Below are 55,416 nucleotides of genomic sequence, written 5' to 3' on the forward strand. Positions count from 1 at the left end.
CGGACGGTCAAAGGCATTGTTTTCGATAAACTGCCCAATGCGGTAAACGCGTTCGTAACACGCTGTAACAATAGCGTCTTTATCGCCAACATGGTGATACAATGTACGCTTGGTGGCGCCGAGCTCGGCCGCAATTTCATCGAGCGACGTAATATCGACGCCTTTGCGGTTGAACAGTCGCGACGCGGCTACCAGAATCGCTTCACGCTTGCCTTCGGCAAGCCGTTTGCGATCAAAGGCCGCGATATTCTGGACGAGCAGCGGATCAAGGTCGATCGCCAGTGCATTTACCGGTCGGCCGCGGTCGGAAGCCCAGCCGCTTGCCAGTAGGTCATTGATGCCGGTGATGATCTCCTGCCGATCGACCGAATTCGCGCCGAACAGTGTCGGCGCCCAGGACATTGTCAGCGGTATCCAATGGATAAGGCTGACAACCGTGCGGGCCAGGATCGGGAAGTTACCGTGGCGTATCGCGCCGGCCTTTGCGCCGGCCTCGAGAATGGCGGCCAGCCTTGCCACGATCCCTTCGTACACTGCCATTACCGTTTCACGGTCGGTCGGGCGCAGCACGCCGAGTTCCGTCAACGCGGCGAGTTCGGGTTCGTCCGGATTCAGTGACCGCGCGACAAAATGCTGCACAACCTCCAGCGCCGAGCCAGGCATCACAGCAGCTTCGCCAAGGTGACGGGCGAGCCGCTCGCAGGACCGGCGATAGACCTGAAAGACGAGGTCCTCGCGGTCATCGATGTAATAGTATAGCGCCGCCCGCGACACTTCGAGCGTGTCGGCGATTTCGGCAAGCGACGTCTGCGACACACCGCTGGCGTTGAACTGCCGCGCCGCCTCGTCGAGCAGCGAGTCGCGCCGCGATGGCGACGTCTTGCTATTGGCTTTCGCCGGCTTGGCAGGGGTTTTGGCCATCAGGCTCCGTGGTGATTCTGCACGATACGGCTTGGCGCCGGAAGGACCGTGTGGAGCCCTCCCATAGCTGCTGCCCAACACAGGCGCACGATAATTCCATTCTGCGCGGCAACTTCAAGCAGCAATGGCACGGGTTGCCAAGCATGTCTGCAAATGAGTATCATAATTCCCTTATACGTCACAAAATGCACCGGCCAAAGCGGTCGGAGCAATAGCTACAGGGGAGCGAAGTCATGGCCATGGCGAAAGACGAGTGGCGCCGCGGATGGCCGACTTTGCTCGGGTCGACGCTGGGTTTTGCCGCCGGAGTCGGGCTCTACACCAATGCCAACGGCTTCTTCATCAAGCCGCTTGCCGAGGCGTTCGGCTGGTCTCGCGGCCAGATTTCACTGGGCGCAGCAGCGCTGCTGGTCGGGTTGGTCGTCTACCCGTGGCTGGGCAAGGCGGTCGACCAGCGCGGTCCGCGACCGTTCATCCTGGCCGGCGGCATCCTGTTCGCGATCGCCTATCTGCTGCTGGCGCTGATGCCGGGACCGTTCTGGGTCTATATCGCGATCGTGGCATTCATCGGTGTGAGCGCGGGGCCGTTGACGACGACATTGGTGTTCACAAGATCGCTGGTCAGCGTTTTCGACAAGTCGCGTGGCCTGGCGTTGGCGATCTCAGTCAGCGGCAACGTCATTGTCGGCATCGCGGTGCTGCCAGTGCTGCAACATGTCATTGCAGCCTACGGCTGGCGTGTCGGCTATGCAGTAATGGCCCCGATTTCGCTCGCGCTTGGTCTCGCGTCATTTTTCATCCTTGGCTACCGCCCTGCACACGCGCCGGCGACGTCTGATGCGGCAACCGTGTTGCTACCACAAGCAGCAGGACATAGCCTGCGCGAGGCGGCAACCGATGTGCGGTTCTGGCTGCTGGGGCTCTCGATGGTCAGCATCAGCGTCGCGGTGGGGGGCTTTGCCGCACAGCTACAGCCGCAGCTTTCCGATCTCGGCGTGCCCGGTGCAAAGGCTGCCGTGCTCGGCGCCTGGTATGCCGGCATCGTCGTTGTCGGGCGCATCGGCTGCGGCGTGCTGCTTGACTGGCTGTGGCCACCGGCAGTTGCGAGCGCCGCGCTGGTCTTGCCGGTGGCGGGTGCATTGATGCTGATGGTTGATGCGCCGCCGTTCTGGACCATTGCTGCCGGCGCATCGCTGATTGCCTTGTCACAAGGCGCTGACGGTGATGTGCTTGGCTTCTTCATCGTCCGCTATTTCGGCCTCAAGGCCTATAGCGTCATCTTGTCGGTGTTGGGCATGGCCTGCGGCATCGCGCTGGCGCTCGGCGCCGTGCTGGGCGGCTATAGTTTTGACCGCACCGGCGACTATCAACTGATGCTGGCCAGTGTCGCCGTGCTCAGCCTGATCAGTGCGGTCGCACTCTTCGCATCGGGTATCGTCCGCGGCAAAAGTTATGCTGTGCCGACCGACGAGGTCATGCGCGCCACCGAGGCGGGCTTTACGCCGCAAGCGTGATTTGAGGCAGGCGGTAGTCACCTTGCAACAGCGCGGTGCGCGGCAGATATGCACGCATGTTCAGCCGGAATTTACCCGCTGGCGCCGGCAGCCAGTTCGACTCGCGTGCCGTCCCAGGGTGGTTGTGCCCGATCCAGATATCGAGCGAGCCGTCGGCATTATACGCCAGACCGGGCGTGCGGTCGCCGATCGAGAAGCGATTGAGCGGGTTTTCGGTAAAGAAGAACTGCCCGTCGGGCGTCACCTCGTACATGCTAAGCGACCAGAAGGCATCGACCGGCACCATCTCGCCGGCGGCAAAGTGCAGGCACCAGTCCTGCGTGCCGTCGAACAGCACGCCGGTCGCACATACGGGGGTCATGTACATTGCCTCCTCCGGAGTCAGCGCGGCGAGCCCGACCAACGCGACAACCGCTCGAAATGCGTAGCTTTGACCGAAATTGCCTAGCTCGGTCGCCGGATAGGACCAGCCTCCGACGACACCGCCGCCATTGCGCGCGAATTCGCGCAGCTGCTGTCGCGCATCACCGACACCCAGCGCCACAGCTTCGGCTTCGGCGGCCGAAAAACGACCGGCATCGAAACTGCCGGTGCCTAATCCCAACAGTGCAATCCGGCGCAACAGCGCAAGGTCGGTCACCGGGGGGCGATTTGTCGCCATCAAGGTATCTACACTGGCGAAATAGTCCTGCCAGGGCGCTGATCGTTCGGCGAATTCGGGGCTCATGGCGTGTGCCGGACCCTGCATCGAAAGGCCCGATTGAACAGTGCGGGCCGCCGCAAGGTCGTGCGGGCCATCCACCAGAATGCGCGCCAGAACCCAGACATCGTTGGTCGGCGACCTGACGATATTGCCACCGTCAGCCGCATCCCCCGGGCCGATAATCCGGAATGCTCCGCCGTCAGGTCCCGTGGTGCGCGTCCCGAGAATTGCGAAGTTGTTGGTGTAGGCATCCATCAGCGCGACCGACAGATAGCGATCGCCCGACGCCGGCACGACCAGCGTCACCGGACCCTGGCTCAAGTCGAGCTGCGCGCTCGAATAGAGCGTATCGTTGTTGGGCATGGTGACGTCGCGGGCGCGATGGTCGAGCAAGTCGCGGACATGCGCCAGCGTGTTGAGCTGGCTGCCGCGCCGGGCCAGACGCGACCGCGTCGTGGCCATCTCGATCAGCGGCAAACCATAGAGCCAGGCCTCGCATGCCGCGTCGCGCAGCTTGCGGAGGCTGGATGACATCGGCTCTGCAGTGGCGGAATCCATTTTCGGGCCTCCTGAAATCTCGCTGATTTCGGTGCGATTGAAGAACGGGACGCTAATGCAGTGCCGAATTCTACGCAATAGGTTCATACGATACCATAATGTAGAATTGCGCTTGACGTTCGGGCTGCGGCATTGCCACAACATGCACGCAAGGGAGACACCAATGACAGGCAGCATCGTGCATGGTTTCGCACTGGATAAATTCGCCGGGGTGCGCGACGCGATGGAGGTAAACTTCGCCAGCGGTGCTGATCTCGGCGCGTCCTTCGCCGCCACGATTGACGGTGAAACCGTGGTCGATCTATGGGGCGGCTGGGCCGATGCGGCGCAGACCCGGCCATGGCAGGCCGACACCATCGTCAACGTCTATTCTACGACCAAGACGATGACTGCGCTGACCGCGCTGCTGCTCGCCGACCGCGGTGAGCTCGATTTCGACAAACCGGTTTCGCATTACTGGCCCGAATTCGCACAGGCCGGCAAGGCCGACGTCAAAGTCAGCCACCTGATGAGCCATTCGGCCGGACTGCCAGGTTGGGAAACGCCGATTACCACACAGGATCTTTATGATTGGGATAAGGCGACCGCGTTGTTGGCGGCGCAGGCGCCGTGGTGGGAACCGGGAACGGCGCCCGGCTATCACGCGCTGACGCAGGGCTACCTTGTCGGTGAAGTGATCCGGCGCATCACCGGCAAATCGGTGGGAACGGTGTTCCGCGAGGAGATTGCCGAGCCGCTGGATGCTGATTTTCATATTGGCTTCGGCCCGGTACATGACGCACGTGTCGGCGAGCTTATTCCACCCTCCGGCGCGCCGCAGGCGATAACCGCGCCGATACAGCTGCGTGTTTTCGGCAATCCCGTCAACGACCCGCGCGAAACCGCAACGCGCGCCTGGCGCGCCGCCGAAATTCCGGCGGCCGGCGGCCACGGCAATGCCCGCTCGGTTGCCGAAATCCATATGCTGTTGGCCAATGGCGGCGTCGCCAAGGGTAAACGCCTGCTGTCCGAAGCCGGTTGCCGCAAGGCGCTCGAATTGCAGATCGAAGGCCATGACCAGATTCTAGGCGTTCCGGTTCGCTACGGCATGGGGTTCGGCCTGCCCGGCGCGCTGGTGCCGCTCCCCAATCCCAACACCATCTTCTGGGGTGGCTACGGCGGCTCGCTGATCATCATCGACATGGATGCCCGCGCGACCTTTGCCTATACAATGAACCGTATGGACCGGACGATGATGGGTGACGGCCGGGCCTTCGCGCTGCTGATGGCGATGCGGCAATAGGGGGATGTCGGCATGGAATCGGTCTTCGTCACATATGACAACGGGCGCGATGCCCAGCTGGTAACGCTGGAGGTCATGACACAAGGCGCGGGGCCATTGGTGGTCTTGATCGCATCGCTTGGCCGGGGTGTGACCGATTTCGCGGATCTTGCCGCGAAGCTCGCTGCGGCAGGCTATAGGGCCGCATCCACGAACCCGCGCGGCATTGGCAATAGCACCGGTCCTGCCGCACAAACGATGGCGGACTTTGCCATGGACGTTGCGCAGGTGGTCAAGACTCTGTCACCGGCTGGGCGGCCCGCAGTTTTGATTGGCCACGCTTTTGGCAACCGGGTTGCCCGCGCCACAGCGACATACCACCCTGATTGCGTATCCAGCTTGATCTTGTTGGCCTGCGGCGGTCAGGTGCCCATTGCACCGGCCGCCGGCAAGGCCTTGCGCGACGTATTCGACGACAGCTTGTCGGAAGAAGACCATATTGCAGCGGTTCGGACCGCATTCTTTGCACCCGGCAATGACCCCGAGGTCTGGCGCGACGGCTGGTATACGGCGGTGGCCCAAGCTCAGCAACTTGCGCTGCACGCTACTCCGACTGAAAGCTGGGTAGGTGGCGGCACTACGCCGTTGTTTGTCATTCAGGCCGACTGCGACGCTATTGCGCCACTGGCGAACGCCGAAGCGCTGCAAGCTGCCCATCCCGACAGAGTCAGCATCGCCACTCTGCCACTCGCTGGCCACGCAATGCTACCCGAACAGCCCGAAGCTTTGGCCAATATTGTTCTGGAGCGGCTCCGAGCGATCGGCTGAAAAGCCGCGCCGCGGGCGCAAAGCAGCCCGACCGCTAACGGCGTTCGCTTTAGCAAAATCGAATGTCGCAAATGGAGCGCACCTCCGTCAACCGGAGGTGCGCCCTAGGGCATATCATAGTTCAGTGTGCTCGGAGAGCGTCAGGGCATCTTCAATATCGACACCCAGATATCTGACCGTCGTTTCAATCTTGGTGTGTCCGAGTAGAATCTGGACTGCGCGCAGGTTGCCGGTTCGCTTGTAGACCAGTGCGGCCTTCGTCCGACGCAACGAATGCGTGCCATATTCATGTGCAGGCAGACCTACGGCGGTTATCCACTCATCGACTAATCGGGCATATTGACGGGTACTGATGTGACCGGCGGGATCGATCCTGCTCGGAAAGGCATAATCGTCAATGCTCCCACCGCGTCGCTCCAGCCAGTTCAGCAAGCTGGTCCGTGTGGGCTCCAGCAGTTCAAACTGAACTGGTCGTCCGGTCTTCTGCTGAATGATCGTTGCCCGATTGCGGATGCTGCCATTGCTAACGAGATCGCCGATCGCGATTTTGACAACGTCGCAACCGCGCAGCTTGCTGTCGATCGCCAAGTCGAACATCGCGCGATCGCGCAGGCGGCCTTCATGCTCAAGGAAGAACCGAATGGCCCATACATCTCTGGGTTTCAGCGGCTTCTTGGCACCCACCATTCTGCCGGCGTTCCACGCCGGACGGTTGTCAAAAGTTGGTTCGTAACGCGTATGTCCCATGGTCGTTCTCCAGGCGAGCAAGACGCCCGCGGGAGATAACGTGGGAACGAATAGGTGCGTCTTCAGCAGGCGACTTTGGGGCCGGCTACTGCCTGTCCGGTTTCGGTCGATCGTGCTGGGATAGCTGCCATAGGTATTTGCCAAACCGGGCTGGCGGCTAACGAGCGCTTCATTCCTTCCGGAAAATCGCTTCGTTACGGCCCACGGCCTTCAATTTCTTCCTGCCAGGCGTCGCTAGCCGCGGAAATCGGCCGGAATCGGGCAGTCGGTGCAAACGCGGTCATCGCATAGGCGACAGAGGTTGCAGCGATCGAGGTCGGTGGTCTCCATCGATGCGAGCAGCTTGTGCAGAAGTGCGGCCAAGGCTTCATGCTCGGTACCCGTCAGCGGTTCCAAAAGCGGTCGAATGGCGGCAAGTCGTCCCAGTAGCAGTTCTTCGCGAAGGGTGTGGCCCCGTTCGGTAAGGTAAAGCGCCACTGCCCGCTTGTCGCGTCCTTGGCGGCGCTCGACCAAGCTGTCGGCCACAAGCCGGTCCACAAGGCGCACTGAACCCGGGTGGGACAGCCCAAGGATGCGCCGCAGTTGGTCATTCGATGGACCCAGGCCATAGCCAATGACGACCACTGCCGCGGGTGTTTCGCCGGCGTGGCTGAGGATTTCCCGCGCAGCCGCCTCGATACGATCAGCGACGGCAAGCCCGACAACGCCGAGCAAATTGGCAGTACGATCAATCATGATTGAGAGAGTATGTGCGGCGCGCACATTTTACAACTTGACATTATGTGCGCTGCGCACATAATTTTGGCGGTACAAGGTCAAGCCCCCTCAATTTCGGCAATGGAGTGCGCCATGAACGACAGGTCTGCAGTATCGCTTACCCCAGAGCACCAGGATTTCTATGAGCGCTTCAAATCCTTCTGGGCGGCGCCCACCGGCCCGCGCGTCGCAGAGCTGATCGCGCCAGACGCCACGATCCACTTCACGGGTGCCGGGACATTCACCGGGGCCGACTATGTCGACGTCATGCAAGGCATGCTCGATACGATGGTCGATATGAAGGTCACACCGCTCGACTGCGCGGGCAATGGCGATCGCTTGTATATCTCTTGGGAATCGTCGGCATTGATCGATGGCCAGCGCCGCAGCTGGCTTGGCGTCGATCGCTTTCGCCTCGCCAACGGGATGGCGATCGAGGAGCAGGTGATTTTCGACTCCGCAGTGCTCCAACCCGCGGGTTAAAGTGACACCGGTGATGGGCGATGAACCGTCGTGTTGGTGATCAATGACTGCGTATGAAATCAAGCCACTCGATGCGGCCACCTGGCCGGACTTCGCACGCCTGGTCGAAGCGAACAACGGCGTCTGGGGTGGGTGCTGGTGCATGTGGTATCATCGCAAAGACGCTGGAGAGACGCCCGAACAGAAGCGTGCGGCGAAGGAGCAGCTCGTTCGTGAAGGTCGTGCGCATGCCGCGTTGGTCTTCGATGGCGACACCTGCGTCGGCTGGTGCCAGTTCGGGGCGCCCGCAGAGCTTCCCTGCATCCATAACGAGCGCGCCTATTTCGCGACCAATCCTGCGCTTCCCGACTGGCGCATCACTTGCTTCTTCTCCGGTAAGGGCTACCGTGGCAAGGGCGTCGCCGAAGCTGCGTTGCAGGGTGCGATTGGGCAGATCAAAGCACTCGGCGGTGGCCGCATCGAGGGCTATCCCGAAGACACCGAAGGGCGAAAGGCCGCGCCGGCCTTTCTGTTCAACGGTTCGCTATCGACGTTCGAGCGCCTTGGATTTGAGCGGTCGCGGCTCATCGGCAAGCATAAGTGGGTTGTAACTCGAACAATCCCCTGACGGCTCGAAGAGCTCCAAAACACAGGTCGGCTACCGAAAGCATGACCCTGGGCCACAATCTCCTGCAGAAGCATGTGGTGTCCGCTGTCGCGATGCTCTCGAACGGAATCGAATGTCTCGAATGGGGCGCGTTGCCAGCTAGACGCATTTTTGACCGAAGTGGGGCCGTTAGCGGTATGGCAGCTTTCGGGATTATCGACACGCATAGCTGCCGATCGAGAGGTCGTCTCGCAACGATCTGAGTGCAACTCCTGCGGACGGGTCGCTAAGTTGCTCAGCTGGCAAAAACCATCAGCCTGGATTCAGGCTGCTCCGCGCATTCAGGATCGCCGGGTCAAACCCAGCAGTCGCTTTGTAGCCGGCGGCGATTTCAGCGCGCTCTGTCATTGGTAGCACCGTCGCGAGGTCTGTGCCGGGAGAGCGCAGGCGTTCGGCCGCCAGGTCGAGGACGCGGTCGGGACCTTGCGCGCGGTTCATCAGCACGATCCGCGCCGTTGCTTCGCGGCGGTCGGCTTCGTATTGAACCAGCGCGTCTTCAACCGTCTCGCAGGCGGCGAGGTGGAACGCCATCACCCGCGCATCGATGATGCCCTGCGTCGCGCCGTTCGAGCCGATCGGATACATCGGGTGCGCGGCATCGCCCATCAGCGTCACGCGGCCGAACGTCCAGCGCGGCAGCGGATCGCGGTCGACCATCGGGAATTCATAGATCGGCCCCGATGCCGCGACGATGGCGGGCACGTCGATGCCGGGCCAGCGCCAGTCCGCGAACGGCGGCAGGAAGTCGGCGCGGTCGCCCGGCCGGTTCCAGTCGCGCGGTGGCGGCGCGCCATCTGCGTCGCGCTTGAGGTCGCAGATCCAGTTGAGCCGGCCTTTGCCGATCGGATAGGCGACGAATTTCTGCGCCGACCAGCCGGCCCAGATCATCGCCCTGCCGCCCAGCGGCGCGACGACCGGCGACGTTGAACGCCAAAGCGTGATGCCGTTCCAGCGCGGCGCGCCTTCATTGGGGTAATAGTGACGCCGTACCGCCGAGTGGATGCCGTCGGCGCCGATGAGCAGGTCGGCTTCGACGCTGGTGACGGCGCCGTTGGCGCGGTCGGCGAAACGCACCTGCACGCGGCCCACGTCGCGTTCGATGGCGACGAGTTCCTGGCCGAGCCGCACCGCATCGACGCCCAAACGTTCACGTACCTTGGCGAGCAGGAACATCTGCAATTCGCCGCGATGGATGGCGATTTGCGGCCAGTGATAGCCCGCCGCCAGCCCGCGCGGTTCGTGCCACACCGGCTGGCCGTCGGCTGTCAGGTAATGCAGGTCGGTGATCGCGACGCCGATATTCAGCAGCTCGTCGATCAGGCCGAGGTCAGCAAGTTCACGCACCGCATGCGGCAGCAGGTTGATGCCGACGCCGAGCGGTGCAGGCTGCGCCACCGCCTCGTACACCGTCGGCCGAAACCCCGCGGCGTGCAGGCTGAGCGCCGCGGTCAGTCCGACGATGCCGGCGCCGGTGATGGCAATATCGAGGTCACGGTCCATGTCAGGCGATCATGAAAATATCGAGGTGGACGCGGTCGGCGCGGCGTTCGCCGGTCGTCACCGCGAGCAGCCGGTTGAGATAGGCCAGCGCGGGCGCGGCGGTGCGGAAGCGCATCGCGGTGCGGAAATAATAGTCGGCCGGGTCAACCGCCTCGCCGCGCGCCAGCCGTGCCAGCACTTCGGCCGGCCCGGCGCGCAGCCCGCGCGAATCGACCTCGACATGGCCGCCGCCGAGGTCGAGGACATAGCGTGCGCTGATCTCGAGGCTGCCGTCGGGTGCGATGTCCTGCCAGTCGGCACCGCCGGGCAGCACAACGCCGTCATGATTGCCGCGCACGCTGCCGCCGAGGATCGGGATATAGCGCCGCTGCATTCCGTGCAGGGTGCCGGCGTCGACGGGTGCGCCGACCGCCAGCTCGAACTGCAGCATCGGCGTGCCGGTCAGCGCCACCCCCGTCATGCGCGCGCCACCGGAATCACCGCGATGGTCAGCCGCGACAGGCAGACCAGTCGGTCTTCGTCATCGGTGATGCGGATGCTCCAGATCTGGGTGGTGCGGCCCAATGCGTCGGCAGTCGCGGTGGCATGTACATGGCCGGATTTGACCGGGCGAACGTGGTTGGCGTTGATCTCCAGCCCGACGCCGATATGCGTTGCGGGGTCGAGTGTTAGGTTCGCGGCGAGCGACCCGACGGTTTCGGCAAGCGCCACCGACGCGCCGCCATGCAGGCGGCGGTGCGGCTGCACGGTGCGGTCGTCGACGGGCATGCGGGCGCGGACGAAATCATCGCCGACCTCGACGATTTCGATGCCGAGATGTGCCGCCAGCGAATGCGCCTCGCCCGCCGTCAGGACCGCGGGATCGAGGTTGTCGCGTTTCCAGATGCGCGCGCCGGCCACCTCAGACGAACCGCAGCCCGATGCCGCCGAGCGCGCCGTAATCCGCGTGGAACACATCGCCGGCGTTGGCGAACACCGGCCGCGTGAACGACCCGCACAGCAGTATATCGCCGGAGTTGAGGCTGATGTCGAACGGCGCGAGCTTGTTGGCGAGCCAGGCGATGCCGGTAGCGGGGTGGTTGAGCACGCCCGCGGCCAGCCCGGTCTCCTCGATGACGCCGTTGCGGTATAGCATGGCGCCGACCCAGCGCAGGTCGACCGCATCGGGCTTGACCGGGCGGCCGCCGAGCACGACGCCGCCGCACGCGGCATTGTCCGAAATCGTGTCGAGTGCCTTCATCGGCTTGCCGGTCTTTGGGTCGACCGGATCGACGCGCAGGTCGATGATTTCGAGCGCCGGGGTGACATAGTCGGTCGCCGCGAGCACGTCGAACAACGTCACCCCCGGCCCCTTGAGCGGCCGCGCCAGCATGAACGCCAGCTCGACTTCGATCAGCGGCTTGATGAAGCGTGCGACGGGCACATCCGAGCTTTCGGCGAACAGCATGTCGTCGAGCAGACTGCCGTAGTCAGGTTCGTCGATCGACGAATTGGCCTGCATGGCGCGCGACGTCAGCCCGATCTTGTAGCCGATGGTGCGCCGTCCCTCGCCGCGCTTGATGTCGAGCCACGCGGTCTGGATGGCATAGCCATTGGCCATCGTCATGCCGGGGAAGCGCGGTGCGATCTGCGGGATGCGGACCTTGCTGCGTTCGGCTTCGTGGAGGTCGCGCGCCAGCGTCGCGATGTCTTGCGGGGAAATGGTCATGACTGTCCTTTCGCGGCACCGAGCAGCGTTCGCGCCTGTTGCACCACGTTGCGCCCGGCCATGATGAAGTTGAAATCGCCAACCAGCGTGATGAAGCGGAAGCCGAGCTCTGCCATTCGCGCCGCGAACGCCGGGCTGGCAGTGTGGATGCCTGCGGTCAGGCCGTTCGCCGCGCACGCCGCGACAATCGCGCGGTAGGCGTCGAGCATGTGCGGTTCGTCCTTGTCAAAGCCCTGGCTGCCACCGAGCGCCAGCGACAGGTCGGATGGCCCGACATATAGCCCGTCGAGCCCAGGCGTCGCGGCGATTGCCGCGAGATTGTCCAGCGCGTCGCGCGTTTCAATCATCGCGAACTTGAGCAACTGCGCTTCGGCCACCATGCCGTAGTCGAACCCGGCGTAAATCATCGCACGCGTCGCCCCCGAGCTGCGGATGCCGAGCGGCGGATAGCGGCACGCCGCGACAAAGCGCGCGGCATCGTCGGCGGTGTTGACCAGCGGGCAGATCACCCCCATCGCGCCGGCGTCGAGCGCCTGGCCGACCAGCGTCGCATCATTGGCGGCGAGTCGCACCAGCGGCGTCAGCGGCGTTGTCGAAATTGCCTGCAGCATCGCCAGCATGTCGGGATAGCCGATCATACCGTGCTGCATGTCGATGGTGAGCCCATCCCAGCCCAGTGAGGCCATGACCTCCGCCAGAAAGCCGCCGGGAATCACCGACCAGCCGTTGAGCACGGTCTGTCCGCGCGCCAGTTGTTCCCTGACCTGGATTGCCTTCATGCGCATCTCCCCGTTTGAGCCTGGTCATTTTTTGGCCATTGGCCCGGCGTCGTCTTGCCGTGGGAGGAGATGGCACAATTCGCCGGAAGGCTTCAAGCAAAAATAATGAGCTTACTCATTTTTCTATTGACTCCGGTAACGCCTGAGTTAGCTTTGGGCACAGAAAACAACGAACAGGAGAGGTCGGCCGGTGGCCGTCGCAGCACTAAGCCGCAGAGAGCAGAACAAGCACGATAAGCGTGCGCGGATTACCGCGGCAGCGCGTGCCCTGTTCGCGCACAAAGGCTTTGCTGCGACCACCACGCAGGAAATCGCCGATGCCGCCGGCGTCGCGGCGGGCACGATCTTCACCTATGCGCGGACCAAGGACGACCTGCTGATTCTGGTGTTCCACGACGAGATGCTCGACGTGGTCGAACGCGCCCGCAAACGCGCCTTGCAGCAGCCGCGGCTGCGCGATCAGGCGATCGCCTTCTTCAACGAAATTGCCGATTATCACGAACGCGACCTGCCGCTCGCACGCGCGCTGATGCGGCAGCTGAGCTATGTCGAAAGCACTGACCAGCGCGCCCTGGTGTCGCAACTGATGCGGCGGCTGACGGGCCATCTGGCGAAGCTCATCGATGCAGCGAAAGCCACCGGCGAAGTGGCTGCCAGCCGCCCGCTGACGGTGGCGGCGCGCACGCTGTTCGCGGTGTATTTCCTGCACCTCAACGGCCTGCTCAACGGTTACCTCGACCGCGCGCAGTTCGAACGCGCGCTGACCGCGGATTTCACGCTGGTACTCGCGGGGTTGGCGCCGGCGCGCGCCGCCAAATCAAAAATCCAGTAACCACCCGGGGAGGTGACAAATGAGCGGCGTAACGGAATTGGGCTATGTGCGCCTCGGGGTCTCCGACCTTGCCAAGTGGCGCGATTTTGCCGGGCGGCTGGTCGGGCTGGAGGTCGGTGCCGACTCGACCGACGATGTCGTCTATCTGCGTGCCGATGCGTGGCACCACCGGCTGATCCTCGAACGCGATGCCAGCGATGATATCCTCGCCGCCGGCCTGCGCGTGGCCGGTCCGGGCGAGTTCCGCGCGCTGCAGGACACGCTGCGCGCCGCGGGCGTCGCCTTTGAAGTTGCCGATGCCGAAACCGCCGGCAGGCGCTGCGTGCTGGAGATGTTGTCGCTCAGCGATCCGGCCGGCAATCCGCTCGAAATCTTCCATGGCCCGCGCGTCGATACGCACCGGCCCTTTTATCCCGGCCGCGGCATGTTCGGAAAGTTCGTCACCGGCAACGGCGGGCTGGGCCACATGATGCTGCGCCACGGCGACCTCGGCGAAATGCATGCCTTTTACACGTTGCTCGGGATGCGCGGCAGCATCGAATACAAGGTGCCGGTCACGCCCGAATTCACCGTCGAAATCCTGTTCATGCACTGCAACCAGCGCGATCACAGCCTCGCGTTCGGCTTGCCGTCGCAGCGCCGCGTCAACCACATCATGTTCGAAGTCAGCGAACTCGATGACGTGTTCCTGGCCTTCGCCCTGCTCCGCGACGCCGGCTACGAAATCGCCATCCTCCCCGGCAAGCACGCCAATGACCAGATGTTCTCGTTCTACTGCATCTCGCCGTCGGGGTTTCAGGTCGAAATCGGCTGGGGCGGCCGTCCCGCCAGTCACCAGTCCGAATATTATGTCGGCGACACCTATGGCCATGAATTCACCGCCGGGAGGCCCGCATGAGCGGCGCGACCAAGCTGCCGCCGCAGGCACATTTCATCGACGGCAAGTTCACCCCCGCCGCTTCGGGCGCGACGTTCGACGCGGTCAATCCGTACACCGAAACCGTGACCACGCAGGTCGCGCGCGGTGACGCCGCCGATGTCGCCAACGCCGTCGCGGCCGCCAAGGCGGCGTTCGACGATGGTGCCTGGTCGCGCGCCCCGGCGTCGTTCCGCCGCAAGGTGTTGTTCAAGGCTGCCGACCTGATCGAGGCACGCTCGGCCGAAATCATCCGGCTGCAGACGCTCGAAATGGGCGGCCCTGTCGGCCCGGCACACCCCGGCCCGCACCCGATCATGTCGCGCTCGGCCTGGAACCTGCGCTTCTTTGCCGAGGAGCAGGAACAGGCCGGCGACCATGCCTTCAACCGCGACGACAGCCTGCTGACCTACACGATGAGCGATGCCGCCGGGGTGTTCGGTCTGATCACGCCGTGGAACGCGCCGATCATGCTGTCGACATGGAAGATGGCGCCGTGCCTCGCCTATGGTAACTCGGCGGTCCACAAGCCGTCCGAACTGTCGCCGCTGTCGATCAAGATCCTCTGCGAAATCTTCGCCGAGGCCGGCATGCCCGACGGCGTCTACAATGTCGTCCAGGGCCTCGGCAAAGAAGCCGGCGTCGCGCTGGTCGAGCACAAGGACGTCATCGGCGTGTCGTTCACCGGCTCGCCCGGTACGGCGCGCGACATTGCCGCGCGTGCCGCGCCGCAGCTCAAGCGCACCTCGTTCGAACTCGGCGGCAAGTCGGCGAATATCATCTTCGCCGACGCCGATCTGGCGAAGGCGATTCCCGGCGCCGCGATGGGCATTTTCATGAACAGCGGCCAGGCCTGCGTCGCCGGCTCGCGCATCCTCGTGCAGCGCTCGATTTACGACGCCTTCCTCGAAGGATTCGCCAAGGCGGCGTCGATGTGGAAGGCCGGCGACCCGTCCGACCATGGCACACGGCTCGGGCCGCTGGTGTCGAAGGGCCAGTATGACCGCGTCACCGGCTACCTCGATCTGGCGCGGCAGGAAGGCCGCATCCTGTTTGGCGGCGGCCGTCCGGCGGGGCTCGACACCGGCTATTTCGTCGAACCCACCGCCATCGTCGATGTCAGCCCCGACGCCCGTGTCTGTCAGGAGGAGATTTTCGGCCCCGTCGCGACCATCCTGCCGTTCGACGATGCCGATGACGCGCTCCGAATCGCCAATAACTCGTCCTTCGGGCTGGCGGGCTATGTCTGGACGCGGTCGCAGGACACAGCACACTACATGAGCCACCGAATGCAGACCGGGATGATCTGGATAAACTCGGGCTTCGACCGCGATTTGCGCCAGCCGTTCGGCGGCATGAAGAACAGCGGCGTCGGCCGCGAAGGCGGCAACCTCAGCCGCGAATTCTTCACGACGACGCGCTTCGCCTCGTTCCCGCTGACACCGCGCAAGTAAGGAAAACGACCATGCATGTTTTGGAAGGTGAACGCTTCGAGCAGCGCCGCATCCTGTTCGAAGGCCGCCCCGAGTGGGTGACGGTCGACGGCGACGAATTGCGCCTGATGGACGGGCGGCGCGTCGCCGAGGCGGCGGCGGTCTATCTGCCGCCGTGCGACCCGACGAAGATCATCTGCATTCACCTCAACTACGATTCGCGGCGCGTCGAATTCCGCGCCCCCGAACTGGTGACGCCGACCTATTTCCAGAAGCCGACGACAGCGCTCAACGCGCACCGCGGCATGCTCAACCGGCCGGCGAACACGCAGTATCTCAACTATGAAGGCGAGATCGCCGCGATCATCGGCCGGCCGATGAAGAATGTCGCACCCGAAGACACATGGCACTATATCGCCGGCTTCGCGCCCGCCAATGACGTCGGTAGCCAGGACTTCCGCGATACCGACGCCGGCGGCATGCTGCGCGTCAAAGGTATGGACGGGTTCTGCCCCGTCGGCCCCGGCATCGTCCGCGGCGTCGATGTCCGCAAGTCGACGCTGCGTACCATCCTCAACGGCAAGGTCGTGCAGGAAGACGCGGTCGCCAACATGACCTTCGGCATCGACTATCAGCTCGCCGACCTGTGCCGCCACATCACGCTGCTGCCCGGCGATATCGTGTTGACGGGCACGCCCGCCAACTCGCGACCGATGCAGCCCGGCGATGTCGTCGAAGTCGAAGTCACTGGTCTCGGCCGGCTGACCAACCGCGTCGCCGACATTCCGGCGCCTGCGCATGATGTCGGCCACCAGCCCACCGACAGCGAAGCGGTGCGCCGCGTCGCGCTGGCGGGTGACTGGTGGAAAGAACAGGACGCGCTGCAGCGTTCTTAATTTTGGGGAGTGCCGCGCCATGACCGCCTATGCCATCGAAACCAACCTGCTCGACCCGGATATCTTTCCGCAGGCCAAGGGCCCACCGCACCACCTGTTCGATGCCTGGCGCGCCAGCGATCCGGTACACTGGAATCCGCCCAACCCCGCATACACCGGCGGCATGCCCAATTCATCGGGCGTGAAGGGATTCTGGGTGCTGACCCGCTATCACGATGTCTTCGACGTCTCCATGAACCAGGCGCTGTTCACCTCGCATGACGGTATCGTCCTGTGGGATGTTGAAGGTGCCGAGCTCGAACGTCAGCGCGCCAATTTCATGGTGATGCAGCCGGAAGCGCACAGCGCGGTGAAGAAGGTGATCATGCCGCCATTCATGCCGCGCGCGCTGGCCGAACTGTCACCGGAGATCGACAAGCTGGCGGCCGAGATCGTCGACCGGGTCGCCCCTCGTGGCAGTTGCGAATTCGTCTTCGACGTCGCCGCGGTCCTGCCGGTCCACACCTTTTGCGAGCTGATGGGCATCCCACCGCAGTATCGTGACCAAGTGGCAGCCTATGGCAATGAAATGGCCGATGTCGAAAGCCGCGCCAACATTTCGATGGATCCGATGATCGGCCTGTTCGGCCTCGCCCAGCAGATGGCCGAGGAAAAGCGCCGCAACCCCGATGGCCGGCTGCTCAGCGTCATGGTCAACGACAAGACGCTCAATCTGGACCCGATGATGATCAACCAGTTCGTGCTGGTGTTCGCCATGGCCGGGCATGAAACGACGCGTTCGACCGCGGCACATTTTCTCTATTTGATGAGCCGCCACCCCGAGCAATATGCCCTGCTGCGCAGCGACTTTGATGCGCACATCGACAATGCTATCGATGAAGTGCTGCGCTTTACATCGACGACGACAAATTTTGTCCGCCATGCCGTTGCCGACACGATGATCGGCGATCAGCAGGTGCGAAAAGGCGACAAGATCTACCTCTCATACGCCGCCGCCAACCGCGATCCGGCGGTGTTCGCGGATCCGCACCGCTTTGAGATCACCCGCGCCAATGCCAAGCGCCACCTCGCCTTTGGCGCCGGCCCGCATATCTGTGTCGGGGCCCGTCTCGCCCGCATGCAATTGAAGGCGCTGTTGCAGCAGGTCGTCACTCGCCTACCTGATTATGCGCTGGCGGGCGAGCCCGAATGGCTGCGCTCGATATGGTTCAACGCCATCATCCGCATGCCCGTGGCGTTCACCCCGGAATAGCGGCTCGCGCGCGACATACGCGACCAAATCGCAGTGTGCCACCACGGCAAGCTTGTACTCACATGTCCGGTTTCAGGGATATGGTGGACGACCTTGAACTGCACAAATGGGGCGCGTTGCGGCATAGGCATCATTCTGACCGGAACGGGGCCGGAAGCGGAATGGCAGCTTCCCGGCGCAGATATGCGATTAGCTGCCATTCGATCAGTTTCTCGACCAACGCGCTGCACCACGGCGGAGCCGATGCCCATTGCTGTGGCGAGTGAAACTATTTTAGCACAGCTGGTTCAAACCCCGCGAGCTTGCGCTGCTTGTTGATCTCGGCACTGCAGCGCCCCTTGATCGCCTCGAACCGCGGATCGCCGTTGAGCGGTGCGAGCAGCTTGTCGTTGCCAATCCAGGGAAAATCACAGACCCGCCACCAGGCGGTATTAACGCCGCGTTCGAGCTTGGCCAACGCCCCCGCGCGGTCGCCTTCGGACAGCAGCAAAGTTGCCCAATTATTCGCGTTCACTGACGCTGCCGTACCGTTTGCTTCTGCGCGGGTCATGCGCGCACGCGAGAAATTCCGAAGTGCGCGAGCGTCGGCCGGGCGCCCTACACTGTCGAACGCGCTGGCGAGAGTTGCGGCGCCAAAATGCTCAGCAACAGGCGCCGCGAGATAGGCATCTACGTTGGCAAACGCCTCATCGAAGACACGTACCAACTCGGTCGGCTTATCGATTTGCATCAACGCAAACGCCAGATAGCCAAGCTTGATGGGGTCATTCCAAGTCGCCGCGCCGTCCTTGAGGGCCATGTCGGCGACCTGCCGCCACTGCTTCGCAATTGCCAACGCTAGATAGGGAGACCGAGCCGTCAATTCGGCCGCTGTCAGGCGATCGTGAGCGAACATGCTCAACAATGCATTCTCTCTAGCCTCCTTTGCATTGGTCATTTGGGGGTTGCGTGCCAAGGCCGCATTGGCGGACAAAAGTCCCCGCGCAAATTCGCCCGAGGTGAGCGACAGTGAACTATCAACGAAATCGCCATCCGCCGGATTGGGAGCAATGGCACGATAGTGTCGGACGACCTGCCGCGCGTCCTGAAAACGGTCGCCCTGTGTATAAGCGATCACAAGATTTTGAACAGGCTTCGCCCAAAGCGGGTCGCTGGCAACGGCCTTTTCGAGTTGCGCAATTGCCTGATTGGTCTGGCCATTCATGGCATAGGTTCGCCCCAGCCAATAGCGCGCTTCCGAATTGTCGGGCTTCAATGTCACGGCACGATTCAGCGCCAGGATTGCAGCTTCGAGGTCGTTCATCTGGGTCAGGACAAAGCCCATCGCCATGTAAGCCTCGGACAGATTTGGATCGAGCCGAATGGCGGTTTCGGCGTCACGCTTTGCTGCGGGCATAGCGCTGAAAGGCAGGTCCAAATACATTGTAGCTAGCGCCGCGCTGTGCGCGCGCACAGCATAAGCAGGTGCGTAGCCCGGTGCGAGCGCCACCGCTTCATTCGCCAGAAAGCGCGCTTGTGCGATTGAATCAGCCTGCCGAGTCCGCATTAACTGGCGCGCGACTAGTACCTTTTCATACGCCGCCGCAGGCACCTTGGCGTTGCTGGCGGCCACCGGCGCGGCAATCCCGCCCAGTGGCCCCGCCAATTGCATTGCAACCGCCTGCGCCACCTCCTCCTGCACGGCGACCACATCGGCGCCGCTGCGGTCGAACGCCTGGCTCCAGATCTCGCTGCCATCGGCGGTGTCGATCAGCCGCACCGAGACCTTGACGCTGTCGGCGCCGCTACCACCGCGTACGCTGCCCTCCAGCAGCCGCGTCACGCCAAGCTTGTCGCGGGCGAAATCGGGGTTAGCGCTGTTGTCGCGGATCGCGCGCGCGGTAGTGCCTCCTAGCACCTTGAGCCGCGCATCATGCGCCAGTGTATCGAGAATTTCCTCCGCCAGTCCTTCCGCGAAATACGCCTTGCCCTTGGCTTCGGACATGTCGGTGAACGGCAACACCGCGACGATCGGCTTAGCTGCCGCGCCAAATTTAGGGCCGAGGAGAAACCAGGCGGCGCCGAGCACAGCGACTAGCACCAATGCCGCAATCAGCCAGGGCATGAAATGCAGTGGGGACTTGGGTTTTACTGCTGGCGCCGCGACTGGCGCGCTGCCCGCAACGCGTGCAATGGCCGCGACCAGCGCCGCCAACTTCGGATCGCTCGCTCGCCCACGCCAGATCGACAGATCGATCGCCTGCAACTGGCGAAATCCCAGCGGCGGCGGGGTAGTATCGAGTTGAACCGGCACCAGCCGCTTGCGGTCACGCCCGGCACCGGCCTCATCGCGCACCCATGCCGACCCGACCGACGACGCCGACCATGCGACGACAACGACGTCGGCGGCGTCAAGCTCGCGCGCGATGTCGTCGGAAAAGTCCGATCCGCCTTCGATCGCGGTATCCCACCAGACCTGGTGCCCGGTCGCCGTCAGCGCCTCGGCGAGCTTCGCAACGCGCGCCCGGTCGGCGCGCGCGTACGACAGGAAAACACGCGGCGGTTGCGGTGAGTTCAAGACATTCCCCCGATTTGTGTCACCACCGTAAAGGACAGCAGCCACTGCGCATAGCCCTCCAGCCTAAGATGCCTGACCGAGCAAATCGACGCATTGCGTCAACGGCAGGTTGCGGGAATTCCACAATACCCGTAGTGACGTGAATGGAGCGCGTTGCGGCCTAGGCACTTTTCTGACCGGTTTGGGGCCGATAGCGGAATGGCGGCTTGCGGATAAAAATTCGCGAATAGCTGCCGCGGAGGTCGGTTGGACGCGGGCCTACACTAGACAAACTGGCTGAACCGATTCACCCCCGCCCAGTGCCCGCTTCTCGCAGTTCGCTTGGCTCAGTGCGCAATCACCGCCACAACGCCAGAGTCGCACAGCCGCTGCAGCGCGCGCGCCTGTTCGGCGATGATCGCCTGCAGTCCGGTGACGATGCGCGGATTTTCGAGCAACCCGCCGCGGTTGGCGAGCCCGCCGCGCGGGCCGACGAGCAGCAGATCTTCGGCAAGCAGCTCGTTGACGATGCGGCGGACATTCTCGCGCGGCAGGCCGGTTGCTGCGGCGATCGCGCGGCGCGAGATATAGCCGATGTCGCTGCGTGGCAGGCGGACGTCGCCGCGCACCGGACCGGACAATTCGGGCGCGCGCATCAGCCGCTGCACCGTCGCGGTGACGATCACCAGATAGACGAGCAGCTTCGCCGGCCGCATCCCGAACGTCTCCGACATGATCGCGTGCTGCGCCAGGAACGTGTTGAGCGTGGCATAGGCGGTGGTGCGCCGTTCGGCTACAAGCTGTTCTGGCTCGACAGTGACATGCGGTCCTGTGGTCACGGCGGGCTCCCGGTTGACAACGCGGCAATATTGGCCCGATCCGGGTCACTCGGCAAGAGGCGCCGGGGCCGAGCTGTGCGATACTGTCGGCTCAGGCAAGATGGGGCTCGCGACGATGGCAAACCGGATAGCGCGTGCGGTGGTGGCAGCGTTGCTTTCGACGCCTGCATTGGCGCAGACGTCGCCCGAGACCTTGTTCACCAACGTCCGTGTGTTCGACGGCAGCGGCGCGCCGCTGACCGCGCCGACCGCGGTTCTGGTGCGCGGCAATACGATCGCCGCGATCGGCGCAAGCGCGACGAGCAAGACCGCGACGGTGATCGACGGACATGGCCGCACCCTGATGCCCGGGCTGATCGACAATCACGTCCACATCACGATGGGTGCGAGCAGCCAGGCCGATCTGGTCGATCCCAGGGTCACGCCCGAAATGCTGCAGGCGCGCGGGCAGGCGGAGGCAGAGGCGATGCTACTACGCGGCTTTACCGCAGTGCGCGACATGGGTGGACCAATCTTCGCGATCAAGGCGACGATCGACAGCGGCAAGTCGGTTGGTCCGCGTATCTGGCCGAGCGGGGCGATGGTGTCGCAGACGTCGGGGCATGGCGACGGGCGGCTGCCGAACGAGCGCTCGCGGCGCTGGGGCGGTGAAGTGTCGCGCGGTGAGCTGCTCGGCGCCTATTACATCGCCGACGGTCGCGCCGAGGTGCTGACCGCGGTGCGCGAGGACCTCCGCGCGGGGGCGTCACAGATCAAGGTGATGGCGGGCGGGGGTGCGGCCAGCGCGTACGACCCGCTCGACGTCGCACAATACACGTTCGACGAACTGCGCGCGGCGGTCGAGGCGGCGGACGACTGGAACACCTACGTTACTGTCCATGCTTATACCCCCAAGGCGGTGCGGCGTGCCGTCGATGCCGGGGTCAAGTGTATCGAGCATGGCCAGCTGCTCGACGAGGCTACGGTCGAGCTACTCGCCGAAAAGGGTATCTGGCTGAGCCTGCAGGTGCTCGACCCCGCGCCGCCGACCGCACCGGAGTCGACGCGTGCGAAGAAGCTGCAGGTCGTCGACGGCACCGATGCTGCGTACCGGTGGGCGAAGCAATATCATGTCAAACTGGCGTGGGGGACCGACTTCCTCTTCAACGTCAAACAAAACGTCAACCAGGGCAAGGACATCACCAAGCTGGCGAAATGGTTCACCCCGCCCGAGATCCTCAAGATGGTGACGCACGACAACGCCGAATTGCTCGCGATGTCGGGGCCGCGGACGCCGTATGCCGGCAAGCTGGGAGTGGTCGAGACCGGCGCGCTAGCGGACCTCATCCTCGTGGACGGCGACCCTACGCATGACATCAACCTCGTCGCCGATCCGGCGAAGACGTTCGTGGTCATCATGAAGGACGGCAAAATCTACAAGAACATCACTACGGGCGGGGTCAACAGCGCGCGATAGCACCCTGCGAAACGAGATTGCCGCCGGATTAGTGGCAAACGACGTAGCATCCGTTCGCGGATGTTGCCCGGTCGGCGGCGGCTCATGAACCCAGTCGTCGCCGACCGACGATCGACTGTGTTGTGAATCGTCGACCGTTGATTAGGCGCAGCGGACGTTCAAGCGGGCAGGACTTGGTTGAGCCAAGGCTTGACTCCAGAGCAATACCGAAGGTGTCCGCAGTCGGGGCACGGCAACCAGTCGACAAATGTCGCGGTTGGGGCGCGTTACGTAATAGGCGCTTTGATGTCCGGCATGGGGCCGTTTGCGGAATGGCCGGTTTCGGGAGCAGGTTTAGCGTAAGCAGACCTTGGCCTACGCCATATCGCATCAAAGTTCGACGCGAGCAGCGGCCAAGGATTGTTTACCGGGCTCGCGGCCCATCAAGTTTTCGGAACCAGCGCGCTGGCGTGGCACATGCGCCAGCCAGCGGCCGCGCTATAGATTGCAGAAAGTGCAAGCAACCATAACAAGTGGCCGGTGACCTCATCAAGACTGGCGCCCATCTGACCCAGCGCGATGAAGATGTGGATGCCGCTGGTGGATGGAGACAGATGCGCCAGCGCGGCGACCCAGCCGGGCATCGATGCCAGCGGCCATGCAGCGCCGGACATGAAAAACAACAGCAGCGACGTCGGCGCAAGCAAGGTCATCGGCTGGTCCTCGCGCGCGAAGCAACTGCCGATCAGCAGTCCCAGCGCGGATACCGCTGCCGCGTACAGCGGCATTGCCAGCAGCATGGCGGTGACATTCGGGTGATGCGGGACATCCTGCAGCCAGTAGACCACCCCCTGATAGTAGAGCGCCGTCAGCGTGCCGAGAAAAGTGAATGCGGCCCAGGCGCCGAGAAATGCGGCGAGCGAAAGCTGCGGCGTAAGCTGCGCGCGGCGACGAGCGGCCCAGATGGCCGCGCCGAACAACAGGGTTTGCTGGATGATGATGCCCGCAACCGCCGGAAACACATAGTCGCCGTAGCCGGCGCGTGTGTTGAACAGCGGCCGCATGACGATGGTCAATGGCGGTGCAGCGTGGACCGCGGCGGCCAGTGGTTCGATCCATTCGCCGATGGCACCGCCAACGGCGCCGCTGAGCGCGGTGCCGATCTCCTTCGCGCGTAGCGGGTTGGTGCCGTTGACAATGATCGCGACGCCGCCGGGGGTTTGCCCGGCAATGCTGCGCCCCAGCCCCGCTTCGATGAGGATAATGCCGTCGGCCTCGCGGTCGCGCGACAGCGCAGCTGCCGCGGTAAGATCGGGCGCTTCGGCGATTATGCTTACCGCGCGCGCCGCGGCAAGGTTGCGCAGCAGCGCGCGGCTGAGCGTACTACGATCGAGATCGACCACCACGATCGGCACACCGCTGGCGGCCTGGTGTGCGTACGGCGCTGGATAGAAGAAGCCATAGAACAGGACGGCCACGACCATCGTGAACAGCAGCACGCGCGTCGTCGCCACGTCGACCAGCGTATCGGCAAAGGTGCGGGCAAAGTGCTGCACGTCAGACGGCTACCGGCGCGCCCGCACGACGGCGAAAAAGCACGAGGGCCAGCGCCGCTGGCACCAGCGTATAGCCGGCCAAAAGGACAAGTGGCGACAACGCGGTGACGGGCAGCGCGCCGACGAACTGGTCCATCTGGATGCGGAGATAGGCGGTGAACGGCAAGCCGCTGCTCCACGCGCGCGCAAAGCCATTGGCGCCGTTGAGTGATAGCGTTGCACCCGAATAGGCCAGCGCCGAGCCGGCGTAGACTGCGCTGACCGATACCGCCGTGTTGATTTCGCGCGTCACCGCAATCAGCAACGTCGAAATCGATGCTGACGCCGTGAGCAACAGGATGTGAGCGAGCACGATCAGCGCCAGCGAACCGAGTGGTTGCCAGCCGCGTGCGCCGACCAGCCAAAGCAGCCACACCAGGCTCCACAGCGACAGCATTGCGATGTGCGGCGCCAAGCTGCCCGCGAGCACGGCAGCACTTTGCGATAGCGATCGCACGCACCCCAGCGAACCGTTGAATGCCAGCCTGCCGACCACTGCGGCTGCCACACAGCAGGCCAGCAAATGCAGCACGCCCGGGTTGATCAGCGATTGAAGATACCATTCATAGCTGATTTCGGGATTGAGCAGGATCGACGCCTGCACCTTGGGCACTTGCAAGCGCAAGTCGGGTGCGCCGCGCTGGCGCAGCGCGATGGCTCCGTGTTCTGCTGCAACTGCCTTGACGGCAGCTTCGAGCCCACTGCCCGCCGTACTGCCTATGCTGAGGTAGGACGCATTGTAGAATATGAACACCGCCGGCCGCGACCAGCGTGTCAGCCCATCCCCGGCACCTTTGGGGATCAGCAGGATGGCCCAGACCTTGCCGCTTCGGACCAGGTGTTGCGCTTCGTCCAGCGTGGCCGGGTTGGCCGCGACGGTGATCGCCGCGACGCCAACCGCCGCCGTCGCAATGTCGCGGCTGAACGCGCTGTGATCCTGATCGACAATTGCGACGGGCAAGTGCCGCGGCACGCCCGAAAACAGCATCGCCGCGACAATGACGATGACCGCCAGCGGCATGATCGTGATCATCGCCAGCGCGAGCCGGTCGCGACGCAAGTATGTCAGTTCATGCCCGACCGCGTCGACAAAGGTCCGGGCGATGCTGGCCATCAACGCGCCGATTGTGGCCAGTCGAATAGCACGCTCATGCCCGGCCGCAGCCCGACGATTGGCGCCATTGGCACCACCTGGACCTCGAAACTGTGAATGTCATAGCCGCTCGATTGCCGCGTTGCGCGCCAGGTCGCGAACTCGCCGCGCGGCGCGATATGTTCGACTCGGAAGCGGGCGTCGGCAAGTTTGAGCGCCGGCACCGCACCGCGCAGTTCGGTGCCATGCTTGACGGCGTTGAACTGATCTTCGCGCAAATTCAGCACAACATGGAGACGCGTCATGTCAATGATCTGGAACACCGGCACACCGGGAAAAACGACTTCGCCAACTTCACCAAGCCGGCGCGCGACCTCCCCGCCGATCGGCGCGGTCAGCTGCATTTCGCTGCCAAGCGTGCGCGCCAGATCAGCGGTGGCTTGCGCAACGGCGACTTGCGATGCCGCGACAACCTTGTCCTGTTGGCGTAGCCCAGCGACAAGCTTGAGGTATTGCTGGCGCGCCGCTTCTGCCTGCGCCGCGCTGCTCAACTGCGCAGCGGTGATTTCGTCACGGCGCTGCGCGGAAATCACGCCTTCGCGGAACAGCGTGTCGGCGCGGCGGCTGCTTGTGGCGGCGAGATTGGCGACGGCTTGTGCCGCATCCCACACCGCTTTGACCGAGGCGATGTCTTCGGGACGCGCGCCAGTGTTGACGAGCGACTCCAGCGCCTTTGCCCCTGTGACCGCCGCTGCCGTCTGCCGTTCGCTCGCGGCGATTTCGGGCACCGACAATTTGGCCAGCACTTGGCCAGCAGCAACCATGTCGCCTTCCTTGGCAGTGAGGCTGGCGATACGGCCTATCGCCTTGGCCGCAACATTGACTTCATCGGCTTCGACCATGCCCTGGATCTGGTCGGGGGCCGGGCGCGTGGCGCGCCACAAGCCGAAGCCGATGATGACGACCGCGATCAGAAACACGAGCAGCACGAGACGGCGGCGGTTCGTTGCTGGCGGTGTGTCGGCGTCGGCAGTGCCAACGGTCGTATCGTCGGTCATGGCACGATCATCCTGTCAGCGGCTTCGAAGTAGGACGCGAATTCATGGCTGCGATTGCTCGCCGCCAGCAGCGCCACCAGCGCGAGATCATATTCGAACGCTGCCGCCGCGCGCTGGCTTTGCGCCAGCGACAGCGACGTACGCGCGTCGAGCAACGCCGTGATCGTCGATTCGCCCTCGCGGAAGGCAATCTGCTGGACGCGCAGATTTTCCTGCGCGGCGGCGATGTTGGTGTCGAGCAACAGATACGCACGCCGCGCATTATCGACGATGGCATAGCTGCGACTGGTTTCGATCTCGACGGTAGTGCGGGCTTCACGGGTCGCCTCGGATGCGGCGCGTTCGCGCATCCGCGCTGCCGCGAGCGCCTTGGCGCGGTCGCTCCCCGACAGCAAGGTGTAGCGCACGCCGACGCCGACGATCCAGTCGGGGTCGATCGGGATCGCGTTGGTCGGGTTGAAGCTGTATTCCGCGAAGGCATAAGCTTGCGGCAACTGCCTTGAACGCGCCATCGCCGACCCCGCACCGGCAAGTTTCTGCGCCGCGGCGGCACCCAGAATCATCGGATTGTCGCCCAACGCGGCCGCGACATAGGTCTGCATCGGCAACAATGCGCCACGGTTGACGAACAACGGCGTCGTCACCGCCACACCGCCGGCAACATCGACAAGCTGGGCCAGCGTTTGCATCGCGATTTGCTGATCGCGCGCGCTGCGATCAACGGCACGCGCCGCCGCGTCACGCGCGACCTCGACCATCAGTACATTGGCATGCGCCAGTACGCCTTCGCGCTCCATCGCGCGCGCATCGTGAAGATACTGGTTGAGGCCGGTCAACGCCGTTTGCGCGGTGACAGAGAGCTGATCGGCGAGCTGGACGCCGAAATACGCTGCGGCCAGCCGGACATCGGACAGATTGCGCGTCGTCCCGGCCTTGGCACGCGCGGCGTCAACCCCGGCGCGCGCACCTGCCTTCGCCGCCGGAATTGCGCCGCCGGTGTAAAGCGGCACCGCCGCCGTGACCGTCGGGCGGAATACGGTTTCACGCGTCTGATAGCGCAGCGTGTCGGGAATCACGCCAAGCGTACCCGGCAATGCAGCGCTGATCTTGTCGGTCACTTGTGCGACGATGCTGCCGAATTCGGGCGGGAACTGGTCCGGCAGACTGCCGAGGAAGTTGTTGATCGCATTGCCTGCGGCTTCGCGCGTACCGGTCAAATCGAGCCCAAGCGTCTTTTGATATTCGATGACTTGCGCCGACACGCCGACAACCGGACGCCCGAGCGTGTTGACCGAAGCGGCATCGAGCTCGCTTGCGGAGACATCGGCGGCGGCGGCGCCCAGCGCCCCCGACGCACGCTCGAACCGCAGCTGGGCGTCAGCATAACTCAGTTGCACCGGGCTGGCAGTCGCGCGCACCGCCAGTCCAGCCAGCAACGCGATCGTGATAGCTTGTGGCAGTCGGCAATATCGGGACATGACGCTACCGCTACAGCAATATGACGAGCGACTAAATGGCAACACCGCCTTCTGAGTAGTTTCCGAACCTCTACCTGCGTGTGCGACTGATCTTATGATCGTGCCACCCAGGACTGCGCGCCCTTGCGCGGCTACTCGGTCCAGACCGCCGGAGACGAATGATGATCGCCGCAACGTCGCTCCGGGGTAATCCGTCTACTTTCAGCGGACTTCAACAAGGACGCGCGGGGGCATCTGTGGCGCCCGTGTCGACCTGCCGAAACGCCTGCCAACCACGCCGGACCACCTCGCTTGTGGTCGCCTCGAGTCCCGCATGATCAATCGTTGGGCTTTCGCCGCTGTCACCATCATGTTGGCCGGATTGGCGCTGGTGTTCGCGCTGTCCTGGCAGTCGCCGATCTCCGCCATCGCACCGCCGAAGGAAGACACCTTTACCGCCGGCCTAGTCGACCAAGGCCGTATTCTGGCTGCTGCCGGCAACTGCGGCGCGTGCCATAGCGGCGGACATGGCACTCTTGCAGGCGGCAACGCGTTCCCTACCGGCTATGGAACAGTCTTTGCACCCAACATAACGCCGGACGTCGGCACCGGCATCGGTGCCTGGTCGCAACCGGCATTTGCCCGCGCGCTGCGCGAAGGCGTGGCGCGCGATGGCAGTCACCTTTTTCCAGTGTTCCCCTACAACCATTACACCAAGCTGACCGACAAGGATGTCGCGGCGCTCTATGCCTATTTGATGACGCGGCCGGCGATCAGTTACGTTGCGCCATCCGATACAATTCCGTTTCCGTTGAACATCCGCGCGTTGCAAGCCGGGTGGAAATGGGCCTATTTCAGCGAAGGCCGCTACCGTCCCGACGCCAGCCGCAGCGCCGAGTGGAATCGCGGGGCCTATCTGTCCGAAGGACTGACGCACTGTGGCGGCTGCCATACACCGCGCGGCAAGCTCGGCAACGAGCAGGCGTCGGCAGCCTATGGTGGCAGCGCGATCGATGGCTGGGATGCGCCGGCGCTGACCGCAGCGAACACATCACCCCTGGCATGGTCCGCACCGGCATTGTTCAACTATTTGCGCACCAGCACCGATGCCCGGCGCGGCGGCGCCAGCGGGCCTATGTCGGGGGTCATACATGATGGGCTGGCGGTACTGCCCGACGCCGATATTCGCGCCATCTCGGTCTACTTCGCCGACCTCAACGGCAGCGACGCGCACGCCGGCAAAGACACGGCTGCACTGGCACGTGCATCAGTGGCTGCGATCGCGCCGCAATCCAATGACGCCGATGCGCGGCTCTATGCGGCAAGCTGCGGTGCATGTCATTATGTCGGCGCGACCCCGCCCACACTCGCGCGGCCTGACCTGACGCTCAACACCGCGCTTTGGCTGCCCGCGCCGACCAATCTGCTGCACGCGATCCGCGGCGGCGTCGGACTGCACGAAGCCACACCCGGCTTGCTGATGCCCGGTTACGCATCGGCATTGCCCGACGCCGACATCGTCCGCATCGCCGCCTGGCTGCGCCGCACGCGGACCACATTGCCGCCATGGCCCGACCTCGCCGGAGATGTCGCGCGTGCGCGCCAGCAGGAGTCAGAGCCGCAATGACCATCAACTTCACCCTCAACGGCAAACCGGTTGCCATCGACGCGCCGGCCAACTCACCCTTGTTGTGGGCAATCCGCGACGACGCCGGGCTCACCGGCACCAAATTCGGCTGTGGCATCGGCCTTTGCGGCGCGTGCACCATCCATGTCGAGGGACGCGCGACACGGTCGTGCATCACTACGCTGGGGCAGGTTGCCGGGGCCAGCATCACGACAATCGAGGGGCTGGACCCGAACAGCAATCACCCTCTGCAAACCGCGTGGATTGCCATACAAGTGCCGCAGTGCGGCTATTGCCAGTCAGGGCAGATCATGCAGGCCGCCACGCTGATTGCCGACTTTCCCGACCCCACCGACGCCGACATCGATGCGGTGATGGACGGCAATCTTTGCCGCTGCATGGCCTATGTCCGCATCCGTGCGGCCATCAAGGCCGCGGCAGCGACGATGCGGAGCGTACCGCATGCATAGGATTGCCGGACGCGATATCGCACTGCCGACGCGGCGCAGCTTCCTGATCGCCACGGGTGCGGCGGGCGCGGTGTTCGGCTTTGCCCGTGCGGGTGCCGGGTCTTTGGCGCCTGCCACCGCGCCGTCCACGCTGCCGCCGCAATTCGAGCCGACGATCTGGTACGGCATCGGTCGCGACGGCGTCGTCACCGTCAACATCATCCGCGCCGAAATGGGCCAGCATATCGGCACGTCGCTGGCGCGCATCATCGCCGAAGAGCTGGCTGTCGATTGGGATCAGGTGCGCATTGTCCATGTCGACAGCGACCCCAAATGGGGCCTGATGGTGACTGGCGGCAGTTGGTCGGTGTGGCAGACGTTTCCATTGTATAGTCAGGCCGGCGCCGCGGGGCGCATTGCGATGATCGACGCAGGTGCGAAGCTGATAGGGGTCGCGCCGGCGGCCTGCACCGCGGCGGGCGGCAAGGTCAGCGCCGGTGCACGACAGGTGAGCTTTGCCGATATCATCACGCACGGGCTGCCCGATCGCAGCTTTACCCCCGACGACCTCAAGGCATTGCCGATCAAGGCAGCTGCGCGTCGCCAACTGATCGGCCGGCCGGTCGCCGCGCTCGACATTCCGGCAAAGGTCAACGGCAGCGCCGTTTACGGCATCGACGCCAAAATTCCCGGCATGGTCCATGCGCGGCCCAAGCTGCCGCCGACGCGCAACGCGTCGAAGGTTGTTTCGATTGATGACGCCGCGGCGCGCAAGGTCCCGGGTTACCTGCGCAGCATCGCGCTCGACGATCCCTCGGGTACCGTACCGGGCTGGGTCATGGTGATCGCCGAAAGTGTCGTTGCTGCAGACCGTGCCTGTGCGCTGGTCAATGTTACCTGGACCTCGGGCGATGCTGCGCATGTTTCGGAAAAGCACATTCAGGACCGCGCCCGTGCACTGATAGCCGACCCCAAGGGCGGTGCGCTTGTCGTAGCCGACGACGGCGTCGATGCCGCGTTCGCGTCGGCCGCTTCAACGGTCGAGGCGACCTACACAACTGCCAGCGTACTGCATTTCCAGATGGAGCCGGTCAATGCGCTGGCCGTACCGGTCGGCAAAGGATTCGAGATCCACACCGGCAACCAGTGGCAGTCGCTGATCCTGCCGACTCTGGCAAAGGCGCTCGGCGTCACCGAGGCCCAGGTGGTCATGAAGTCCTACTTGCTCGGTGGCGGCTTCGGCCGGCGCTTAAACGGTGACTATGCCGTGCCTGCGGCGCTTGCCGCGAAAGCACTCGGCCGACCGGTCAAGTTGCTGTGCACGCGCGCCGACGACGCGCGCTTCGATTCGATCCGCTCGCCGTCGGTGCAGACACTGCGCGTCGCGCTGGGCGCCGGTGGCAAGGTGACCGCGATGACGCACGATGTCGCAGCGGGCTGGCCGACCCAGGTGATGGCGGCGTTCTTCATGCCCAAGGCGAAGAACGGCGTGCCCTATGATCCGTTTGCGATCAGCGGCGCGGACCATTGGTACAATGTCGGCGCGCACCGCGTCCGCGCGCTGTCGAACGATCTGGCGAACTCGACGTTTCGTCCCGGCTGGCTGCGCTCGGTCGGGCCGGGGTGGATCAACTGGGCACTCGAAAGCTTCATCGACGAGGTCGCCGCTGCAGCGAAGATCGATCCGGTCGCATACCGGCTGCAAATGCTGGATGCGTCCGGCGGCAACGCCGGGTCAGCGCCCAATGCCGTCGGCGGGGCACTGCGTCAGGCCGAAGTCGTGCGGCGCGTCGCCGCCAAGTCGGGTTGGGGCGCCAAACTGCCCGCGGACACCGGCATCGGTATTGCCACCAGCTTCGGGCAGGAGCGCGATATGCCGACCTGGGTCGCCTGCGCCGCGCGCGTTCATGTCGACCGCGCGACCGGCATTGTGCGTGTGCAGAAACTCGATCTCGTGGTCGATGCCGGCACGGTCGTCGATCCAGACGGTGCGCTCGCGCAGGTGGAAGGCGGTGCCTTATGGGGGCTGAGCATGGCCTTGTACGAAGGCACCGAGATCGTGAACGGCCAGGTCGCCGACACCAATCTCGATAGCTATACGCCGCTGCGGATCGGCGACGTCCCAGAAATGGCCATCGAGTTCGTCGCCAGCACCGAAGTGCCTGTAGGGCTTGGCGAGCCGGCAACAACGGTGGTCGGTCCCGCGATCGGCAACGCCATTTTCGCAGCGACCGGTACCCGGATCCGCCATCTCCCGATGCGCCCTGCCGCAGTGCTGGCGGCGCTTGCAGAAACCGGCAGCGCCAAACGTTGAGTAGTTTCCGACGCTGCCGACGCAACTGTGGGCCGTCTAGGCCGGGTGCACCGGTGGATTTTGCCGTGTCCGAAATCAGGAGCCTGCCATGAGCGACAAGATTGACCATTTTTGCGATGCCATGCGCGATAACCTCAACGCTGTCGAAGCTCAAATTGAGCGCCTAAAATCCGATATCGGCACCGCCCAAAAGGACACCGTCGAAGGCTTCGAACGCAAGCTCGCCGAAGCGCAGGCTGCAGTCACTAGCCAGCGCAACGGCGTCGACGCGGCCGGCATCAGGGTGCGCCACTGGGTCACCGCCAATCGCGAAGCCGGCGCAGCCGTCATCCAGGGCTGGAAGGACAAGGTCGACACCGGCAAACTCGAGCTTCATGCCGATCAGGCTGAAGAAAGCGCCAAGTCTTCGGTCGTGATTGCCGAAGCCGCGCTCGCCGATGCGATGTTGGCGACCTATGAAGCGATCGCTGCGCGTCATCAAGCCAATCTCGCCGCAACGAATTAACTGTACGCCGAATGTCAAAGACCATACCCGCCGCAGGTGCGGCCTCGCTGTTTGATCCGCTATTGGCGGGTGACCTGAAACTCGGCAACCGGATCGTCATGGCGCCACTGACGCGCAACCGCGCTGGACCGGGATTGGTGCCCGGACCGTTTGCTGCCGAATATTATGCGCAGCGCGCGTCCGCTGGATTGATCATAGCCGAGGCGACCCAGGTATCGGCGCAGGCACAAGGCTATTCGGACACGCCGGGCTGCTATACCGACGCACAAGTTGCAGGCTGGAAGGTCGTGACCGATGCCGTCCATGCAAAGGGCGGGGTGATCGTCCTGCAGCTGTGGCATTGCGGGCGCATCTCGCACACGGTGTTCCAGGACGGTGCGGCACCGGTTGGCCCTTCGGCGATCCGCGCGAATGGCAGGACCTTTGTCGCCGGCCAGGGATTCGTCGACGTTTCCAAACCGCGTGCGCTGCGGCTCGATGAACTGCCCGGCATCGTCGCCGATTTCCGCCATGCCGCGCGTTGCGCTATTTCTGCTGGGTTTGACGGTGTCGAAATCCATGGCGCGCACGGGTATCTTCTTGACGCGTTTCTGCGCGACGGCACCAACCATCGCACCGATGCCTATGGCGGATCGGTCGCCAACCGCGCGCGGCTGCTGGTCGAGGTGACCACTGCGGTCGCCGAGGAAATTGGCGCTGGTCGGCTGGGCGTGCGGCTGTCGCCGGTTTCGACAGCAGGCGATTCGCGCGACAATGACCCGCAGGTGCTGTTCAACTATGTCGTGGCCGCGCTCGATCCAATCGGGCTGGCATATCTGCACGTTGTCGAGGGCGAGACCGGTGGGCCGCGCGACAGCATTGCGTTCGACTATGCGGCCTTGCGCCAGCGATTCAGCGGCGTGTGGATGGCCAACAACGGCTATGACCGGGCGATAGCGATTGCGGCGATTGCGGCCGGCACTGCTGACCTGATCTCGTTCGGGCGGCCGTTTATCACCAATCCCGATCTCGTCCGGCGGCTGTGCGAGGATGCGCCGCTCACACCGCTGACCGAGCCGGCGACGATCTACGGCGGAGGGGCGCTCGGCTATACCGACTACCCGGCGCTGGGCGCAAACGCGGCAGCCGCTTAGCCGCAAGCACTTTCGTCAGCCGACCAGCCGGCCGTCGATCATGTCGATGATGCGGTCGCAGCGCTGCGCGAGTTCGAGGTTGTGCGTGACGATCAGGAAGCTGGTGCCGCTGTCGCGGTTGACCTCGCGCATCAGTTCGAAAGCGCTGTCGGCGGATTTGCTGTCGAGGTTGCCGGTGGGTTCATCCGCCAGCACCAGATCGGGCGCCATCGCCAGCGCTCGCGCGATGGCGACGCGCTGCTGTTCGCCGCCCGACATTGCCATCGCCGCGTGGTTGGCCACCTTGGTCAGCCCGACCCGCGCGAGCAATTCACTGGCGCGGGCGCGGATTTCGGCGGTTTCAAAACTGTGGTCGACGACCATCGGCATCATGACATTTTCGATCGCGCTAAACGCCGAAATCAGGTGATGTTCCTGAAACACGAAGCCGATGGTGTGGCCGCGCAACCGTGTCAGCTCGGCGTCATCGAGGTGCGTCGTGGCAGTGCCGTTGATCCAGATTTCGCCCGACGTCGGCCGGTCGAGCAGCCCGACAAGGTTGAGCAGCGTGCTCTTGCCGGACCCCGACGGCCCCATCAGCGCCAGAAACTCGCCGGGGTCGAGGCGGAGGTCGATGGCGTGTAATATCTCGATCTCCGACGGCTGGCCGATGTTGTACGAGCGCGTTACGGCCTCGAGCCGCAGCACCGGTTCAGCCACGGCGGGCTCAACCACGGATCGCCGCCACCGGATCGAGCCGCGCGGCACGCAGCGCCGGCGCCATTGCCGACAGCAAACCCGTCAGCGGCGCCAGGATCAGCGTCACGATGAACAGCTCGCGTTGCAAGATCAGCGGGAACAGCTCGCTGCCATCGACTTGCCGGACTGCGGCGTGCCACCAGTACAGCCCGCCGACGCCGACCGCCGCGCCGATGACTGCGCCGGCAAGGCCGAGCAGCCCGCCCTGGATCAGGAAAATCCGCAAGATCTGCCCGCGCGTCGTGCCCATCGCGCGCAGGATGCCGATGTCCTTCGACCGCTGGATGACCGACACCACCAGCACCGCGGCAATGCCGAACGCCACCGACAAAGCGACGAACACCCGGATTAGCGTGTTCGACGTCTGCTGCGCGTTCACCGCAGTGAAGAACTGCGCGTTGGTCTTGATCCAGCTGTCGGCGCGCACCGGATTCGATGCGGCGATCTGCTGCGCCAGCGTTTCGGCGGCGTAGATGTCATGGACGGTGAGCTCGATCGTCGTCACCGCGCCGATGCGGCCGAGCAGCGACTGCGCGGTGCGCAGCGCGATATAGGCGTTGCGCTCATTGGCGCCCTTGTTGCCGAGGTCGAACAGCCCGGTGATGCGCAGCACGATGGTGGTGCCGTTGGCAGTTTCGATGTTGAGCTTGTCGCCAAGGCTGGCGCCGAGATCCTTGGCGAGTTCGGTGCCGATGATAATTTCGTCGCTTGCCAGCCGCGCGTTGCCGGCGACGAGATAGTCGGGGATGCGGACGATGCGGAAATAGCTTTCGGGTTCGATGCCCGAAATCGAGATGGCGCGGCTGGCATCGCCGCGCACCGCAAGAGCCGAGCCCGACATGGTCGGCGACACCATCGCGATGTCGGGCAGCGTCGCCATGCGCGCGGCGATCTTCGGCCATTGGTCGATCGACACGACGCGCTGCGCCGGGCGCTGGACAATCGCATCCTCGATATCGGCGTCGCGCAACGGCCGCGCCACCTGGTCGGGCGGCAACAGCTGGATCTGCGCCGATGAGGTCAGCACGCGGTTGAGGAAGTTGGCCTGCAGCCCGGTCAGCAACGCCGACATGAAGACGATGACGCCGACGCCGATGGTGATGCCGAGGATGATGAACACCGTTTGCATCCGGCCTTCGCGCAGGAAGCGCACCGCGGCGATCCATTCGAACGGCAGCCACTGGCTCATGACGTTGTTGGACGGACCCGCGCGCCCGCGACGATATTCGACGACGCCGGGATCAGCTGCTCGCCGGCCCCGACCCCCGACACGATCTGCGTCTGGCTGGTGCCCTCCAGCCCGAGCTTGACCGGCTGGTGCACCGCTCGCCCGCCACGCACGACCATGACCCAGGGCTGCGGCGCCAGCGCGTCGCGCACATCGGCAATGGGGGCGACCAGCACGTCATTGCGCCGCGCCACCTCGATATCGACCGAAACCGTCATGTCCTGGCGCAGATACGCCGGCGGCTTGGCGACATCGAGCTTCATCTGGATCGACGCGCGGGCGATATCGATGCCGGGGTTGATATAGGCAACCGTCGCGTCGAAGCGCTGCGCCGGATAGGCGTCCGCCGACGCGAGCGCCGGCTGGCCGAGCGCGATCTTGCCGATGTTGCGCTCGTCGATCTGCAGCACCAGCTGCGTTACGCCGCCGGGCGCAAGTACCATCAGCACCTTGCCTGCATCGGCCACCGTGCCGCGTTCGACGCTGCGGCTGATCAGCGTGCCGTCGCGCGGTGCGCGGATGTTGGCATATTCGCGCCGCGACCGCGCGGTCGCGAGATTGGCGATTGCCTGCGCGAGTTCGGTCTGCCCGGTGACATAGTCGCTGCCGGCAGGGCTCGCGGTGTAAACTTGCGACTCGGCAGTGCGCGCCAGCGCACGCGCGACATCGAGCGTTTTTTGCGCATCATCGAGGAATGCACGCGTTTCGAACCCCTTGGTCACCAACGCTGATGCGCGATCGAACGACTTCTGTGCAATCAACAGGTTCGCCTGCGCCGCCTTTCGATTGTCGCGCGCCGACGGCAGCGTCAGTTCCTTCAGCTGGCGCATATGCGCTTGCGCTTGCGCAACACCGCCCTCTGCCTGCACCACCGCGGCGTCGAGTTCGTGCGGGTCGAGCGCTATCAGTAGCTGCCCTTGCGTGACGCTTTGGCCCTCGCGCACAGGAATCGCCGTCACGGTACCGGTGATCTGGCTGGCAATCTCAACGCGGTAGGGGGTTTCGACATGGCCACTGGCGACGACGGTTTCGACCAGATTGCCGCGCCGGACGGAATCGATAGCAACCGGCGTTCCGGCTAGCAGGCGCATGCCGAACCAAATTGCCGCCACAATCACGACGCATCCGGCGACCAGCCACGCCTTGTGTGTGCGAACCCAGGCAAGCGCACCACTTGCTGCTGAGGGCCGCGCGTGCGGAGCGCGATCGACCGTCGGGACAAGCGCGCCTAGGTCGGCTGGCGCGGGGGCAGTCGCGATATTGATGACGGTGTCCATGCGGTTATGCGGTTTGCGAGGCAAATAGCCTAGGCGGGCGCAGGGTTGCGCGACAGCGACGGAATCTACTCACTTGCGCATGATCTAGGTAGAATCCGACCCTTTTACTTGTCACGTGATGCTGCGATGCGCGGCCGCCCCACAGCTTGAGGATCCCGCCATGGCCAATATCCGCACGACCAACAAGAACCACAAGAATGCCGTCGCCAAGGCAAGCCGCGGTGCCAAGCTGGTCGTCGCAGCAACCGCCAAGGTTGTCGTCAAGGCACATTAGGTTTCGCCAGAACCGCGTCGGCCAGCCGGTCGATGCGGTCGGCCTCGGCCTGTGTCATCCGACCAGTGTGGACCGCAGCCGAGGCACGCGCTTTGGCGTCGCGTGCGTGAGCCTTGTCCTCAATTGGATACGCCCGGATGTCCGGCTCGGCGAAGTCTGCCACGGGCAGCGCGTCGCGCGCGGCCTTGGTCAGTTTGGTCACCGCTGCGGCTCAGGCGTCGATGTCGTGCAGCGCACGGAACGCGCTCAGCAGCACGCGCGGATCGAACGCGCCTTTGTAGACCGGCGGCGGCGCGCGATCGAGGCCAAGCAGGGCGTAGGCCGCAGTCTGTGCCGACCGAATCGAATATTCGACGGTGAACACGACATCATCGGGCAGTTCGCAATATTGGCCGACGAAGCCGAAATTGGTCGCGCCGGCCGGAATGACCTGCGGGCGGTCGCCCTTGTTGCGGGGCAGGAACTGGCTGGTGATGAACGGCATCATACACGGGATGCAGTTGGCGGCGGCGATAATCGCTTCGGCATCGAACGCATCGACCCGCAAATGGCCAAGCAACTCGATCAAGATCTCGCGGCCCGTGCATTCGGCCATCGGCTTTTTGACGAAATCGCCGGGCGCATCGACTGACAGGCCATAGCCCCAGAGCACTGACACACCTTCGGGCTGGCCGATGAAATGCGGCTGATAGGGAATGACAATCGACGCGAGCCAGGCGGACTCGGGAAAAGTGATCAAGCCGCCCTCGCCGGGCACATTGCCGGTGAAGTTGGCGACGCGCTGCAGCAACAGCGGATCGTGCATCGTCAGCGTGAACGACAGCCATTTCGACTTGTCGATATGGCTGTCGAAAGCCGCCGGATTGCCGAACGCCGGCCGGCCGCGAGCGATGGTCTCCCAAAGCGTCCACGCGCCGCCGTCGGTCCGGCTGCCAAGCGGTGCCGCCGCGTCCATGGCACCCAGCGCCGATGCTTCGGTCATCGAACCCAGCGTCACCAACACGCGGTCATCCGGGTGTACCGCAATCTTTGCCGCGCCGCCTTTTGCGGCAATGTCGATCCGGTCGACGTGGATCTTGTCGTCGGCCTCGATAAAGCCGAGGTTGGTGACGCGCGTTTCGAGTTCGAATGTCACGCCGCGTTCGTCGAGCCATTTGTGCAGTGGCAGGACGAGCGAGTCATATTGATTGTAGACGGTGCGCATGATGCCCTGAAGCCGGTCAAAGCCGCCGACCATGTGTGCGAACCGCACCAGATAGCGCTTGAATTCGACTGCACTGTGCCACGGCTGGAACGCAAAGGTCGTGCACCACATGAACCAGAAATCGGTCCTGAAGAATGCCGCATCGCACTGGTCGGCAATGCTGGTGTTGCCAAGCAGCGCCTCGGGCTCGAAAACAAGCCGCTCGATCGTCAGGATCTGGCGCTCGCTCAACCCGAATGACGGTGCGGTCTGGCGCATCCCACCGCGCACCAGCCGCGACTTGGATGACGTTTTCATCGTGGTGTTCCACGCCAGCGTCTCGCCGGTCACCGTCCGGCTGGCATCGAGCGTCGGTATCGAATCGAACAAGGCGAACGTGCAGACATAATGGCTTTCGAGCATCCGGCCGCCGCGCAGGACGTAGCCAGCTTCGGCCGTGCCGGCGCCATCGAGCGCGCCGCCGATCCGGTCCGATTCCTCGAAGATGGTAATGCGATGCCCGGGGATGTCGCCGTCGCGAATCACGAAAGCTGCGCCCGCCATAGCGGCAATGCCGCCGCCAACGAGATAGATCTTGCTGTCGGGCGTGATCATGTTCTGGTGCTTTCCTAGCGGGCGGAGAGCCCAAGCTGATGCACCGGGCCAAACTGGCCGTGCAGCGTCGGAAACTACCCAGCCGCGCGGCGTTGCCTGCCGTCGTCGACCGACATGACCAGCCGCGCGAGTGCGGGGAGCGATTTCGACCCGCTTTTGCGCATGATCGCGGCGCGGTGGTTCTCCACCGTCCGCTGGCTGATGCCGAGATCTGCGGCGATGATCTTGCTCGGCTGACCGGCGAGCACCAGTGCCATGATCTCGTGCTGGCGTGCAGTCAGCGCACCGAGCTGGCGTGCGGCGTCATCATGTTGGGCGCGGGCGGCCCATGCGCTGCGGCTGCGATCGAACGCGCGCGCAACGCTGGCGACCAGCGCGTCGCCGCCGATCGGCAGCTCGATGAAGTCTGTCGCGCCGGCCTTCATCGCCGCCACCGCCATCGGCACATCGCTGTTGCTTGTCAGCACGATCACCGGCAGCGGGTCGGCAATCGCGGCCAGCGCGTCGAGCAGCGCAAGGCCGGTGATACCGGGGTTGACGGTATCGACCAGCAGGCACGTATCCGTGCTCGGTCGATACGCCGCGAGAAAAGCCGCGCCATCGGCAAACGCCGCGACGCACACGCCGTTGAGTTCGAGCAAGTGGACGAGCGAGTCGCGCACCTGGCGATCCTCGTCGACGAGGAAAACGGTGGCGTCGGCGGGCAGGTGCCGGCAGCCTGGTGCCCCGCCTGCAGGTGGTCGGGCCGCGATGCGCGCCTGGGATCTGGTGCGAAGTTCAAGCAGCATTGTCCGGCCTCGTCGAGAACGTCTTGTCCCCCCAAACTCACGAAGCCGCCAATCGTTCCCTGGGTTGCTGAGTAGATTCCGACGCTGCCGGCGGCGAGGCACGGCTTGCATATCCGATGGGGGAAACGACGGCGCGCGTCCGTCGCGCATCTGATGAGGAATATCATGACCGTCCCGCTCCGCCACTTCATCGACACACAGGATTTTACTGCGGCCGAATTGCTGCGGATCATCGACCTTATCGGGCTGCTCAAGGCCGCCGATCGCGCTGGTGCCTGTCCGCGACTGTTGCGGCGCGCGTCGCTCGGCATGATCTTCGAGGAGCCGTCGACGCGGACGCGGATATCGTTCGAGGTCGCGATGACCAAGCTTGGTGGCCACGCTCTGTATCTCAAGCCCGGCGAAATCCACCTCGGCGCACGCGAGAATATCCGCGACACCGCCGAAGTCATCAGCCGCATGGTCGATGTCATCGAAGCACGCGTGCTCAAGCATCAGACCGTGCTCGACCTTGCCGCCAATTCGACAGTGCCGGTGATCAACGGGCTGACCGACTACAACCATCCGACGCAGGCCCTGTCGGACGTCTTCACGATGCTCGAGCACTGCCAGCCGGGCAAGCCGCGCACCGACCTTCGCGTTACCTTTGTCGGCGATGCGACCAACGTCTGCGCGTCTCTGATGATGATCTGCACGCAGATGGGGATGCACTTCACCCATGTCGCGCCCAAGGCGTATCAGGCGCCGCCGGCATGGCAGGCGATCGCCCGCGCCAATGTCGCCGCTGCCGGTGGTTCGCTGACCATGACCGACGATGTCGGCGAAGCGGTGCGCGACGCCGATTTCATCTACACCGACCTGTGGTGGTGGATCGGCCAGGAAGCCGAAATCCCCGAACGCACCAAGGCGTTCATGCCGACATATCAGGTCAATGCGGCGCTGCTGGCACGCGCACCGGCACATGCGAAGTTCATGCACTGTCTGCCGGCATCGCGCGGTGTGGAAGTCACCGACGCGGTGATGGATGGTCGGCAGTCGATCATCTACGACCAGGCCGAGAACCGCCTGCATACCGAAAAGGGGCTGCTCGCGTGGTTTGTCGCGCCGCGCTTGAAGACTGCCACGCCCGAGCTTGTTGCGTGGCACGCCGGCCGCATCGCCGACTTCCTCGCCCGATGACCCGCAGGAGTCGCGCATGGCCAGCTTGACCACTGCAGCGGTGCCCGCGCCGCGTTTCCGCAAGGTCCTTCACGGGCTCGACATGATGCTGTTTTCGGTGTGCGCAATCCTGATCATCGATCAGCTCGCGGCGTCTGCGGCGATCGGCGTGCAGTCGATATTCTGGTGGCTGCTGACTCTGGTGTTGTTCTTCATTCCCTATGGACTGATCACCGCCGAACTCGGCAGCACCTACCCGCAGGAAGGTGGCATCTATGCCTGGGTACGCCGCGCGTTCGGGCCGCGCTGGGCGGGGCGCACGGCATGGCTGTGGTGGGCGAATGTCGCGTTCTGGATGCCGTCGACCTACATCCTGTTCGCCGGCGTCGCAGCCGAGCTGTTTGCGCCGGACATGACGCTGTGGACCAAGATCATCATCACCTTCGTGCTGATCTGGGTGACCGTCGGCATCAACATCGTCACGCTCGATGTCGGCAAATGGGTCCCCAATATCGGTGCGATATTCAAGGTGGCGGTGATGCTGACCATCGGTATCGGCGGCGTTGTATTCGCGCTTCGCCACGGCGTCGCCAACGAGTTCAGCCTCGCGACTTTACGGCCCAACTGGGGCGACAGCCTCGCGTTCCTGCCGGTCATCGTCTACAATTACCTCGGCTTTGAGCTGATGTCGGGCGCTGGCGAGGAAATGGAAAACCCCGCGCGTGACGTGCCGCGGGCTATTGTCAGTTCGGGCGCGATCATCGCCTTTCTCTATGTCTTCGCCACCGTCGGCATCCTGTTGGCGCTGCCCGCGCACAACATCGGGCTGATTTCCGGGCTGACCGACACGTTCCGCCAGCTTTTCGGCGGCGGCCGCGCCGGCGACGCGCTGGTCATCGTGCTCGGTGCCATGGCGCTATACAGTTTTGTCGCAAACATGGTGACCTGGACCATCGGCGCCAACCGCTCCGCCGCCGAAGCCGCAGGACGCGGCGACCTGCCTGCGATCTTCGCGCGGCTGCACCCCAAATTCAAAACACCTGCTGCGTCGGCGATCCTCGGCGGCGTGATCGGCAGCTTGGTGTTGCTGGTCTACGGCTGGTTATCGGCCAGCGCCGAAGACCTGTTCTGGACAACGTTCGCCTTCTCGTCGGTGGTATTCCTGCTGCCATACCTTCTGCTGTTCCTGTCATTCCTCAAGCTGCGCCGCATCGATGCGGCATTGCCGCGGCCGTACCGCGTGCCCGGCGGCTACGGCGTCGCGGTGGTGCTCAGCATCATCTGCATGGCGTTCATCGCCGAATCGATCGTCTTCCTGATCTACAAGCCCGGCAAATTCGATCTTGCCTACGCGCTCGCCGTCGGCGGCGGCAGCATCCTGACCGTGCTGGTTGGCGAATTGCTCGTGCGCGGCCGGCGCCATCTTCCCTCAAGCGAAAGCTGAACCGATGTCCAGGCTGCTCACCACCACGCCGCACGACGACGGCTTCCGCATGCCGGCCGAGTGGGAGCCGCATGTCGGCTGCTGGATGCTGTGGCCTGAACGTTCGGATAATTGGCGCGGCGGCGCCAAGCCGGCGCAGCGCGCGTTCGCGGCGGTGGCCGCCGCAATCGCCAAGGGCGAACCGGTCACCATCTGCGTTTCCCCCGCACAATATGTCATCGCCCGGGAAATGGTCGATCCCGCCATCCGGCTCGTTGAAATGACCAGCAACGACAGCTGGATTCGCGACTGTGGTCCGACCTTCGTCGTCAACGACGGCGGCGACGTTCGCGGCGTCGACTGGCAGTTCAACGCTTGGGGCGGGCTTATCGGGGGGCTGTATTTCCCGTGGGACCAGGACGATCTGGTCGGTGAAAAGGTCATCGAGATGGAACGCGATGACCGCTACGCGCCCGCATACATCCTCGAAGGCGGGTCGATCGATGTCGATGGCGAGGGCACGCTGATCGTTACCGAACAATGCCTGCTCAACCCCAATCGCAATCCGAACCTGACGCGCGCGCAGATCGAAATGCTGCTGCGCGACTATCTGGGTGTCGTAAAAATCCTCTGGCTCAAGGCGGGAGTCTATCTCGACGAAACCGACGGCCATACCGACAATTTCTGCCGGTTCGTTGCCCCCGGCGAAGTCATCCTGACCTGGACCGACGACCGCACCGACCCGCAGTATGACATCTCTTCTGAGGCCTTCGAACGCCTGCAGGCTATGACTGATGCGCGTGGGCGCAAGCTCAAAATCCACAAGCTTCACCAGCCTGACCCGGCACCGATTACCGCGATCGAGGCTGCCGGCGTCGACAAGGTAGCCGGTACGCTGCCGCGTCAGCCCGGCGACCGGCTTGCGGCATCCTATGTCAATTTCTACATCGCCAATGACGTGGTGGTAATGCCGCGCTTCGATGACCCGCACGACCATGCCGCCGCGACGATGCTCGGTCGGCTGTTCCCCGGGCGACGGATCTTGACCGTGCCGGGACGCGAGATCCTGCTCGGCGGCGGCAACATCCACTGCATTACCCAACAAGAACCTCTCGGCCACCGCGGCATAGTGCGCCCGGCAGCAGCAGCCTGACCACGATGCGGCTGGTCATAGCGCTCGGCGGCAATGCGCTTCTCAAGCGCGGCGAAATCTTGTCGGCAGATAATCAACGACGCAACATGGCCGTTGCGGCGGCAGGGCTGGCGGCGGCGTGCGACGGGCACGAAGTGGTCATCGTCCATGGCAACGGCCCGCAAGTCGGCCTGCTCGCGCTCGAGGCCGACGCCTATGCCGATGTGCCGCCTTACCCGCTCGACATGCTCGGCGCTGAATCGCAGGGTCAGATCGGCTACGTCATCGTCCAGGCGCTACGCAACGCGCGGCCGGGGCGCGCTGTCGTCGCGCTGATCACCCAGACTGTGGTCAGCCGCGCCGATCCCGCATTCGCGCGGCCGACCAAGCCGATCGGTCCGGTCTACGCTGCCGACCGTGTCGCGGCACTTCAGGCCGAACATGGCTGGAGCTTCGCGCCCGATGGCAAGGCAATGCGCCGCGTTGTCTCTTCACCCGTCCCGGTTGAGGTGATCGAACTGGCAACGATCCGTCAGTTGATGGATTCGGGTGTCATCGTGGTATGTACGGGTGGCGGCGGCATTCCCGTCGAACGGCGACCCGACGACAGCCTCGCCGGCGTCGAAGCGGTGATCGACAAGGATCGGGCGGCGGCGCTGATCGCCGAACAGTTGGGTGCCGACCGGCTGATCCTGCTTACCGATGTCGACGCGGTCTATACAGGCTGGGGAACCCCCGGCCAGACCGCGCTCCGCAAGGTCCGCGCCGGCGACCTGCATCCGCAGGATTTTGCCGAAGGCTCGATGCGCCCCAAGGTAGAGGCCGCATGCAGCTTCGCCGAACGCTCTGGTCACCCGGCCGTGATCGGGGCGTTGTCGGCAGCACGCAACACAATCGAGGGATACAAAGGCACAGAAATTGCCGCATGAGTGCCTACCTCAGTACGGATTCAGCTTCATCGCCACAAGCGACACCATTGTGCCAATTCTCCAATAAAGGCGGTGCCCTGATTTGGCACGTGTAAGGTGTCACTGATCTTTGTTTGCCGAAATCCGTTGCAGCACCTCCCGCTTCGATCCGACGTCTAATTCAACATGGGAATGACCGCATCGGGGCCGATAGCGGAAAGGCAGGTTTCGGTCGATCGTTCTGGGATAGCTGCCATTGGCATTCGCCAAACCTGCCAGACAGCTAACGCCCCCGAAGCGGAATGCCCACTTTCCGGCACCGCTATTCATGTAACTGCCGCTCACGGCATGTGTCGAGCAGCTGCTTTACCCTACGCGCGTGCCAAGGGCTATTGCCCCATCGTAAAATATCTGCGGACTTTGCTGGAAGCGAATCTGGCATTCAGTTCCTGCAAAAGGTCATCGTAAGTCTTGTTGCCCAACAGGCGCGCAGGTATTGCCCTGCGACGCTGTCACGATGTCGGGGCTGAAGACGGCAAGGGCGACGGCATCTTCATATCCTACAAACGAACCTAGCGCGGCGGTGGCGCCTGGCGGCTTCGCCGTGATGCATTGGCGCTCTTGTCGTCGTCCTCCGGAACCACAGCATTGAGTTCGGCGCGGCTGGCCACCTGCGCGGTATTCGGCGCGGGCTTCATCGCAAATGGCAGCCACGCATAGAGCCGGCTGAACAAATTGGTCGGGCGGTCGGCGCACTGGATGTCGGCGCCGGCGGGCAGCCCGTAGCGAACGCGCTCTTCGGGCGTCAGGTTGCGCGGCTTTTGCCGGCAGGCGGCATCGAGCAGCGCCGTGTCGGTCAGCGTCGGTACCGTGACGATCCGCACGCTGCCGTTGGACATGCCACTGATGACGCTGCGGCTGTCGGCGGAGAATTGTGCCACCGTCACCGCGCTGTGATTGAACAGCGTCGCCAGCGGTGCTCCGTCGGCGCCGTCCCAAAGTCGCGTCGTGGCGTCGTTCGACGCCGTGACGATGCGGCGGCCGTCGGGGGAGAACATCGCGCTGGTGACGGCGCCGTTGTGCCCCGTCAGCGACGCGATCAACTTGCCGGTATCGGCGTTCCACAGCCGCGCCATATTGTCGGTCGACGCGGTGACGATGCGGTGACCATCGGGCGAATAGTGCGCCATGGTGACGCGTCCGCCATGGCCACCAAGCACGAAGCGCAATTCGCCGGTTGCAGCATCCCAGATGCGTGCGCTGGCATCGTTCGACGCGGTCAGCACGCTTTTACCGTCAGGCGCGAACTCGGCACCGGTCAGCGCTGCGGTGTGGCCGGTGAGCACGTGTTCGACCTTGCCGGTCGCGGTGTTCCAGATGCGTGCGGTCTTGTCGTTCGATGCCGTGACGATGCGGGCGCCAACGCCATCGAAAGCGGCCGTCCGGACGCCCAATTTGTGGCCGGTCAGGCGGTGCAGCACCGCGCCCGATGCGGCGTCCCACAGCGAGGAGCTATCGTCATCGGATGCGGTGACGACACGGCGGCCATCAGGCGAGAAAGTCGCAGTATTGATGCGGCCGCTGTGCCCCGACAGCTGTCGCACGAAGCTGCCATCGGTGGCCCAGATCCGCGCGCTGCGGTCGCTGCTGGCGGTCAACATGCGGCCGTCCTTCGCGAAGGCGATGCTGTTGACGCTCTTTGAATGCCCGACTTCTGCACCAGCCGGCTGCGACGGTGCACCGTCCACACCAGCCTGATGTGCGGTCAGAGATTTGATGAACTGACCATCCTGCACGCGCATCAATGCAAGCGCGCCACTCGTCGACGCGACCAGGCTGCGGCGGCCGTCGGGTGTGAAGGCCGCCGCGCTCACCGTTTCGGAGAACAGCGATGCCGTCAGCATTTGCCGCGTCGTATCCCAGATCCGCAGCTTGCCGTCAGCGGTCGCTGCCAGCAGGCGACGCCCATCCTGACTGAAGACAATATCGGAAACCGCGCCGTCGCCGTCGCCGAACTGCGCCGTCAGCGCGCCATTGGGCGCATAGAGTTTTACCAGATTGTCTTCGGATGTCGCCAACCAGCGCCGGTTGGGCGAGAAAATGAACAGGGGATCTGTTGAAATTGAGTGTCCGAGATCGACGATGGCAGTACCGCTCGCCGTCTCCCGAAACTGCGCCGTTCCGTCCATAAACAAAATTGCGATCGTTCTTCCCGAATGCGAAAACTGGCTCGAATAAACACCATTGTCGGCCGTACCGATGTCGGCAATATGCGCGCCGCGCTTGCTATCCCACAGCGTTGCCGGCGCGCTGTCAGGCTTGAGCAATAGGCGGGCTCCGTCGGCAGAAAAATTCGCTTCGATATAGAATGCATTAGCTGGCAACGGGATGCGCAGCACTGGCTTGCCGGTCTCGGTGTTCCAGACGGTGGCTTCCGCCTCTTCGGTCTGAGCAATGACCCGGCTGCCATCTGCCGAGTTGACCGGCGACATCAGAAATGCGTCACTCAAAGTTTGTAGAATTGCCTTGCCCGTGACGAGGTCGAAAACGCTGATAGAGCCATAGCGGCCGATAATCGTCAAACGCTTGCCATCGGTCGAGAATGTCGCTGTTCCGGGCTCTTCGTTACCATCAAGCCGCGCGATCAACTGTCCCGAGCCCGCATCGAAGATTGCGATGGGCACCCGGTCAGGCGTTTCCTCATTAAACACCACGATCCGATCGCCCGGGCCGAAAATTGCGCCGGCAATCGGCGTTTCGCCAGTCGCCAGCTTCATAACCGACTTTCCGGTCGCGGTATCCCACAGCACCGCACGACCATTGGTAATCGTCAGTCCACGGCTACCGTCGTTTGAGAATATGCCGGCCATCGACAGGGGGTCGCGCCCGTCGCCGGGCACCGGATTGAGGAGGAAGTTTTCCCCATTTTGGCACGAGAATTTATCGACGTCGCGTAGTGCAATACGTTTTCCGCTGGCAGTATCCCAAACCAGCGCCTTGCACGTTTCGACACCTTGCGTGGCGGCCGCTCCGAAAACACGGCGGCCATCTTTGCTGAAGCGAGCCAGCGCAAGCTGATAGCCCTTGATACCGGCAAGCAGTGTTTGGGCACCGGTCTCGACATCATGAACCGCGGCATCGCCTTCGCCCGACGCCGCCAGCACTTTCCGGCCATCGGGCGAAAAACTCGCACGCACCCTACCTTTCGTGCCGGTTTCGATGACCCGCAATTCACTGTTGGCGATCATGCCCGCCATCAGCGCCGCCCGATTGACGCCGTAGCTGTCGGCGTCGACGCGGTCACGCGGCAGCGCTTCGATGCCGAGCAGCAATCCGAGCGGGCCGTCGCTCTTCGCCGCTTCCTGCACCGCGCTTGCCGCCAGCATGCGGTGGCCCTGTTCGGCAGCATCGCGGCGGGCGTTGCGCGTCAGCCCGATCAACAGGATGATGACGCCGATTGTCGCCGCCACGATCAGGATCCGTGCAAGGCGGCTACGCCAAATGCTGCGTTGTACGAAGTTCGCCTCGTCGGCGGTCAACGCGATTTCATCGCGATAGGGATGGATGAAGGCAAGCTGTTCGCGGCTGAGCCAGCTGCCCATTTCGGCGTGCGCCGCCATGCCGTCGCGGATGACCTTGCGAACCTTGAGCAGGTTGCGGCTTTCGACGCTGCGACGCTCGGCGACGCGGCCCGCGAGGCTGTCGTGCGCGAGTTCGTAAAGGCCATCGACGTTGCGAACGAGGCGGGCGTTCTGCAGCGCGCTGAGCACGCCGTCGATGACTTTGTCGAACGCCGGCAGACGCTCAGTGAGTTCGGCGCGCGACAGCGGCGCCTTGGTGCCCTCAAGTGTCGCGAATTCCTCGATGATGCGCTGCACTGCATCCTTGTCGACATCGGGAAAATTGGCGTGGACATCGGCTTGAATTGCGCGGGTCTGTTCTTCGAGAAACTCTGCCATGACATCGCCGAGCGCGCCGGTTTCAGCGACCAGTGCATCGGTGAACACCATTGGTTCGGCGGTGCCGGCGCTGCGGAACAATTTGTCGAGATAGACCTGCAGATAGGCGAGCTGGACGCCGGTGCGCGGGTCGCTGATGTTGTCGATGATGTGCTGCGCGGTCACTTCCCCGTGTTCGAGCTCGATGCCCAGTGCCGCGGTCGTGCCGGTGATGACGCGCAGGATGTTGGTTTTGCTCATCGGCTCGACGCGCAGCCGCTTGTTGAACAGGCTCGGCACAGATTTTTCGAAGCGGTCGAGCAGCGCCAGATATTCCTCGCGCATGATCAGCACGATCTTGCACGCCATATCCTTCGCCAGCAGCGCCTGGATGCTGGCGATGAACTTGTCCTGTTCGTCGGTGCTGCCGAAGATGAACAGCTCCTCGAACTGGTCGAACAGCAGGTAGACCGGGCGCAGATGGTCGAGATAGAGCGATTCAACCGCCTCGACGATGCTGGCGCCGGCATCGATCGGCGTCGGGGCGGCGCGGCGGATTTCGGCGTCAAGCGAGGTGTTGATGTCGTCCTTGCGGCGCACGAGCACGGGCAGCCAGTCGGTCGGCTTGATGCGATTGGCGAGTCCGCACTGGATCAGGCTGGTCTTGCCGGTTCCCGACGGACCGTAGACGAGTAGCAGCCGCGTCTGGAATACCAGCGTGTAGAGCGCCTCGATCTCGGCCTCGCGGCCGAAGAAGATCGCTTTGTCCTCGGCGGCATAGGCATCGAGGAATTTGAACGGCGAGTTCATGCCGTCGCACCCGTTGGTCGCACGACGGTCGTGCGGAATTCCTCGAAAAGCGTCTTGGCCTGCGGGTATTTGTTGTCGCTGATCACCAGTTCGACATCGGCGTCATCGATTGCGGTGTAGTGAAAGCTGTCATCAGCAGCGTCGTGGTAGGCGAAGAAGTACAGCTTTGAATTGTCATCGCCGGTGAAGGCGTTCTCGTCGACGATGAACGGCGTCAGGTTGAGGTTGTCGGCGACCTGGTCGAGCGACTTGAACAGGATGACTGACTCATTGTCGCTGAAATCGGTGCGGATATTGACGTCATCCATGAAGCCCGCAGTGATGCGGTTGAGCAGCACGTATTTGTGGCTGTATTCGGGAACCTTGTGGCGCGACTTGATGAAATCGATGCGCTTGATCGTCGCAAGCTCATATTTGACGACGAAGGCAAAGTCGCTGAGCAGCACGCCGAGGTGCTTTTCGGCTTGCACGCAGAAGCTTTCGATCTCTTCGGCTGCTACCCGCCCGCGTGCCAGTTCGACCCGCATTTCCTCCATGAAGCGGTGTGCTGTATCGGTTTCCTCGTCCTTGAGCGCGGTATCGAAGTTGCCGCATTCGGGCATCCAGTGGGTGATCGCGTTGGCGCGAAAGATACCATCGATCGCGAGGATGAGGTTGAAATAGTCGAACGCCGGCGCGGTTTCGGCGGACAGACTCATGAACGCCGCGCATGGGGCCCATTGCTCGTCGGTAACCTTCAAGTCAGGGTTTTCGAAGCGCGCGTTCCACAACTGCGACACCACGGCAAACGCGAACAATTTGACCGCGGTGTCATAGGTCTGGACAATCTGCCGCAGTCGCGCGACGTCGATGCTGTTGGCCGCGAACAACTTGCGCAACTGCTCGCCGACCGGTGCCGGGAACGCATCGATGATCTGCTGGCGGACGATGCGCAGGTCGAGCCGGCGACCGGCCTTGGTGCCTTCGAGCACGCGCCCGAGTTCGTCGTTGAACGGGGCGACCGCATTGAACAGTGTCTGGATCAGTCCATCATTGACCGGCGCGCCCGACTTGGCCGACATTGCGGCGCCGCGAATGATGACCTGCCGGTCGGCGATTTCGGGGAGCTTCCACGACAGCGCTGCCGTCGCATCGGCGCCGGTATAGAGCCCCCACGTCAGTTCGGGACCGGCGGCGGGTGCGGCAGCACCGCCGACTTTGCCAATGCCGCGGAAGTCTGCGATCTGCCGCTTGTCGCCATATTTCGTCTTGATCAGGTCACGTGCGGCCTCGAACGCCTCGCCGATGGTCTTGCGCGTGCCGAGCGTGTCGTAAAATCGCACCGCAAAGTCGGTCGCCATCGCGTCGTTGATGGGGACAGCGGTGGCGATGACTGCCCTTACCCCGGCGGCCAACAGCGCCGCGACCTGCCCGCCGGTCGCGCAACCGTTGAGGAATACCAGTTGCAGAGCGGTTTCGCGGCCCAGGCGCTGTGCCAGTCCGCCGGCATTGGCCATCTCGGTCGCGCCGGTTTCGGCTTCGAGCAGCAAGGCGCTGCCGTTGGCATGGCCGCCGTAATGGAAGATCGCGACGCGCCCGGCATAGCGGTCGAACAGGTCAAAGAAGTCCTTGATCGACGTGCTTTCCTGCTTCCACAGCTTTATATAGCTTTTGTCGTCATAGTCCTGCAGCGCGCGCGACACCGCACCCCGCTCGACCTGAATGTTTTGGAGATAATCGTCCTGGTCGTTGGCGAACGCCAAAATGACAACCGGCGTCGTAATGGCATCACTCACAGCAACTCAGCCCCCGTTGCCCAGCACACTACCAGACGACATTGCCTAGCGCCTTTTGCCCATTCGCCGAAACAAAATAGTTGAGGTGGTGGCAGGCAATATTACTGCGCACCGGTACGGTCGCGCGGCCGGCGCCGACGCCGAGGATGCTTTCGACGCCGACGGCGATATCGTTGGGTTTTTGCGCGAACAGCATTTCGAACACGTCGTTCTGGCCGACCTTGGCGATCATCTTGGCGAAGAACGCGTCGGATGGCTCCTGATAATCGTCCACATTGCCCGCCAAGATGGTGTAGCGGATGCCGGGGTCGGCGCTGGTGTTGAGCGTCTTGATGAAGTCGCTGTCCGGGTTCATCTGTTCGAGCGCTGGGGTGACTTTGGCCGAGCGGTTAAGAGCCAGCATCAGCACGCTGGCAACCGGCACGACCGTCGGGATGTAGTTCATCGCCAGCCCCGTCAGCACCTTGGCAATCTTGCGCGCCCCGTCGATTTTCCCGAATGGCGAGCCATTGTTGGGGGTGCCGCACATGACGAGGTGGTCGACGGCATGCTTGCCGCCTTCGCGTTCGATGAACCAGCGCGACACCAGCCCGCCCATCGAATGCACCAGCATTGTCAGCGACTTGCCGTCATTGGCATCGATACCGACTTGCGCCAGTTGCGCCTGCAATGACCGCGCCGTGTCGGCGATCAGCGTATTGAGGCTTTCATAGTCATAGGTCAGCACGAGGTCGAACTTGTCGGCGACGCCGCATTCCTTGACGCCCGCCACCATGCCTTCGGTGTCGCCAATGATGCCGTGGACGAGCAGCAGGATGTTCTTTGCCGCCGCGACATGCTCGGCGATTTCGGTGGTGCGATAGGCGAAGCCGCCTTCGGGCAGATATTCGACACGTCGCAGCAGGTTGACGTTGCCGGCCTTGAGATAGGTCTTGAAGAAATACATCTTGATCGCGCCGGTCAGGCTGCGCGTGCTGATCGCGGCTGGTGCCAGTTCGCTGATGCTGATCTGCGTCTTGCCGGCATCATCCTTGTAGGCATCGCCGGCAAACAGCACATGCTCGCCGTCGAACACCAACGGCAGGATCGCCTCGTTCTCCTTCAGCGACACATTTAATTCGATGTGTAACGGATTGTCCCTGAGCGCCGAGCCATCGATGCCGGTGAGTTCGAGGACATTTTCGCCGGCAGTGCCGCGCGTGTTACTGAAGTTGACCATTTTGAGGCCTTGGCGTTCGAACGCCCGGTAGAAGTCAGGCGCGGCGCCGAGGCTGCGCGTCGGTGGTGTAGCGGCGCTGAGCGCGATGCTGGCGGTAACCGACGGATGGCCCTTGATGACAATACTGCCATTGGCGACCGCAACATCAGTGGTGCCGGTCGCAGCCATGCGGTGAACAAGGCGGATGCGGCAGTCGCGTGTGAACCATTCGTTGCTATAGGCGGCGACCGGGCGTGGGCCGGCACCACGTGTCGGCTCGCCGGCACGTCTCAGTTTATCCAACGTGACCTCGAGCGTGTCGATCCGAAACAAATAGTCATCGATCTGCTCGGTGGTGACGATCAGTTTGAAGTTCTCGAACGACAAGTTCTGATCGCCTCCGAGCCACAGTGAGTCTTCGAACAGCGGCACTTCATCTCCTTTACCAAGCCGCGCTGTTTTCCAGACTTGGACACCAAATTCCGCAGAATGGTAAACCAGCGTCATGTACAGCAATTGGCTGCTGCGGTTGGTAACCGTGATCTTGCCGTGCGTTTCTTTGCCGGGAAGCTCCACGACGATTGGTTGCCCATCGTCCACGACGATGCTTGCGTCGCCGAGCTCAGGACAGGAAAAGGCCAGCTCGACAAGTGAGGTATCCATCGCGGTGGCCGGATTGGCGAGGGCCAGGCTGCGTTCCCAGGCGGCGATATGCCGCAACGCGGGCAGCATCGCCGCTGCAGTTGCATCAGGCCTGGCGGCATCATAGGCAACATCATTGACGATGTTTTCCGTCGCGCGCTGGACGAGCTGCAAACTGCCCTCCGTCGCATGCAGTGCATAGTCGGTCGCTGCTGACGCCCCGGTCAGCACCAGCGGCGACACTTTCTCGGCGGAAAACGCCATCTCCAACGCTGCGCGCAACGCATCGTCGCCGTCAAACGCCAGCGCCATTGGCGCGACAGGCATGCTGGTAATTTCGGCGTAGTAGCGCATGCTTTCATCGCCGGCAAAATCGAGCTCGAGGTTACTAGTCTGCGCGCCGATTTGGACCGCGACGGCATTGCCCGCTCGCGTTCCTTGTGAGTCTTCGGGGTATAGCGCGAGCGTCACCCGTTTGCCCGGATCGTTCGGCAGGCCATGGACCGCACCGCATTTGAGCTCCCAGCCATCGCCGGTGTGCTGTACACTGTAACGCGTGCCAACCGCACGCACCTCGCGGCCCAGGAAGCCGGCGTTGGGATCGAAGTCGCCGATCGCTTCGAACTGCGGATCCTGGTCTTCAACATGGTCGAGAATGGTCGCGCGGCAGCGCACAAACAAGTCTGCATAGCTCAGATCACCATGCGTCCTGCCCAGGACTTCACACAAGGTCGTGGTGAAATAGCCGCTATGGTTGTCGGGGGCTTGTGTTTCCTGCGCCAGCTGGGTGCGGTCGCATGCTGCAAGCAGAATGTGCGGCGCCGAAGGGATGGCAAGTGACTGCCCTTGCGCCTTGCGCTTCGAATAATAGCCATCGATGTACGATTCGAGGGGCCGCGCCGTGGTGACCGGACTGGTCGCACGGGTGGCGGCGCCGAACATCTTGGCAGCGCTGCGTGTCCCCGATCCCGAATGGCAGCTATCGAGGATGATGGCGATTTGCGGCTCGTGCGCGGCAAGTTCGTTTATCAGTACTGCCATTTCCTTGTCGGCGAGGTCGTAGCCGCCGGGTAGCCGGCTGTCGAAGCACACACGGCCCTCATCAAGCCCGATCGGGAAGTATTCACGGAATTCGGGTGCCGATACCGATCGCGCGCCGTGACCGCTGTAATGGAATACCGCGACATCGCCCTTGCGCGCCTTGCCGAGATGCTTGCGGAAGCCATCGATGATTGCGGCCCGCGTCGCCTGTGCATCAGTCAGGATCTGCACCTCCAAGTCGTCGGCGGCGACCGACGCCTTGAGCCAAGCGTGCAAATTTTCGACATCAGTGACGCAGCCTTGCAGCTTGGCGACTTTGGTTTCAATCGGATAATCATCGATCCCGACCAGCAGCGCATAAGTCTTCGGCATATCATTCCCCCTCAGAAATCACACGGAAGCAACGTCGTTTTGAAGTCAGGCTAGCATGACTATGGGACAGATGTGGAACGATTATTTGAGGAATATTGCTCTTGAGATGATTGCCGGCGGTCGCAGCTTTAGAAGTGTTATGGGTGGAGCAGATGCAAAGGTGCAGGCTCCAAATGCGCTTCCTACAAACCGTTCGACGTCCGGTTTCGGTTTCCGTGAAAGCGCCAACCAATGTCGCAATTGGAGCGCTCGACAGACCGGCCGATCTCGACCGAAATGGGGCCGGAAGCGGAAAGTCCGGTTTTAGGTACCGCTGTTGGCATAGCTGCCGTTCACGGTTTGGGTCGGGCAGCAGCTTTGGCCCAAGCTCGAGCCAAGGGCTATTGCTCCCGCGTGAAATACTTGAGGACCTTACTGGAAGCGAATCTGTCATTCAGATCCTGCCAAAGGTCATCGTAAGTTTTGTTGCCCCACAGCCGCGCTGTCTTGTCATCCGACGCCGTCACGATGGTCCGGCCGTCGGGGCTGAAGGCGGCCCTGTAGACCGGGCCGTCATGTCCTACGAACTTTCGCAATTCGCGCCCGCTGGCCACGTCCCACAGCCGCGCGGTCTTGTCGTACGACGCCGTCACGATGGTCCTGCCGTCGGGGCTGAAGGCGGCACTGTAGACCCCATACTCATGTCCCACGAGCTTTCGCAATTCGCGCCCGCTGGCCACGTCCCACAGTCGCGCAGTGGAGTCGGGCGACGCCGTCACGATAGTCCGGCCGTCGGGGCTGAAGGCGGCACTGGAGACCCAGCTCTCATGTCCCACGAGCTTTCGCAATTCGCGCCCGCTGGCCACGTCCCACAGCCGCGCGGTATTGTCATACGACGCCGTCACGATGGTCCTGCCGTCGGGGCTGAAGGCGGCACTGTAGACCCCATACTCATGTCCCACGAGCTTTCGCAATTCGCGCCCGCTGGCCACGTCCCACAGTCGCGCAGTGGAGTCGGGCGACGCCGTCACGATAGTCCGGCCGTCGGGGCTGAAGGCGGCACTGGAGACCCAGCTCTCATGTCCCACGAGCTTTCGCAATTCGCGCCCGCTGGCCACGTCCCACAGCCGCGCGGTATTGTCATACGACGCCGTCACGATGGT

Annotated in this window: 45 protein-coding genes (1 of these 45 running past the window's edge); 20 read left to right on the forward strand and 25 right to left on the reverse strand. The window is 63.5% G+C overall.

Going from position 1 to position 55,416, the window contains the following annotated elements; translation table 11 throughout:
* On the reverse strand, positions 1–1,002 hold the 5' portion of the coding sequence (locus EUV02_RS02105) for a TetR/AcrR family transcriptional regulator (RefSeq protein WP_135244563.1). The gene continues 360 nt to the left of window position 1, outside the view; 1,002 of the gene's 1,362 nt are visible here — the first part of the coding sequence; it begins with the start codon at positions 1,000–1,002; the stop codon falls past the left edge of the window.
* A 152-nt stretch (positions 1,003–1,154) separates the two neighbouring features.
* Between EUV02_RS02105 and EUV02_RS02110 the strand changes: the two genes are divergently transcribed.
* On the forward strand, positions 1,155–2,435 hold the full coding sequence (locus tag EUV02_RS02110; RefSeq protein ID WP_135244564.1) for an MFS transporter: 1,281 nt from the start codon (positions 1,155–1,157) through the stop codon (positions 2,433–2,435).
* On the opposite strand, the gene EUV02_RS02115 is transcribed toward EUV02_RS02110, so the two are convergent.
* Complete coding sequence (locus EUV02_RS02115) at positions 2,419–3,672, reverse strand: DUF1254 domain-containing protein (RefSeq protein ID WP_207790089.1); 1,254 nt, start codon at positions 3,670–3,672, stop codon at positions 2,419–2,421. The two genes, EUV02_RS02110 and EUV02_RS02115, sit on opposite strands and share 17 nt — an antisense overlap.
* A 187-nt stretch (positions 3,673–3,859) precedes the next feature.
* Between EUV02_RS02115 and EUV02_RS02120 the strand changes: the two genes are divergently transcribed.
* Positions 3,860–4,978, forward strand: a complete 1,119-nt coding sequence (locus EUV02_RS02120) for a serine hydrolase domain-containing protein (protein WP_135244566.1) — start codon at positions 3,860–3,862, stop codon at positions 4,976–4,978.
* A 12-nt stretch (positions 4,979–4,990) separates the two neighbouring features.
* The gene (locus EUV02_RS02125; protein ID WP_135244567.1) at positions 4,991–5,785 is read left to right on the forward strand and encodes an alpha/beta fold hydrolase; all 795 of its coding nucleotides are present in this window, start codon (positions 4,991–4,993) and stop codon (positions 5,783–5,785) included.
* A 114-nt stretch (positions 5,786–5,899) separates the two neighbouring features.
* Here the strand turns inward: EUV02_RS02125 and EUV02_RS02130 are convergent, their stop codons facing one another.
* Both EUV02_RS02130 and EUV02_RS02135 read right to left on the reverse strand, forming a co-directional pair.
* The gene (locus EUV02_RS02130; protein ID WP_135244568.1) at positions 5,900–6,532 is read right to left on the reverse strand and encodes a tyrosine-type recombinase/integrase; all 633 of its coding nucleotides are present in this window, start codon (positions 6,530–6,532) and stop codon (positions 5,900–5,902) included.
* 234 nt (positions 6,533–6,766) lie between these two features.
* Entirely contained in the window at positions 6,767–7,267 is a 501-nt protein-coding gene (locus tag EUV02_RS02135) for a MarR family winged helix-turn-helix transcriptional regulator (protein WP_135244569.1), read from the reverse strand.
* A gap of 114 nt (positions 7,268–7,381) precedes the next feature.
* Between EUV02_RS02135 and EUV02_RS02140 the strand changes: the two genes are divergently transcribed.
* Positions 7,382–7,771: a nuclear transport factor 2 family protein gene (locus EUV02_RS02140; RefSeq protein ID WP_166430461.1), complete on the forward strand. Its 390-nt coding sequence runs from the start codon at positions 7,382–7,384 to the stop codon at positions 7,769–7,771.
* 43 nt (positions 7,772–7,814) lie between these two features.
* On the forward strand, positions 7,815–8,378 hold the full coding sequence (locus EUV02_RS02145) for a GNAT family N-acetyltransferase (RefSeq protein WP_135244571.1): 564 nt from the start codon (positions 7,815–7,817) through the stop codon (positions 8,376–8,378).
* 291 nt (positions 8,379–8,669) lie between these two features.
* On the opposite strand, the gene EUV02_RS02150 is transcribed toward EUV02_RS02145, so the two are convergent.
* From EUV02_RS02150 to EUV02_RS02170, 5 genes are read right to left on the reverse strand one after another with little or no spacing between them, the layout of a single operon-like run.
* Entirely contained in the window at positions 8,670–9,917 is a 1,248-nt protein-coding gene (locus tag EUV02_RS02150) for a flavin-dependent oxidoreductase (protein ID WP_135244572.1), read from the reverse strand.
* 1 nt (position 9,918) lies between these two features.
* Positions 9,919–10,377 carry a DUF3237 family protein gene (locus tag EUV02_RS02155; RefSeq protein WP_135244573.1) on the reverse strand — a complete coding sequence of 153 codons (459 nt, stop codon included), beginning with the start codon at positions 10,375–10,377 and terminating at the stop codon, positions 9,919–9,921.
* On the reverse strand, positions 10,374–10,817 hold the full coding sequence (locus tag EUV02_RS02160) for a hotdog fold thioesterase (protein WP_243445735.1): 444 nt from the start codon (positions 10,815–10,817) through the stop codon (positions 10,374–10,376). Before EUV02_RS02160 ends, EUV02_RS02155 begins: the two co-directional genes overlap by 4 nt.
* A gap of 1 nt (position 10,818) precedes the next feature.
* A complete protein-coding gene (hpaH, locus tag EUV02_RS02165; protein WP_135244575.1) occupies positions 10,819–11,625 on the reverse strand; it encodes a 2-oxo-hept-4-ene-1,7-dioate hydratase in 807 nt (268 codons plus the stop codon).
* Positions 11,622–12,404, reverse strand: a complete 783-nt coding sequence (locus tag EUV02_RS02170) for an HpcH/HpaI aldolase family protein (protein WP_166430462.1) — start codon at positions 12,402–12,404, stop codon at positions 11,622–11,624. The genes hpaH and EUV02_RS02170 overlap by 4 nt, the downstream gene beginning before the upstream one ends.
* A 190-nt stretch (positions 12,405–12,594) precedes the next feature.
* Here EUV02_RS02170 and EUV02_RS02175 point away from each other — a divergent pair, with 190 nt between their 5' ends.
* From EUV02_RS02175 to EUV02_RS02195, 5 genes are read left to right on the forward strand one after another with little or no spacing between them, the layout of a single operon-like run.
* Entirely contained in the window at positions 12,595–13,236 is a 642-nt protein-coding gene (locus EUV02_RS02175) for a TetR/AcrR family transcriptional regulator (RefSeq protein ID WP_135244577.1), read from the forward strand.
* A gap of 19 nt (positions 13,237–13,255) precedes the next feature.
* Positions 13,256–14,134, forward strand: coding sequence for a VOC family protein (locus EUV02_RS02180; RefSeq protein ID WP_135244578.1), 879 nt, complete (start codon positions 13,256–13,258; stop codon positions 14,132–14,134).
* A complete protein-coding gene (locus EUV02_RS02185) occupies positions 14,131–15,606 on the forward strand; it encodes an aldehyde dehydrogenase (RefSeq protein WP_135244579.1) in 1,476 nt (491 codons plus the stop codon). The genes EUV02_RS02180 and EUV02_RS02185 overlap by 4 nt, the downstream gene beginning before the upstream one ends.
* 11 nt (positions 15,607–15,617) lie before the next feature.
* On the forward strand, positions 15,618–16,481 hold the full coding sequence (locus EUV02_RS02190) for a fumarylacetoacetate hydrolase family protein (protein WP_135244580.1): 864 nt from the start codon (positions 15,618–15,620) through the stop codon (positions 16,479–16,481).
* The gene (locus EUV02_RS02195; protein WP_135244581.1) at positions 16,384–17,733 is read left to right on the forward strand and encodes a cytochrome P450; all 1,350 of its coding nucleotides are present in this window, start codon (positions 16,384–16,386) and stop codon (positions 17,731–17,733) included. Before EUV02_RS02190 ends, EUV02_RS02195 begins: the two co-directional genes overlap by 98 nt.
* A gap of 268 nt (positions 17,734–18,001) precedes the next feature.
* Here the strand turns inward: EUV02_RS02195 and EUV02_RS02200 are convergent, their stop codons facing one another.
* Both EUV02_RS02200 and EUV02_RS02205 read right to left on the reverse strand, forming a co-directional pair.
* A complete protein-coding gene (locus tag EUV02_RS02200) occupies positions 18,002–20,335 on the reverse strand; it encodes a TIR domain-containing protein (protein WP_135244582.1) in 2,334 nt (777 codons plus the stop codon).
* Between the two features lie 281 nt (positions 20,336–20,616).
* Positions 20,617–21,108, reverse strand: coding sequence for a hypothetical protein (locus EUV02_RS02205; RefSeq protein ID WP_135244583.1), 492 nt, complete (start codon positions 21,106–21,108; stop codon positions 20,617–20,619).
* Positions 21,109–21,223: 115 nt separating this feature from the next.
* Here EUV02_RS02205 and EUV02_RS02210 point away from each other — a divergent pair, with 115 nt between their 5' ends.
* Positions 21,224–22,564: a metal-dependent hydrolase family protein gene (locus EUV02_RS02210; protein WP_243445736.1), complete on the forward strand. Its 1,341-nt coding sequence runs from the start codon at positions 21,224–21,226 to the stop codon at positions 22,562–22,564.
* Between the two features lie 422 nt (positions 22,565–22,986).
* Here EUV02_RS02210 and EUV02_RS02215 read toward each other — a convergent pair whose 3' ends face one another.
* The 4 genes from EUV02_RS02215 to EUV02_RS02230 are packed head-to-tail and all read right to left on the reverse strand — an operon-like array spanning position 22,987 to position 27,767.
* Complete coding sequence (locus EUV02_RS02215; protein WP_135244584.1) at positions 22,987–24,099, reverse strand: ABC transporter permease; 1,113 nt, start codon at positions 24,097–24,099, stop codon at positions 22,987–22,989.
* Position 24,100: 1 nt separating this feature from the next.
* Complete coding sequence (locus EUV02_RS02220; RefSeq protein ID WP_135244585.1) at positions 24,101–25,252, reverse strand: ABC transporter permease; 1,152 nt, start codon at positions 25,250–25,252, stop codon at positions 24,101–24,103.
* On the reverse strand, positions 25,252–26,289 hold the full coding sequence (locus EUV02_RS02225; RefSeq protein WP_135244586.1) for an HlyD family secretion protein: 1,038 nt from the start codon (positions 26,287–26,289) through the stop codon (positions 25,252–25,254). The genes EUV02_RS02220 and EUV02_RS02225 overlap by 1 nt, the downstream gene beginning before the upstream one ends.
* Entirely contained in the window at positions 26,286–27,767 is a 1,482-nt protein-coding gene (locus tag EUV02_RS02230) for a TolC family protein (protein ID WP_135244587.1), read from the reverse strand. The genes EUV02_RS02225 and EUV02_RS02230 overlap by 4 nt, the downstream gene beginning before the upstream one ends.
* A gap of 313 nt (positions 27,768–28,080) precedes the next feature.
* Between EUV02_RS02230 and EUV02_RS02235 the strand changes: the two genes are divergently transcribed.
* The 5 genes from EUV02_RS02235 (at position 28,081) to EUV02_RS02255 (ending at position 33,774) form a co-directional block, all read left to right on the forward strand.
* A complete protein-coding gene (locus EUV02_RS02235) occupies positions 28,081–29,373 on the forward strand; it encodes a cytochrome c (RefSeq protein ID WP_135244588.1) in 1,293 nt (430 codons plus the stop codon).
* Entirely contained in the window at positions 29,370–29,843 is a 474-nt protein-coding gene (locus tag EUV02_RS02240; protein ID WP_135244589.1) for a (2Fe-2S)-binding protein, read from the forward strand. Before EUV02_RS02235 ends, EUV02_RS02240 begins: the two co-directional genes overlap by 4 nt.
* Entirely contained in the window at positions 29,836–32,136 is a 2,301-nt protein-coding gene (locus EUV02_RS02245; RefSeq protein ID WP_135244590.1) for a xanthine dehydrogenase family protein molybdopterin-binding subunit, read from the forward strand. Before EUV02_RS02240 ends, EUV02_RS02245 begins: the two co-directional genes overlap by 8 nt.
* Positions 32,137–32,224: 88 nt before the next feature.
* Positions 32,225–32,641 (forward strand): hypothetical protein, encoded by a 417-nt coding sequence (locus tag EUV02_RS02250; protein WP_135244591.1) that lies wholly within the window; start codon positions 32,225–32,227, stop codon positions 32,639–32,641.
* Between the two features lie 11 nt (positions 32,642–32,652).
* Positions 32,653–33,774: an alkene reductase gene (locus EUV02_RS02255; protein ID WP_135244592.1), complete on the forward strand. Its 1,122-nt coding sequence runs from the start codon at positions 32,653–32,655 to the stop codon at positions 33,772–33,774.
* A 15-nt stretch (positions 33,775–33,789) separates the two neighbouring features.
* Here the strand turns inward: EUV02_RS02255 and EUV02_RS02260 are convergent, their stop codons facing one another.
* From EUV02_RS02260 to EUV02_RS02285, 6 genes are all read right to left on the reverse strand, one after another.
* The gene (locus EUV02_RS02260; protein ID WP_135244593.1) at positions 33,790–34,473 is read right to left on the reverse strand and encodes an ABC transporter ATP-binding protein; all 684 of its coding nucleotides are present in this window, start codon (positions 34,471–34,473) and stop codon (positions 33,790–33,792) included.
* 7 nt (positions 34,474–34,480) lie between these two features.
* Entirely contained in the window at positions 34,481–35,701 is a 1,221-nt protein-coding gene (locus EUV02_RS02265; protein WP_135244594.1) for an ABC transporter permease, read from the reverse strand.
* Positions 35,698–36,831 (reverse strand): efflux RND transporter periplasmic adaptor subunit, encoded by a 1,134-nt coding sequence (locus tag EUV02_RS02270; protein WP_207790090.1) that lies wholly within the window; start codon positions 36,829–36,831, stop codon positions 35,698–35,700. The genes EUV02_RS02265 and EUV02_RS02270 overlap by 4 nt, the downstream gene beginning before the upstream one ends.
* Before the next feature lie 446 nt (positions 36,832–37,277).
* On the reverse strand, positions 37,278–37,493 hold the full coding sequence (locus EUV02_RS02275) for a hypothetical protein (RefSeq protein WP_135244596.1): 216 nt from the start codon (positions 37,491–37,493) through the stop codon (positions 37,278–37,280).
* Positions 37,494–37,502: 9 nt separating this feature from the next.
* On the reverse strand, positions 37,503–39,089 hold the full coding sequence (locus EUV02_RS02280; protein WP_135244597.1) for an oleate hydratase: 1,587 nt from the start codon (positions 39,087–39,089) through the stop codon (positions 37,503–37,505).
* Positions 39,090–39,163: 74 nt separating this feature from the next.
* Positions 39,164–39,877 (reverse strand): response regulator transcription factor, encoded by a 714-nt coding sequence (locus EUV02_RS02285; protein ID WP_166430464.1) that lies wholly within the window; start codon positions 39,875–39,877, stop codon positions 39,164–39,166.
* 165 nt (positions 39,878–40,042) lie between these two features.
* On the opposite strand from EUV02_RS02285, the gene ptcA reads away from it, so the two are divergent.
* The 4 genes from ptcA to EUV02_RS02305 are packed head-to-tail and all read left to right on the forward strand — an operon-like array spanning position 40,043 to position 44,519.
* Entirely contained in the window at positions 40,043–41,056 is a 1,014-nt protein-coding gene (gene ptcA, locus EUV02_RS02290; protein WP_135244599.1) for a putrescine carbamoyltransferase, read from the forward strand.
* Positions 41,057–41,072: 16 nt separating this feature from the next.
* A complete protein-coding gene (locus EUV02_RS02295; protein WP_135244600.1) occupies positions 41,073–42,479 on the forward strand; it encodes an APC family permease in 1,407 nt (468 codons plus the stop codon).
* Positions 42,480–42,483: 4 nt separating this feature from the next.
* The gene (gene aguA, locus EUV02_RS02300) at positions 42,484–43,611 is read left to right on the forward strand and encodes an agmatine deiminase (protein ID WP_135244601.1); all 1,128 of its coding nucleotides are present in this window, start codon (positions 42,484–42,486) and stop codon (positions 43,609–43,611) included.
* A 5-nt stretch (positions 43,612–43,616) separates the two neighbouring features.
* On the forward strand, positions 43,617–44,519 hold the full coding sequence (locus EUV02_RS02305) for a carbamate kinase (protein ID WP_135244602.1): 903 nt from the start codon (positions 43,617–43,619) through the stop codon (positions 44,517–44,519).
* Positions 44,520–45,070: 551 nt separating this feature from the next.
* On the opposite strand, the gene EUV02_RS02310 is transcribed toward EUV02_RS02305, so the two are convergent.
* The 4 genes from EUV02_RS02310 to EUV02_RS15585 all read right to left on the reverse strand — a co-directional run.
* On the reverse strand, positions 45,071–49,246 hold the full coding sequence (locus tag EUV02_RS02310; RefSeq protein WP_135244603.1) for an nSTAND1 domain-containing NTPase: 4,176 nt from the start codon (positions 49,244–49,246) through the stop codon (positions 45,071–45,073).
* A complete protein-coding gene (locus EUV02_RS02315; RefSeq protein WP_135244604.1) occupies positions 49,243–51,021 on the reverse strand; it encodes a CHAT domain-containing protein in 1,779 nt (592 codons plus the stop codon). The genes EUV02_RS02310 and EUV02_RS02315 overlap by 4 nt, the downstream gene beginning before the upstream one ends.
* 28 nt (positions 51,022–51,049) lie before the next feature.
* Entirely contained in the window at positions 51,050–54,274 is a 3,225-nt protein-coding gene (locus tag EUV02_RS02320) for a caspase family protein (protein WP_135244605.1), read from the reverse strand.
* Positions 54,275–54,654: 380 nt separating this feature from the next.
* A partial coding sequence (locus EUV02_RS15585) for a WD40 repeat domain-containing protein (protein ID WP_166430465.1) occupies positions 54,655–55,416 on the reverse strand: 762 nt, incomplete at its 5' end.

Source organism: Glacieibacterium arshaanense, from assembly GCF_004681125.1.
In the GTDB taxonomy this organism is placed as follows: Bacteria; Pseudomonadota; Alphaproteobacteria; order Sphingomonadales; family Sphingomonadaceae; genus Polymorphobacter_A; species Polymorphobacter_A arshaanense.

Bases quoted from the DNA above. Each gene is read 5' to 3' on its own strand.
- EUV02_RS02295 (WP_135244600.1), top strand. From the start codon at position 41,073: ATGGCCAGCTTGACCACTGCAGCGGTGCCCGCGCCGCGTTTCCGCAAG.
- EUV02_RS02240 (WP_135244589.1), top strand. From the start codon at position 29,370: ATGACCATCAACTTCACCCTCAACGGCAAACCGGTTGCCATCGACGCG.
- EUV02_RS02110 (WP_135244564.1), top strand. From the start codon at position 1,155: ATGGCCATGGCGAAAGACGAGTGGCGCCGCGGATGGCCGACTTTGCTC.
- EUV02_RS02235 (WP_135244588.1), top strand. From the start codon at position 28,081: ATGATCAATCGTTGGGCTTTCGCCGCTGTCACCATCATGTTGGCCGGA.
- EUV02_RS02180 (WP_135244578.1), top strand. From the start codon at position 13,256: ATGAGCGGCGTAACGGAATTGGGCTATGTGCGCCTCGGGGTCTCCGAC.
- EUV02_RS02140 (WP_166430461.1), top strand. From the start codon at position 7,382: ATGAACGACAGGTCTGCAGTATCGCTTACCCCAGAGCACCAGGATTTC.
- EUV02_RS02285 (WP_166430464.1), bottom strand. From the start codon at position 39,877: ATGCTGCTTGAACTTCGCACCAGATCCCAGGCGCGCATCGCGGCCCGA.
- EUV02_RS02320 (WP_135244605.1), bottom strand. From the start codon at position 54,274: ATGCCGAAGACTTATGCGCTGCTGGTCGGGATCGATGATTATCCGATT.
- EUV02_RS02115 (WP_207790089.1), bottom strand. From the start codon at position 3,672: ATGTCATCCAGCCTCCGCAAGCTGCGCGACGCGGCATGCGAGGCCTGG.
- EUV02_RS02135 (WP_135244569.1), bottom strand. From the start codon at position 7,267: ATGATTGATCGTACTGCCAATTTGCTCGGCGTTGTCGGGCTTGCCGTC.
- EUV02_RS02210 (WP_243445736.1), top strand. From the start codon at position 21,224: ATGGCAAACCGGATAGCGCGTGCGGTGGTGGCAGCGTTGCTTTCGACG.
- EUV02_RS02305 (WP_135244602.1), top strand. From the start codon at position 43,617: ATGCGGCTGGTCATAGCGCTCGGCGGCAATGCGCTTCTCAAGCGCGGC.
- aguA (WP_135244601.1), top strand. From the start codon at position 42,484: ATGTCCAGGCTGCTCACCACCACGCCGCACGACGACGGCTTCCGCATG.
- EUV02_RS02245 (WP_135244590.1), top strand. From the start codon at position 29,836: ATGCATAGGATTGCCGGACGCGATATCGCACTGCCGACGCGGCGCAGC.
- EUV02_RS02195 (WP_135244581.1), top strand. From the start codon at position 16,384: ATGATGTCGGCCACCAGCCCACCGACAGCGAAGCGGTGCGCCGCGTCG.
- EUV02_RS02220 (WP_135244585.1), bottom strand. From the start codon at position 25,252: ATGGCCAGCATCGCCCGGACCTTTGTCGACGCGGTCGGGCATGAACTG.
- EUV02_RS02255 (WP_135244592.1), top strand. From the start codon at position 32,653: ATGTCAAAGACCATACCCGCCGCAGGTGCGGCCTCGCTGTTTGATCCG.
- EUV02_RS02120 (WP_135244566.1), top strand. From the start codon at position 3,860: ATGACAGGCAGCATCGTGCATGGTTTCGCACTGGATAAATTCGCCGGG.
- EUV02_RS02150 (WP_135244572.1), bottom strand. From the start codon at position 9,917: ATGGACCGTGACCTCGATATTGCCATCACCGGCGCCGGCATCGTCGGA.
- EUV02_RS02130 (WP_135244568.1), bottom strand. From the start codon at position 6,532: ATGGGACATACGCGTTACGAACCAACTTTTGACAACCGTCCGGCGTGG.
- EUV02_RS02280 (WP_135244597.1), bottom strand. From the start codon at position 39,089: ATGATCACGCCCGACAGCAAGATCTATCTCGTTGGCGGCGGCATTGCC.
- EUV02_RS02270 (WP_207790090.1), bottom strand. From the start codon at position 36,831: ATGCGCCTGCTAGCCGGAACGCCGGTTGCTATCGATTCCGTCCGGCGC.
- EUV02_RS02250 (WP_135244591.1), top strand. From the start codon at position 32,225: ATGAGCGACAAGATTGACCATTTTTGCGATGCCATGCGCGATAACCTC.
- EUV02_RS02145 (WP_135244571.1), top strand. From the start codon at position 7,815: ATGACTGCGTATGAAATCAAGCCACTCGATGCGGCCACCTGGCCGGAC.
- EUV02_RS02190 (WP_135244580.1), top strand. From the start codon at position 15,618: ATGCATGTTTTGGAAGGTGAACGCTTCGAGCAGCGCCGCATCCTGTTC.
- EUV02_RS02125 (WP_135244567.1), top strand. From the start codon at position 4,991: ATGGAATCGGTCTTCGTCACATATGACAACGGGCGCGATGCCCAGCTG.
- EUV02_RS02265 (WP_135244594.1), bottom strand. From the start codon at position 35,701: ATGAGCCAGTGGCTGCCGTTCGAATGGATCGCCGCGGTGCGCTTCCTG.
- EUV02_RS02225 (WP_135244586.1), bottom strand. From the start codon at position 26,289: ATGACCGACGATACGACCGTTGGCACTGCCGACGCCGACACACCGCCA.
- hpaH (WP_135244575.1), bottom strand. From the start codon at position 11,625: ATGACCATTTCCCCGCAAGACATCGCGACGCTGGCGCGCGACCTCCAC.
- EUV02_RS02230 (WP_135244587.1), bottom strand. From the start codon at position 27,767: ATGTCCCGATATTGCCGACTGCCACAAGCTATCACGATCGCGTTGCTG.
- EUV02_RS02170 (WP_166430462.1), bottom strand. From the start codon at position 12,404: ATGAAGGCAATCCAGGTCAGGGAACAACTGGCGCGCGGACAGACCGTG.
- ptcA (WP_135244599.1), top strand. From the start codon at position 40,043: ATGACCGTCCCGCTCCGCCACTTCATCGACACACAGGATTTTACTGCG.
- EUV02_RS02185 (WP_135244579.1), top strand. From the start codon at position 14,131: ATGAGCGGCGCGACCAAGCTGCCGCCGCAGGCACATTTCATCGACGGC.
- EUV02_RS02310 (WP_135244603.1), bottom strand. From the start codon at position 49,246: ATGAACTCGCCGTTCAAATTCCTCGATGCCTATGCCGCCGAGGACAAA.
- EUV02_RS02155 (WP_135244573.1), bottom strand. From the start codon at position 10,377: ATGACGGGGGTGGCGCTGACCGGCACGCCGATGCTGCAGTTCGAGCTG.